Here is a 56,229-nt window from a genome sequence, read left to right on the forward strand (position 1 = left end):
GCCGAGGAGCGGGTCACCTACCTCGCACGCCGACAGGCGAACCTGCGCCGGGAATCCCCGCCACTGATCCACGCCGTTCTGGACGAGAGCTGCATCCGGCGGCCGGTCGGCGGAGAGACCACCATGGCTGCCCAACTCGATGAGCTTGCAGCCTTCGCCCGGATGCCCAACACCGTTCTCCAGGTGGCTCCGTTCGCCATGGGAGAGGAACGAGCGTTTGATCTTCCGGTGAACATCCTCACCCTTCCGGACCGATCGCTGATGTCCTACGCCGAATCAGCGCATCAAGGGCACCTGGAACGGGACAGCGGCGCAGTACCGCCGATGCTCACGGCCTACTATCAACTGCAGGCCCTGGCACTCTCACAAGCCGAGTCCGTGGCCCTGATCAGCCAGCTAAGAGAGGAACTGCCGTGACCGTCGAGCCTCAGTGGTTCAAGTCTTCGTACAGCAGCAACGGAGGCAACTGCATCGAGGTGGACGACGCTCACCCCGGCACCGTCCGGGACAGCAAGGACCCCGACGGACCGGCCCTCATCTTCCCGGCCGAGGCGTGGCAGTCCTTCGTCTCCGCCGTCCGAGCCGGCGAGTTCGGCACGGTCTGACGCCCGGTCTGAGTCCCGAGGTCAGGCGCAGCCGGCGCTGCTCGGAGGGGTAGCCGAGCAGCGCCGACATGACGCCGCCGCTTCATGTTCGCAGGCGATCCCTTGGACTCGCCCAGGGCTCCGGGACGGTCTCCACTGCGGTGACTATGCGTCGCGGTCGTTTCGCAGGGCCTGGATGAGCCAGGGGTACACCGGGATCAGGTTCGGTACCACCTGCCAGCCGTTGACGATCCACACCAGCCGCCAGTACCGATCCACCAGGGGATCGTGCGCCTCTTCGAACTGCTGGGCCATCCAGTCCCGGAACTCCGTGTCAGGGGTGCGCGCGAACACCCCGGCGAAGCGGTGCACGAGGTCGTCGATGACGGGTGCAGCCCTGTCGCCGAGCGGGTCGATGCCCGACTCCAGGGCCTCGGCCACCTTCTGACGGGTGAACTCCATCAGTTCCTCGCCGGCCTCGCTCTCGATGTCGGGCGTGCGCCCGGCGGCCTGGTACCCGGCCGTCCGGCGGATCCGGGCCCGGAAGTCCTCGTCGCCGATCAGCCCGGCGAGCTCCACCCACGCGGCGACCTGCTCGCCGGACGGATCATCGGGGAGGTCGGGAGTGGCAGCGCGAACCATGGCCACCACGGCCGGTTCGGCATCCGCTGTGCCGAAGGTGCCGTCCAGGAAATCGTCGATCAACCGTCGGCGTTCCTCGCCGGACAACTGCGTGAGCCTGTGCATGAGCTTGGTCTCCTCGGGACCGGACCCGCGTCCGGCCACGACTCGCAGGACGCTCCGACGCAGTTGCAGCATCCGGATCCGGACGTCCAGGGCGTCGGCGTGCGCCGCGGCGACTTCCGCCACCGAGAGCTCACGGTCCAGTACCCGTTGAATCGTGGCCAGGTCCACGCCCAGCTCGCGCAGTGTGCGGAGGAGTTCCAGACGAAGCAGTGCGTCGAGGTCGTAGAGCCGATAACCGGCGGGGCTTCGGGTGGTCGGCGCTACCACCCCCGAATCGGAGTAGAACCGGATGGTCCTCACGGACAAGCCGGTCCGCCGGGAAAGCTCCCCGATCGAGTAGAGGGTCGTAACGTCCATGCCCCCACTCTGCTGTCTCCAGTCACTGGAGACTCCAGGCTGTTCCCCAGCCGGACCGTCATCGGGGTCCGCACCGACGGCTCCACGGAACCGGTCGCGCTCAAGGACGGCTGCCCGCGAGTCCTCCGAGTCACGGGCCGACACGCCTTGAAAATAGGTTGTCGGCCGATGTCGATCCGGCCGTGTCCGCTCCGACGTCATGGTGTGCGGCGCCCCGCCGCACGACGACACGACAAGACCTGCCGAGGAAACACGTGGATCAACTGCTCAGAGTCATGAACTTCAACGTCTCGCGTGACGGAATCGGTGCCGGTGAGCACCAGAGTCTCGAAGAGCCGTTCGGCCTCGACCGTCCCGAGCGGCTGTTCGCCTGGGCCGGAGCCACGGCGAGCTGGCCCATGCGCACGGATCCCGGGGGGAGCCGGGGGCTCGACGACTACTTCACCCGGGACTTCGCACGCAACATCGGTGCCGAGATCATGGGCCGCAACAAGTTCGGGCCCCAGCGCGGGCCCTGGCAGGACCACGAGTGGCGCGGCTGGTGGGGCGACGAGCCCCCGTTCCGCACACCGGTGTTCGTCATGACCCACCACGCACGTCCGTCGTTCACGCTCTCCGACACCACGTTCCACTTCGTCGACGGCGACCCGGCCACGGTCCTCGAACGGGCCCGGGAAGCGGCGGAGGGCAAGGACGTCCGGCTCGGCGGCGGGGTCACCACCATCCGGCAGTTCCTCGATGCCGACCTCGTCGACACCATGCACGTGGTGGTCGCACCGGTGGACCTCGGGTCCGGACTGCGGCTCTGGGAGTCCCCCGACGAGCTGCTCGACCGGTTCCACCTGGAGGTCGTGCCCAGCCCGAGCGGCGTCACGCACCACCTGTTCTGGCGAAGGTGACACGAGGCCCCACTACCCGACGAGGCGGGTAGTGGGGCCTCCGTATCCACGCAGCGAGCGCGGCCGTCAGCCGGTGACGCTGGGCGCACCCGTCTCCAGGTGGCCGGTGAAGCGCTGGGACCAGCTGCTGTCGACGTCCACCGTCACGGTGAAGTCGTACCAGCCGTTGGTGTACGCCACCGCGTTGAAGAAGTCGCTGACGCTGCCGCCGGCCGGGACCTGGTACGTCCAGGGGCCGTCCGTGCGGTAGTTGTTCGACGCGATGGTGAAGGTCATCGGCGTGCTGCCGGAGTTGGCCAGCTTGAAGTAGACCGCCGGCTTGCCGGTGCCCGGCTCGACCGCGTACGAGGCCGTGACGGCGGCGTTCTTGCCCGCCTTGGTCGCGTCCCCCTTGAAGCGGCGCAGGAAGCGGTTGGGGCCGACCACCGTGAGGTCGTACGGGCCACCGCCGAAGTTGGTGCCGCAGTTGAAGAAGTCGCTGGTGTTGCCGCCCGGGTCGACGGTGTACTGCCAGGGGCCGCCGCTGCGGTAGGCGTTGGCGTAGGCGGCGAAGTGCGCGGACTTCGTCGCCGCAGCGCCCCCGTTGTCCATCGTGATCCAGACCTTCATCACCCCGCCCGAACCGAACTCCAGGTGGTCCAGGTTGGCGTTCGGCTGGTACGGCAGCGCGCGGGCCGGGCGGGTGCCGGACTCCTGCAGCGGCAGCTGGTTGTTGACCGGCGCCGGGTTGGGCAGCGGACCGCACGCCGACAGGCCGATGGTCTGCGAGGTGTCGGGCAGCGCAGGCAGCCCGTACACCGGGTTGGCGAAGTCGAACACGCTGGTCAGGTCGCCGCAGACGCGCCGACGCCAGTCGCTGATGTTCACGCACTGCGCGGGCGTGCCGAGGGCGGCCGTCCAGGTCTCCAGGAAGCGCAGCACGGAGGTGTGGTCGAAGGTCTCCGAGTTGACCCAGCCGCCGCGGGTCCAGGGCGAGACGGCTATGAGCGGGACGCGGAAGCCGAGGCCGATGTTGGTGCCGTTGTAGAACTCGCCCGGGGTGCCGGCCGGGGCGGCCGGCGGCGGGACGTGGTCGAAGAAGCCGTCGTTCTCGTCGTAGTTGATGAACAGGACGGACGAGTTGAAGACGTTCGGGTCCGCGTTGAGCGCGTCGATCACCATGTGGACGAAGTGCGCGCCGTCGGCCGGGGTGGCGTAGGGGTGCTCGGAGGAGGCCTGGTCGGGGACGATCCAGGAGACCTGCGGGAGGGTGCCGGCCAGCACGTCGGCCTTGATCGCGGCGGCGATGTCGTCCGGGGTCTTCCCGGTGACCTTGGGCACCGAGCCCATGCCCTTGACGGCCAGCGGGCTGCCGGCCGGGGCGCCGGAGAACTGGTTGAAGTAGGCCAAGGCGTTGTCGCCGTAGTTGTCGGCGGCGTTCTGGTAGACCTTCCAGCTCACGCCGGCGTTCTCCAGCGCCTCGGCGTAGGTCTGCCAGCGCAGCCCCTTCTCGTCGCCGCCGTCGTAGGCCGGTCCGCCCGCGCTGCCGGCCGGGTCGATCTGGCCGGACCAGTGGTAGGTGCGGTTGGGGCCGGTCGCGCTCAGGACGGAGCAGTGGTAGGCGTCGCAGATGGTCCAGTTCTCGGCCAGCGCGTAGTGGAACGGGATGTCCTGGCGGGTGAGGAAGCCGAGCGTGCGGACGTTGCCCTTGGCAGCGACCCAGGAGTCCATCTTGCCGCCGTTCCAGGCCTTGTGCTGATCGCTCCAACCGTGGGAGAGATCACCGTTGCACTGGGCGAGGCGCTCGGGGTCGGCGCCGCCGGCCGGCTTGGTCTGGCTGAACTGCCACGGGTACTGGCGGGAGAACAGGCCGTTGGGCTGGTTGAAGACGCTGTAGCCGCCGGCGATCTGGATCGCGCTGCGGTCGGCGAAGCCGCGTACGCCGCTCAGCGTGCCGAAGTAGTGGTCGAAGCTGCGGTTCTCCTGCATCAGGATCACCACGTGCTGCGCGTCGGTGATGGTGCCGGTCTGCTGCAGCGTGGTGGTGGAGGCCACCGCGGGCGCGCCCGGAGCGGCCCCCGCGGCACCGGAGCCGGCCACGGCGAGACCCGCCGCGGCGGCGCCCGACAGCGTGACGAACTTCCTACGACTCAGCTCGGCCATCAGCCCAACCCGTCCCTTCGGTCGCGATGTTGTGTACACAAGTGGGGGCTCATCGATCGCGGAGAAGTCTCCACCTCGGGCGAGTGGGCCACCAGATGCGTGCACCAGGATTGGCGGACTGTTCGTCGGAGGGTCACCGGTGTTCGTCCGGGCGTCACCGAGCGACGCCCGGACGAACGGGGGGCTGAGCCGTTGCGGAGAGACCGAGGTGGTCAACGGCCCGAGGTGGTCAGCGGTCCGAGGTGGTCAGCGGTCCGACACGGTGATCCCCAGCGCGTGGGCGAACTGCGGTGCCAGCTCCAGCAGCTGGGTGGAGCTGATGACCGCCCCGCGCAGGCCCAGGTGGCCGTCCGCCAGGCCGAGCCGGGCGGCCCCGCGCAGATCGGTCTTGCTCAGGGTGGCGCCGCGCAGCCGGACCTCCTCCAGCGTCGAACCGGGGAAGGAGACCTCGGTCAGCTTCGCGTCGCCGAAGTCCACGTCGCGCAGCAGGCAGTCCTCGAAGACCACGTCCCGCAGGACCGCGGCCCGCAGGTTGACCGCCTCCAGCTTGCAGCCGCGGAACACCACCCGGCGCAGCGCCGAACCGTGCGCGGCCACCCCGGCCAGCACCCCGCCCAGGAAGGCGCTGTCCTGCCACTCGGAGTCGCTCAGGTCGCAGGCCACCCAGCGGCCGGCCTGCACCCAGACCTCGTTGAACCGGGCCTGGCGCAGCTTGACCCCGCTGAGCGCGACCCCGGTGAAGGCGCACTCCAGGAAGGCCGCCCCGGCCGCCGACTCGTCCGTGTACTCGCCGCCGTCGAAGTGCGCGGTGTCGTACCGGTCGTCGCTGCGCAGCCGCCCGGTGTGCGGGCGCAGCAGCTCCGCGTACGGCAGGTCGGTGAGCTGGTCGGGGACGGAACGCGGCATGGCGGTGGCACCTCACGGTCGGAACGGGCTGGTCTCGCCCGCATGCTCGCACGCGGCACCGACAACCGGCCGCAGGGCGACCCGCCGGACGGCGCGCGCAGAACGGCGCCCCGCCGGACGGCGACGCACGGGCGCCCCGGCCCGGCCGCTGCGGACGGCGGCCGGGCCGGGGCGACGCGCACGATCGGCCGCGCGGGATCAGCCTCGCAGGAGGCTCAGCCCCGCAGGATCGACCTCAGCAGGATCAGCCCCGCGCCCAGAGGGAGTTGACCCGGCTGCGCTCGGTGCTGTTCGGGTACGGGTTGGTGCAGGAGGTGCCGGGGCCGCCGCCGGACATCAGCTCGCTGCACGGGCCGGAGTAGTGGTCCGGCAGGCCGAGCACGTGCCCGGTCTCGTGCGCGGTCACCCGCACCGAGTTGTACTGCCGGTTCTGCTGGTAGTCGAGGAAGACGTAGCCGCGCCCGTGGCCGTCGGTGCTGGCGTACGAACCGCGGCTGTCGTTGCCCTCGTAGTACGCGAAGTCGCCGCCCGAGCCGGACCGCAGCTGGACGTTGCCGACCGAACTGTTCCAGATCTGCGCGGCCTGGGATATCTGGTTGCGGAAGGTCGGCGCCGAACTGGCGTCGTAGGTGACGACGACGGTGGCCAGGTTCGGGTTGGCGGCCTGCTTGGCCTTCGCCGAGGCCATCACGGCCTGGAAGAACGCCTGGTTGTTCGCGGCCTCGGCAGCCGAACCGGCGTACGTCGAGGCGGTGTAGCCCTGAACGGCCGGCGCGGGGGTGGCGGCGGCCGCGGCGGTGGTGGGCAGCACGGCGAGGCCGGCCGCGAGGGCCAGGCCGAGGGCGGCGGACAGCACGGATCGCTTCATGTGGGGGCTCCGATTCCTGTGGTGCCGTGGCCGGTTGGGGGCCGGCCCGGGGGGACACCTGGTCAACGGGTGATGTCCCCAGAGCTTCGGGCAGCCCGGCGGGCGCGCGGATGATGTCAACCCGCGATAGCCTCGATCAATACCCCTTCCGGCAAAGGGGTTTGAGATGTCTTTAACCCGTCTTGACTCGTGCGTGCCCCTGGTATTCCGTTCCACCGGCGGCTAGGCTCCGGTCGGGGAAGTTACCGAAGCGGCGGGCCGCCCGATTCCGGCCGGGCGACCCGCCGCACCCCGTGGGAGTCGGCAACTCCACCGGAGCTACGGTCGGTTCGCGGTCGCCAGGCCGTTCGCCCAGAGGCTGTCGACCTGGCTGCGCTCGGAGCTGTCGGGGTAGGGGTTGGTGCAGGACGGGCCGGGGCCGCCGCCGGACATCAGCTCGCTGCACGGGCCGGAGTAGTCGTCGGGCAGGCCGAGCACGTGGCCGGTCTCGTGCGCGGTGACGCGGAGCGAGCTGTACTGCTGGTTCTGCTGGTAGTCGAGGAAGACGTAGCCGTGGCCGTGGCCGTCGGTGCTGGCGTACGAACCGCGGCTGTCGTTGCCCTCGTAGTACGAGAAGTCGCCGGTGCCGCCGCTCTCCTGGAGCTGGACGCTGCTCACCGAGCCGTTCCAGATCTGCGCGGCCTGGGATATCTGGCTGGTGAAGGAGGGCGCGTTGGCGGTGTCGTAGGTGACGGTGACGGCCTGCAGCCACGGGTTGGCGGCCTGCTTGGCCCTGGCCGAGGCCATCACGGCCTGGAAGAAGGCCTGGTTGTTCGCGGCCTCGGCGGCCGAACCGGCGTAGGTCGAGGCGGTGTAGCCCTGGACCGCGGGCGCGGCGGGCGCGGCGACGGCCGTGGCGGGCAGGGTCGCGAGGCCGGCCGCGAGGGCCAGGCCGAGGGCGGCGGACAGCACGGGTCGCTTCATGTGGGGGCTCCGAATTCGCGGTACGCCGAACCGCCGGGGCCGGTGGGGGCCGGGCACGGCGACGGCAACGGTGGGGGCCGCCCCGGTGGGGACCGGGGCGGATTCGCTGTCCCCGAGCTTCGACCCGCCCGGGCCCGCGGCGGATGATGTCAACCGGCGATAGCCCCGCCGCATACCAGTGGGGCCCGCCGTGCGTCCTCCTGCCGCCTTTTGGTCTGTCATGTCCTTGGCGACAAGGGTGGGTGGCGTCTATGCTCCCGACGTGGAGCTCGACGTGAGACACCTCCGGGTGCTGTGCGCGGTCGCCGACACCGGCAGCCTCCGCAAGGCCGCGCTCCAGCTCGGCATGACCCAGCCCTCGCTCACCACCCAGCTGCACCGCATCGAACGGGCCATCGGCGGCGCCCTGTTCACCCGCGAGCGGACCGGCAGCCGGCCCACCGCGCTCGGCCACTCGGTGCTGTCCCGGGCCCGGCCGGTGATCGCCGAGATGGCCGCCCTGGTGGCCGCCGCCCGCCAGGAGGCCCGCGACGCGGCCGGCCCCGGGCGGCAGCGGCGGCTGCGGATCGGCAGCGTCGGCAGCCGGGCGGTCGCCGCCTGGCTGCGCCGGGTGCACGAGCGGCTGCCGGACACCGACACCACCATCCACGTCGACATCTCGGCCAGCGCGCTGCTGCGGATGGTCGCCGCCGACCAGCTGGACGTGGCCTTTGTCTACGAGAGCGAGGGCTTCCCGCTGCGGGTCCCGCCGGACGCCGAGCACCGGGTGCTGATGGCCCGCGAACCGCAGTTCGTCGCGCTCGCCGCCGGGCACCCGGCCGCCGCCCGGACGGTCGTCCACCTGGCCGACCTCGCCGAGGACACCTGGATGGTCGACCCGACCGCCGACCACGAGTACGCGGCGATGCGCCGGGTGTTCAGCGAGGCCGGGCTCAACCCCCGGGTGGTGCAGGTGCGGGACAACGCCACCGCCGCCGAACTGGTCGCCTCCGGCGAGGCCGTCCGCCCCTGCCAGCCGACCTCCGCGCCCGGGCCCGGCACGGTGGTGCGCCCGGTGCACGGGGACCCGCTGGCCGTCCGGCTGCTGTTCACCTGGCGGCCGCGCGCGCTCAGCGCGCCCGCCCTGGACGCGCTGTACGGCGAACTGCGCGCCGCCTACCTGGATCTGGCCAAGGTCAACCCGGCCTACCTGGCCTGGCTGGCCCGGCACGAACCGGTCCTGCTGGAGTGCGCCTGAACCCGGCCGGACGCCCGGGCTCGGGCGGCCCGCCTCAGCCCTCCCGAACGCGCCCGCCTCGGCCCTCCCGGGCGTGCAGCAGCAGGCCCACCACGACGGTCAGCGCGCGGACCAGGTCCGCCGCCGGCACGCCGGTCTTGGTGTGCCGGGAGTGCGGCAGCCAGACCGTGAACAGGTAGAGCGCGGTGGGCACGGTGACGGTCGCGGTCCCGCGCATCCTGGCAGCGGCCCGGGCCCGGCGCACGCACCGGCGCGGCAGGCTCGGCGGTCCACGACCCCGGCGGAAATCGCGCCTTTTGCCCGTTTTCTCCTTGCCGTCAGCCGTAGTTGACGCTCCGGTGCGCGAAGTGGGTGACAGCGCGGCGGGTTTCCGGGCGCGCCCCGCGCGCTGCGCCGCGACCGGCCGGATCACCCCGCTAGATTCGTCCCCGGTTGGAAGCGAGCGCGGGTCCTGCGGGGCCCCACGACACGGGCGGCCTGCGGGCAACGCGGAAGGTCAAGGCCGGTGGCAGGACAGCGGGGGCGGCAGAGCCGACCTTCCCGCGTCCGTACCACCGGCCTCGTGATCACCGCGCTGCTCGCCAGCGCCTGCCGTACGGTCGGTCTCGCCGCGTCCGCGGCGGGGGCTACTTCTCCCAGCCGGCCTTGGTGTAGTCCTCCCCGGCGAGGCCGAAGGCGCCGTAGTTGGCGAGGCCCTTGCGAGTCGCCACCACGGTCGGCCGCTGGTAGAGCTCGACGGTGTGGCCGAGCTCCCAGATCTTCGCGTCGGCCTGGTTGTAGAGCTTCGCGGCCGCCACCGGGTCGATCGTCCCGGCCGCCTTCTTCAGCAGGTCGTCGATCTCCTGACTGCCCAGGCCCGACGGGTTGTTGAAGGTGTTGTCGCCGATCGGCAGGCGGAAGTTGGTCAGGCTCTTGGAGAGCGGGAAGGAGTCGGTGTTGCGCCAGCTCGCGATCTCGAACTTGCCCGGGTTGACGTACTTGGTGAAGAAGTCGTTGGCGGCCACCTTGTCCAGGCTGACCTTGACCCCGGCCGCCTGCCACATCGCCGCGGCGGCGGTGGACAGGTCGATCTGGGTCTGCGGGGTGGCCTCGTTGATCACCCAGTGCAGTTCCAGCGACTGACCGTCCTTGGTGCGCGGCTGACCGCTGCCCGCTTCCTTCCAACCCGCGTCGTCCAGCAGCTTCTTGGCGGCGGCCAGGTCGAAGGTGGCCCACTCACCGGAGTTGTCCTGGTAGCCGGCCTGGTTGGGCATCAGGATGTGGTTGCCGAGCGGCTTGAACTGGACCGGCACGCCGTTGTTGGCGATCTTGATCAGCGAGGAGCGGTCGAGCGCCTTTCCGAGCGCCTGACGGACCTTCTGGTCCGCCAGCGCGCCGCCCCGGCCGAAGGAGATGTGCACCTCGTCCCACGGGCTGGCGCTGCGGATCACGGTGTCCTTGGCGTCCTTGAGCTGCCCGTACGCGGCGGCGGTGCCGGCCGTGGCCAGGTCGATCTCGTTGTTGAGGTAGGCCTGGGTGGTCGCCGACTGGGACATCACCCGGAAGGTGATCTTGTCCGCCTTCGCCCTGGTGCCCCACCAGGCCGGGTCCGGGACGAGGGTGAGGGTCTGCGCGGTCTTGTCCGCCACGCCGACCTTGAACGCGCCCGAGGTGATCGGGATCTTCTCCACCCAGCCCTTGTTGAAGTCGTCCGGGGTGGCGATGCCGGCCGCCGGGATCAGCGGGCGGAACAGGTTCTGCCAGTCCGCGTACGGCTCCGAGAAGGTGACCTTGACCTCGGTCGGGTCCGCGCCCTGCTCGACCGCGGAGATCTGCTCGTATCCGGAGGGGTCGGAGATGTTGTACGCCGGGTCCTTGCCGTTGCTGGCCTGCCAGTCGGCCTTGAAGTCCAGGTAGCCGAGCTGCTTGCCGTCCGACCACTTGGCCTTGGGGTTGAGCTTGTACGTGACCACCTGCGGCGAGGTCGAGGTGACCTTGGCCTCCAGCAGGAAGTCGGTGTTCGGCTGGAAGGTGCCGGAGGGGTCGGTGTTGAAGAGCGACGGCTCCAGCGCGCGCATGATCGAGACCGCGTCGCCGTAGGTGCCGTCCACCTGGAACGGGTTCCACTGGGTGATCCACTGGTACAGCGGCAAGCGCACCTCGCCGCCGTCCTTGACCTGGTCCAGCGGCTTGGCGTTGATGTCCTGGGAGTCCTGTCCGGGCGGCTCGCTCTTGGCCACGTTGTCGGCCGATCCACCCCCGCCCGAGGTGCACGCGGTGACCGCCAGCGCGGCGGCCACGGCGAGGGCGGTCGCCCGGCCGAGACGGCGGGCCGTGGTGGAAGCGTCCATTGGGGGTCCCCCTGGTGAGATCTTCTGAACGGGAGTTGCGCCGCGCTAGGTGTGGCGGGGCTTGATCATGGGCAGCCAATTCGGCACCGGCCAGCCGAACGTAACAGCGGATCAGACCGACCACCAGGGGGAGGAACGCACGCCTGATCCAAAAGTCACACACGGCAACACTGCCGCAACACCCCGGCCGCGCGCCGGTGCAAGACTCTGACCTGCGCTTTCCCGAACCGCTTCGTCCCCCTGCCGCCGAACCGCCGCCCGAACCGCCGCCACGAAGCCCTGACCGGGCCCCGACCGAAGGCCACCACCCGATGCCCACCAGACGCGTCGGCCCCACCCCCACCCCGGGCGGCCGTTGATGCTCCGTTACCTGGCGAAGCGCCTGAGCTACTACGCGGTGCTGCTGATCGCCGCCGTGTTCCTGGCGTACGCGATATCCGCGACCGCCCTGCAGCCGCGCACCTACTTCGACGCCAAGGTCCCCCGCCCGGCCGCCGAGTCGGTCGAGCGCCAGCTCACCGCGCTCAACCTGAACGACCGCACCCCGGTCGTCGAGCGCTTCGGCCACTGGGCCGGCGGGCTGGTCCACGGCGACCTCGGCCGGACCATCCACGACACCCCGGTCACCGACGACTTCGGCCGCCGGGTCTGGGTCTCGCTGCGGCTGCTGCTGATCGGCAGCCTGCTCGGCATCGTCCTCGGCGTCGCCGCCGGGGCCTGGAGCGCCGTCCGCCAGTACCGGATCTCCGACCGGCTGCTCACCGTGCTCTCCTTCGTCCTGCTCTCCACCCCGGTCTTCCTGGTCGCGCTGTTCCTCAAGAACGGCGCCATCGCCGCCAAGAACGCGGCCGGCCACGACGTCATCCCGTTCACCGGCTACGAGACCCCCGGGCTGACCGGCGGCCTCGGCGCCCACCTCGCCGACTGGGCGCTGCACCTGCTGCTGCCCACCATCTCGCTCGCGCTCGGCGGCCTCGCCACCTACAGCCGCTACCAGCGCGGCACCATGCTCGACGTGCTCGGCTCGGACTACCTGCGCACCGCCGAGGCCAAGGGGCTCACCCGCCGCCGGGCGCTGGTCAAACACGGGCTGCGGACCGCCGTGATCCCGATGTCGACCATGTTCGCCTACAGCTTCCTGGGCATCTTCACCGGCGCGATCTTCACCGAGACGATCTTCGGCTGGCACGGCATGGGCGAGTGGCTGATCCAGTCGATCAACGAACAGGACGTCAACTCGGTCGTCGCGGTCAACCTGTTCACCGCCGTCGTCGTCCTCGCCTCCGGCTTCCTCGCCGACACCCTGCACGCCGCCCTCGACCCGCGCGTGCGGTCCTGACCGGAGGTGAACTGACGTGACCACCGTCGCCGCGGAGCCGACCGCCCCGCCCGCCGCACCCCGCACCACCGGCCGGGGCCGGCTCGTCCTCACCCGGCTGCTCTCCGCCCGCGGGGCCGTCGCCGGAGCCGTGCTCGTCCTGCTGCTGTTCGCGCTCGCCTTCGGCGGGCCGTACCTGACGCCCTGGGACTACGCCACCCCCGACTTCGGCGCGCTGCACCAACCGCCGTCCGCCGAGCACTGGTTCGGCACCAACGGGATCGGCCAGGACGTCTTCGCGCAGACCGTCCGCGGCCTGCAGAAGTCGCTGGTCATCGGCCTGCTGGTGGCGCTGTTCTCCACCGTGCTGGCCTCCCTGGTCGGCGCCTGCGCCGGCTACTTCGGCGGCTGGACCGACCGGGCGCTGATGTTCCTGGTGGACCTGCTGCTGGTCTTCCCCAGCTTCCTGATCATCACCATCGTCTCGCCCCGGCTGAAGAGCACCGGCTGGATCGCCTTCGTGCTGCTGCTCGCCCTGTTCAACTGGATGATCACCGCCCGGGTGGTCCGCTCGATGACCATCTCCCTGCGCGAGCGCGAATTCGTCCGCGCCGCACGGTTCATGGGGGTGCGGCCGCTGCGGATCATCACCCGGCACATCCTGCCGAACGTCGCCTCCTTCCTGATCATCGACGCCACCATCGCGGTCGGCGGCGCCGTGATGAGCGAGACCGCGCTCTCCTACTTCGGCTTCGGCGTCAAGGCCCCGGACGTCTCGCTCGGCACCCTGCTCGCCGCCGGGACCAGCGAGGCCCCGGTGTTCCCCTGGCTGTTCTACTTCGCCGCCGGACTGCTGGTGCTGTTCGTCCTCGCCGTCAACCTGATCGGCGACGGGCTGCGCGACGCCCTCGACCCCACCGCCGGGGGCCCGCGCCGCCGCCGCTCCGCCCGGAGGAAGAAGCCGTGACCACCACCGTCGAGACCCCCCTGCTCGCCGTCCGCGACCTGCGGGTGGACTTCGCCGGGCCGCACGGCCCCGTCCCCGCCGTGCGCGGGGTGGACCTGACCGTGCGGCGGGGCGAGACCCTCGGCATCGTCGGCGAGTCCGGCTCCGGCAAGTCCGTCACCGCGCTGTCCGTGCTCGGGCTGCTGCCGCACACGGCGAGCCTGCACGGCTCGGTGCGGCTGGACGGACGGGAACTGGTCGGGCTGCCCGGGAAGGAACTCGCCGCGATCCGCGGCCACCGGGTCGCCATGGTCTTCCAGGACCCGCTGTCCGCCTTCACCCCGGTCTACCGGATCGGCGACCAGATCGCCGAGGCGGTCCGCATCCACCAGCCGGTCGACAAGGCCGCCGCCCGCCGGCGGGCCGCCGAACTCCTCGACCTGGTGGGCATCCCGGCACCCGAGCGGGCGCTGGACAGCTTCCCGCACGAGTTCTCCGGCGGCATGCGCCAGCGCGCGATGATCGCCATGGCGATCGCCAACGACCCCGACATCCTGCTCGCCGACGAACCCACCACCGCGCTGGACGTCACCATCCAGGCCCAGGTGCTGGACGTGCTGCGCACCGCGCAGCGGGAGACCGGCGCGGCCCTCGTCCTGGTCAGCCACGACCTCGGGGTGATCGCCGGGATGGCCGACCGGGTCGCGGTGATGTACGCGGGGCGGGTGGTCGAGACGGCCGGGGTGGACGAGCTGTTCGCGGCCCCGCGCCACCCGTACACGCTCGGCCTGATCGGCGCGGTGCCCCGGCTGGACGGGCGCGGCGGCCCGCTCGTCCCGATCCCCGGCGCCCCCGCACCGATGGCCGACCTGCCGACCGGCTGCCCGTTCGCCGCCCGCTGCCCGCTGGCGGAGGACCGCTGCTCGGCGGCGGAGCCCGAACTGGCCGGGGACGAGGGGCACCTGGCGGCCTGCGTGCGGTCGGCGGAGCTGGCCGAGCGGCGGCCCGCACCGGCCGAGGTCTTCCCGGTGCCGGAGCTGCCGGCTGCGGTGGGCTCGGCGGCCGGGTCGGGGGACCGGGGCTCGGTGGCCGGGTCGGGGGACCGGGGCTCGCGAGCGCCGGTGCTGGCGGTGAGCGGCCTCGGAAAGACGTTTCCGCTCCTCAAAGGCACGGTGTTCAAGCGCAAGGTCGGCGAGGTCTACGCGGTGGACGGCGTCGACCTGGACCTCAGGGAGGGCGAAACCCTCGGCCTGGTCGGGGAGTCCGGCTCCGGCAAGTCCACCACGCTGTTCGAGCTGCTGAACCTCGCCGCCCCCGAGACCGGCCGGATCGAACTGCTCGGCCACGACGCCGCCGCGCTCTCCCGCGCCGAGGCGCACCGGCTGCGCGCCGAACTGCAGATCGTCTTCCAGGATCCGATGGCCAGCCTCGACCCGCGGATGCCGATCGGCGACATCGTCGCCGAACCGCTGCGCGCCCAGCACGCCGCCCGCGAGGAGATCGCCCGCCGGGTGCCCGAACTGCTGCGCCAGGTCGGCCTCGACCCGGACCACGCCGCCCGCTACCCGCACCAGTTCTCCGGCGGGCAGCGCCAGCGCGTCTCCATCGCCCGGGCCCTGGCCGTACGGCCGAAACTGCTGGTCCTGGACGAACCCGTCTCCGCCCTGGACGTCTCCATCCAGGCCGGGGTGCTCAACCTGCTGCAGGCGCTCAAGGCCGAACTCGGCCTCTCCTACCTGTTCGTCTCGCACGACCTCTCGGTGATCCGGCACCTCGCCGACCGGGTCAGCGTCATGTACCTCGGGCGGACGGTCGAACAGGGCGAGGTCTCCGCCGTCTTCGACCGGCCCCGGCACCCGTACACCCGCGCGCTGCTCTCCGCCGTCCCGTTGCCCGACCCCGCCGCCGAGCGCGCCCGCGACCGCATCCTGCTCGCCGGCGACCCGCCCTCCCCCACCGAGCGCCACACCGGCTGCCCCTTCCGCACCCGCTGCCCGGTGTACGCCGGCCTCGCCGATCCGGCCGCCCGGACGCGGTGCGAGCAGGAGCGGCCGGCACTCGTCGGCGACACCCCGGCGCAGGACCACCAGGCGGCCTGCCACTACCCGGAGTCGTAGCCGACCCGCCCTATCGTCACGCTCAGTGACCACTCGGAAGCGATTCGGCGGATCGGCCCGGCGCCGTGTAAAGTCTTCCGGGTCAGCAGGCGCCGCTAGCTCAGTTGGTTAGAGCAGCTGACTCTTAATCAGCGGGTCCGGGGTTCGAGTCCCTGGCGGCGCACATGGCAAGGTCTCAGGCCGTCCACTCCGGTGGGCGGCCTGAGGCGTTTCCGGGCCGGGCGCACGTGCCCCGGGGCCGCGCACGACGCCCGGCCCCGGCCTGACCCGGTCCCGATCCACCCAGTCCCGATCCACCCGGCCCCCGGACCGACCGCCCCGGACCGTCAGCGGGTGTCGAGGACGGCGGAGGCCACCGCGTCCGGGCGGTCGAACATCACCAGGTGCCCGGCCGGAGCGGTGGTGCGGTAGTCGGCCCCGAGCAGTGCCGCGAGCTCCCGCTGCCCGGCCAGCCAGTCCTCGGTGCGACGGGTCCGGCAGCCGTCGTCGGCGGCCAGCACGGTGATCGGCAGGCCGTCGGACAGCGGCAAGGTACGCCGCAGCCCGTCCAGTTCGGCGGCCATGTCGAGGTAGCGCACGTTCTCCCGGAGCAGGGCGCGCAGGGCCCGCCCGGTGCGGTAGCAGTGCCGGACCAGCGGCGCCGGGGCGAGGTCCTCCCGACGGACGGTGGACAACCGGGCCGCCAGCCGGCGGGCGGCCGGGCCGAACAGGTAGGGCACGGCGACGGCGGTGGCGGCGCCCGCGAGCGCCCGGGCCGCCAGGTCGCGCGCGCCGGGGGCCGGGTACGGCCGGGCCGCCGGTTCGACGCTGCTGTCGACCAGGACCAGCCCGGCGGCCCGGTCGGGGTGCAGCCGGGCGAAGGCCTCGGCGTGGAAGCCGCCGAGCGAGTGGCCGACGACGGTGCAGCGCCCGCGCAGCCCGAGGCCGTCCAGCACCGCGCGGATCCGCTCGACCTCGCCGGCCACCGTCGGGGCCGGCTGCCCGGTGGCGGGCTCGGGGGCGCTCAGCCCGTGGCCGGGCCGGTCGAAGCGGACCACGGTGCGGTAGGGCGTGAGGAAGGGGACGACCAGGTCCCAGTCGAACCAGCTGCCGCCGAGACCCCCGGTGAGCAGGCAGACCGGGCCGCTCCCCTCGGTCCGGACGTGCAGCGGGACGCCGTCGACGCGCAGGAAACGCGCCCGGGCGCGGGGGTCGCCGGGCGCGGTCATGCCGACTCCCGGCCCGGGGCCCGGTCGACCGGCCGGGACTCCCGCTGCGGCGGTGCGCCGGGCGGCGCCCCCTGCGGTGCACCGTCCGCCCGGACCACGCCGAGCGCCAGGACGGCCAGCCAGAGCGCCACCAGCAGCACCTGGAGCCGCTGACCGGCCCCGAGCGCCCAGGTGCCGCGCCCGGCCTCGAAGGCGGCGATCGCGGCCAGGCTCCAGCCGGTGGCGAGCAGTTCGGCGCCGAGCAGCCAGGGCCCGACCCGGCCCACCGGCGGCCACCAGCCGTACCGGCGGGCGGCGACGGTGAGCACGGCCAGTCCGGTGAGCGCACCGAGCATGGCGAGGCTGCTGGTGACGGCGTGCGCGGTGTGGGTCGCGGGGACGAGCCCGGCGGTCTCTCGGGCGGCGCACATCTCGTCGCTGGTGGGGGCGCAGCTGAGCGGCAACCGGGAGTCGGCGGCGGTCGCGGCGCCGAACAGGGCGAGGGCGGACCAGCCGGCCACCGCCCACCGGCGCCCGGCGCGGCGCCCGGCGGCGCGCGGCCCGCTCCGGCTGGCCTGCCCGGCCTGTCGGGTCTGACCGGTTCGCCCGGTTTGTCCGGTGGCGAGGGCGGTGACGGCGGCGGCGAGCACGCAGAGCCCGGCGACCAGGTCGGTGGCGCGGAACAGGCCACCCAGCGGCTGGTCCTCGGCGGCGAGTTCGCTGATGTACGCCTGCACCGGGTCGAGTCCGGTGCTCAGCACGACCTCCAGCACCCAGGCGGTGTACGCCACGGCGCTGAGCATCAGCAGCGCGGCGACCGCCTTCCGCGCGTTCGGGTGTCCGGGCTGGGGGCTGGGCACGGTTCCACCCTAACCGGCGGCGAACTGCGCCCCAACCGGGAGAAAACGGACGCCCCTGCGGCGGGCACCTCCAGGCGGTTCGAGGCATCCGCCGGAACCGTGTATTGTTTTCCAGGTCAGCAGGCGCCGCTAGCTCAGTTGGTTAGAGCAGCTGACTCTTAATCAGCGGGTCCGGGGTTCGAGTCCCTGGCGGCGCACAGACATTTGGGGAGCCTCTCGCAACAGCGAGGGGCTCCTCAATTTTTTGGCCCTCGACGTCCGTTTTGTGTGTGATGTCGGTCTCGATTGCCGTTCCGGTGGAGCCATTCGGCCCGCCCGGCTCGTCCAGGGCAGTAAACCGGAATCGGGACAAAGGTCCCTAACCGCCGATGTCCCCGTCCGTGCAGGCTGGCCCGTCCGCCCGCAGGAAAGGCCGCGCTTTGTCCCGAAACGCCCAGAGCGGCCGTCGTACGCCCTCGATAGGCCTCCGACCGGTCAAACGCCTCAAGCGCGCCACCCCCGCGACGGGCGGCAGGAAGCCCCGCCGGCCGAAGCGCACCGGCTGGCGCCGGCTGATCCCCACCTGGCGGATGAGCCTGCTCGGCCTCGCCTCGGCGCTGCTGCTCGGCGTCGGCCTGTTCGCGCTGGGGGTCGCGCTGGTGAAGGTCCCGGACGCGCACGCAGCCGCGACCGCGCAGAGCAACACCTGGCTCTACGCCGACGGCTCCGTGATCACCCGCACCGGCCAGACCAACCGGCAGAACGTCGGCCTGGACAAGGTCGCCCCCGCCGCCCAGCACGCCGCGCTGGCCGCCGAGGACCGCAACTTCTACCACGAGGGCGCCGTCAACGTGCAGGGCCTGCTCCGGGCCGCGGTCAACACCGCCAAGGGCGAGGGCACCCAGGGCGGCTCCACGATCACCCAGCAGTACGTGAAGAACACGTACCTGAACCAGAAGCAGTCGGTCACCCGCAAGGTGAAGGAACTCTTCATAGCCATCAAGGTGGACGCCACCGAGAGCAAGAACGACGTCCTCTCCGGCTACCTGAACACCTCCTACTACGGCCGCGGCGCCTACGGCATCCAGGCCGCCGCCCAGGCGTACTTCGGCGTCGACGCCTCCGCGCTCAACGCCGCCCAGGGCGCCTACCTGGCCACCCTGCTGAACGCCCCGAGCGCCTACGACGTGGCCACCGCGACCCCGGCCGGCAAGCAGAACGCCGTCAACCGCTGGAACTACGTGCTGGACGGCATGGTCAAGGAGGGCTGGCTCTCCGCCGAGGAGCGCACCGCCACCACCTTCCCGGACGTCAAGGACCCGCAGCCCAACCCGGGCCTGTCCGGCCAGACCGGCTACCTGGTGAACGAGGCCACCCAGTACCTCACCTCGAACCAGATCATCAGCGAGACCGAGCTGGCCAAGGGCGGCTACACGATCAAGCTGAGCATCGACCCGGGCCGCCAGCAGGCCCTGCAGGACTCCGTCCAGGCGCAGCTGCACGACACCCTCAACCCGGACAAGCGGAAGAAGGACGCGGCCGCCCAGGCCGGCGCCGCCTCGGTGGACCCGAAGACCGGCGCGATCGTCGCCCTCTACGGCGGCGTCGACTACGTCAAGCACTACGTCGACAACGCGACCCGGCGGGACTACCAGGCCGGCTCGACCTTCAAGGCGATCGCCCTGGCGGCCGCGTTCGAGAACAACGCCAAGACCCAGGACGGCCGGACCGTCACCCCGCGCACCGTCTACGACGGCACCAGCGGCCGCAAGGTCCGCGGCGGCAAGGGCACCCCGTACGCGCCGCCGAACGAGGGCGACAAGAGCTACGGCCAGATCACCCTCCAGCAGGCCACCGACTGGTCGGTCAACTCGGCGTTCGCGCAGCTGGCCCAGGACACCGGGCTGCAGAAGGTCAAGGACACCGGGGTCGCGCTGGGCCTGCCCGGCAGCACCCCGGGGCTCGACCCGGTGCCGTCCATCCCGCTCGGCGCGGCCACCCCGAGCGTGCTCGACATGGCCGGCGTGTACGCCTCGCTGGACAACGGCGGCAAGCAGATCACCCCGTGGCTGGTGCAGTCGGTGGACCGCGAGGGCGAGGCCGTCCCGCTGCCCGCGCACAAGACCACCCAGGCGGTCAGCTCGGACACCGCGAACCGGGTCACCTCGATGCTCCAGGGCGTGGTGAGCGACCCGGGCGGCACCGGCTGGCGGGCGAAGTCGCTCGGCCGACCGGTGGCCGGCAAGACCGGCACCACCGACGACCAGAAGTCGGTCTGGTTCGTGGGCTACACCCCCGAGCTGGTCACCTCGGTGGCCCTGTTCGGCCAGGACCCGGGCAACGGCGCCCAGGTCAGCCTGAGCGGCGTCGGCGGGATCGACGGCGCGGCGGGCGGCCAGTACCCGGCGCAGATCTGGACCAGCTACATGAAGGCCGCACTCAAGGGCCAGCCGGTGAGCGACTTCCAGACCCCGGCCGACGGCGGCGACTCCTCGGGTGCCACCGACCTGCCGACGGCCCCGTCCACGCCGAGCTCCAGCCCGTCGGCCGGGACCGGCTCCGGCACGGGCGCCAGCACGGCGCCGACCACCCCGCCGAGCGGTTCCGGTACCGGCACTGGCTCCGGCTCCGGCTCCGGCTCCGGCGCGTCCACGCCGTCGGGCGGCTCGGACTCCGGCGGCGGCGCGACCACGGAACCGACCGCGCCCCCGACCACCCAGCCGACCACCCAGCCCACGACGAAGCCGACCGGTCGGCCCACCGGTCGGCCGACGCCCACCACCGGCCCGACCACGGCCCCGACCACGCAGCCGACCACCCAGCCCACCGGCGGGGCGGACACGCTCACCGGGGCGGGGGCGGGGGCGCAGTAGCGGCCGGATCGCAGCGGCGGAGGGTGACCGCGGGGTTGGGGTGAGTGCGCCATTGCGCACAGTTCCGTGCAGGACCAAATGACGGAATGGCGCCTTACCGAACTCCCGGTGTGACTGCCACAATGCGTCGGTGCACAGATCAACGGCCTCGCCCACCCTCCCCGCGGGCAGAACCCTCGGCCTCGGCCTCGCGCTGGTCTCCGCGTTCGCCTTCGGCGGCTCCGGCACCGCCGCGAAGCCGCTGATCGAGGCCGGCCTCTCACCGCTGCACGTGGTGTGGCTCAGGGTCACCGGCGCCGCCGTGGCCCTGCTCCCGATCGCCTACCGCCACCGGGACGCCGTCCTGCGCCGGCCCGGCCTGCTGATCGGCTTCGGCCTGCTCGCCGTGGCCGGCGTCCAGGCCTGCTACTTCGCGGCGATCTCCCGCATCCCGGTCGGCGTCGCCCTGCTCATCGAGTACCTCGGACCGCCGCTGCTCATCGGCTACGTCAAGTTCGTCCAGCGCAAGCCGATCAGCCGGGGCGCCGCGATCGGCACCGGCGTCGCGGTGGCCGGGCTGGCCTGCGTGGTGGAGGTCTGGAACGGACTGAGCTTCGACGCACTGGGCGTGCTCTTCGCTCTCGGTGCGGCCTGCTGCCAGGTCGGCTACTTCGTGCTCGCCGATGCCGGCCGCCGGGGCGAGCGCCCGGTCGACCCGCTGGCGGTCAGCGCGTACGGGCTGCTGATCGGCGCCGTCCTGCTCACCGCCTTCACCCGGCCCTGGCAGGCCGACTGGAGCACGCTCGGCGGGTCCGTGGTGATGAACGGGCACACGCTGCCCGCGCTGCTCCCGGCCGCCTGGATGATCCTGATCGCGACCGTGCTCGCCTACCTGACCGGCGTGATCGCCGTCGGGCACCTCTCGCCACCGGTCGCCGGGGTGGTGGCCAACCTGGAGGCGGTCGTCGCCACCGTGCTGGCCTGGGTCCTGCTCGGCGAGCACCTCGGCCTGCCGCAGATCGCGGGCGGCCTGCTGGTGCTGACCGGCGCCTTCGCGGCGCAGGCCGGCAAGCCGGCGGCCGTGGAGTCCGTCGAGGTCGCGGGGGCGGTGGACGGCATGGGGGCCGTGGCCGGTACGAAGGCCGCGGATGGTGCGGGGGCCCGGGAGCGGGTGGCCGCCGATAGGCAGGTCAGCGGCCGACCCAGCCGAACCAGTCGAGGTGATTGAGCGGCCACACCACGGCCGACACCGGCCCGACCACGTTGTCCACCGGCACGGCCCCGCCGCCCGGGCCCCGCTGGTGGTAGCGGGAGTCCGCCGAGTCGCTGCGGTGGTCGCCCTCGACCCACACGTAGCCCGAGGGCACCGTCACCGGTCCGAAGTTCAGGCCCGCGCAGGAGTCGTCGCCGGGGTGCAGGTACGGCTCCACGACCTGCTTCCCGTCGACGGTCAGCGTGGTGCCCGTGCACTGCACGGTCTGGCCGCCGGTCGCGATGACCCGCTTGACCAGGTAGTTGTCGTCCTTCGGCGGCACCAGGCCGACGAAGCTCAGCGCCGAGCTCACCGCGTTGGTGAACGGGTTCGAGTCGATGGGCTGGGGCGGCAGCCAGCCGCCCGGGTCCTTGAACACCACCGGCTGCCCGGGCTCCGGCTTCCAGCCGGTCAGCGGCGCGAGCTTGTTCACGCCGACCCGGTCGCCGATCCGCAGCGTGTTCTCCATCGAGCCGGACGGGATGGTGAACACCTGGAACAGGCAGGTCTTGATCAGCAGCGCGACCACCAGGCCGACCGCCGCCATCGCCGGGATCTCTATCCACCAGGGCCTGGGCCGGCCCCCTGCCCGACGGGCCTTGCGGCCGCGGGCGCGGCGACGGGCCTCGGCACGGCCGCCGGGTGCGTCGGAGACCCCGGGGCCACGTCCGGCGGCGGGAGCCGGCCCGGACCCGGCATCGCTCGGCGTTTCGGGCAGGTTCACCGCCATCGTCGCTGCTCCACCTCTCCGGCTGGGGAAACCTGCACGCTACGCCAACCGCGGGGCCTCACGAAATCCGGCGTTTAGCCGCCTCCGACAACTCCGGGCCGGGCTCGGCAACGCACGCTCCCCGGCGCGCTTCACGGCGCGCTCAGGGGTGCCTTCAAGCGCGGGCGATGGCCTCGTGGTGGCGGATGACCTCGGCGATGATGAAGTTCAGGAACTTCTCGGCGAAGACCGGGTCCAGCTTGGCGCCGGCGGCCAGCTCCCGCAGCCGCTTGATCTGGTCCCGCTCCCGCGCCGGATCGGCCGGCGGCAGCTTGTGCTCGGCCTTGAGCCGGCCGACCCGCTGGGTCGCCTTGAAGCGCTCGGCCAGCATGTGGACCACCGCGGCGTCGATGTTGTCGATGCTCTCGCGCAGGCTGGTCAGCTCCGCCCGCACGGCGTCGTCGACCCCCTCGGGCAGGCCGGCGTCGGGGGTCGTGGGGTGGTCCGTCATCGGGGCGGCTCCCGGTGTCTGAAGTGGGCACCCGGCCGTACGGCGGCCGGGCTCGGGCCCGGGCAAATCTAACAGGGACCCCGTCGTGGAGCCGCACCACGAGGCGGATCCGTCCACGGTCCGGACACCCCCTGAACCGCCCGACCACCTTCCCGCCGCCCCGGCGCCGAGCCGCCTCCGGCCGGGGCGGGGCTGCCCGTAGGCTGGTGCGCGCATGACCGGAAGTGACGACTCAGCAGTCCTCAGTAATGGAGGTACCGATCGTGGCAACCACTCGCACCGCCCACACCGAATGGGAAGGCAACCTGCTCGACGGCAAGGGGCAGGTCACCTTCGACTCGTCCGGAATCGGCGAGTACCCCGTCTCCTGGCCCGCCCGGGCCGAGCAGCCCAACGGCAAGACCAGCCCGGAGGAGCTGATCGCAGCCGCTCACTCCGCGTGCTTCTCGATGGCCCTCTCGCACGGCCTGACCGGCGCCGGCACCGCGCCCACCAAGCTGGACACCCGGGCCGACGTCACCTTCCAGCCCGGCACCGGCATCACCGGCATCCACCTGACCGTCACCGGCGAGGTGCCCGGCCTGGACGAGGCCGGCTTCGCCAAGGCCGCCGAGGACGCCAAGGCCAACTGCCCGGTCAGCCAGGCGCTCGCCGGCACCACCATCACCCTCACCGCCAAGCTGGCCTGACGCCCCGGCGGATCCCGGCGGATCCCGGCGCGCTCCCGCCGCTCTCGGCGCGCGGTCGGCGCCCGGGAGCGCGGTAGCGGCGCACGCGCCCCTGGCGCACATCATGTGATGTGCACCGGGGGCGTCTGCACGTACCGCCACACATGATCGCAAAAGGGGCGAATCACCCTGGCGGCGGTTACCGCGCGTTGCCGTCGCGGCCTATGATCGGCCGCAGCGCCCTGTTCTTCACGCGGGTCTCCGCGCGACAGCGCCCCACGGCGGGCGCCCGCACCGGACCGACTCCGAGGACCGCGACAGAGTGCGGAGTCGGCCGCCGGAGTCCCGAGCGGCCGGACGGACCAGCATCGAGCGTCAGCAGCGGACGGGAGCTTGCCGTGCCGGGCCAGAACGAGGGGGCCGACGCACACCACCCAGGCGTGCCGCACGAGGAAACACCGCACCACCGTCACCTCACAACACCCCTCCTGGGACCGGCCATCGGCTCCGTCGGTTCGGCTGGTCCCGGTGGTTCCGTCGGTCCCGCCCGGCCCGCCGGTCCCGCCGGTCCCGCCGGTTCTGTCGACGCGGCTGTCGGTTCTGTCAGCGTGGCTGGTTCTGCCACGGCTGTTGTCGGGGCCGTCGGCACGGCGAGCGTGGCGAGCGTGGCAGGGGCTGCGGGAGCAGCCGGAGCGGCGGGCGCCGTCCTGGAGGACTCCGGGGCGCTCCTCTGCCCCACCTGCTCGACGCCGCTGACCGGCGGCACGCACCGGAGCGCCGCCGACGGCCCCGGCCAGGAGGACGGCGGGAGCGACCGGATGCTGGCCGCGCTGCGGGCCAGTGAATCCCGCTTCCGGGCCGCCTTCTGCGACGCGGTCATCGGGATGGCCCTGATCGACCCCGAGGACCGGATCATCGAGGTCAACCCCGCCTTCGCGAGCCTGATCGGACGGGGCGTCGGCGAACTGGTCCGCACCCACCTGCACGAGATCATCGACCCGGAGGGCATGCCGCACCGGCTCTTCCCCGAACTCGTCCACGGCGAGCGGGAACGGTTCCGCGTGGAGAAGCAGCTCAAGCACCGCGAGGGCCACACGGTCTGGAGCAAGGTCACCGTCTCGCTCATCCGGGACGGCGCCGGGCAGCCGCTCTACACCCTCGCGCTGGTGGAGGACATGACCGAGCAGCGCCGACTCGGCGACCGCCTGGAGTACCAGGCCCTGCACGACCCGCTGACCCGACTGCCCAACCGCACCCTCTTCTTCGAACGACTCGACGCCGCCTGCCTCACGACCGCCGAGGGCTCCGTCGCTTCCGAGGTCTCCGAGGGCTCCGAGGTCGCCGGCGCCGACGCCGTCCCCGCGCTCGCGGACGGGCCCCGGGTGGGCGTCTGCTACCTGGACCTCGACGGCTTCGCGGCGATCAACGAGACCCTCGGCCACCACATCGGCGACCAGTTGCTGATCGCCGTCGCGACCCGGCTGCGACACGGGTTCTCGGGGCACGGCGCCCACCTGGTGGCCCGGATGGGCGGCGACGAGTTCGCCGTCCTGGTCACCGACAGCCGGGGCAGCGAGCAGCTGACCGACCTGGCCGCCCGGATCCTCCAGGAGCTGGAACGCCCCTTCGACGTCTCCGGGCACCGGCTGGTCATCACCGCCAGCGTGGGCGTCGTCGAACGGTCCGTGCACGAGACCACCCCGGCCGACCTGGTCAAGGACGCCGACGCCACGCTCTACTGGTCCAAGGCCGACGGCCGCGCCCGCTGGACCCTCTACGACCCGGACCGCGGCGCCCACCAGCTGACCCGTCAGCTCCTCGCCACCGCACTGCGACCCGCCCTGGAGCGTGGCGAGTTCACCATCGAGTACCAGCCGCTGGTCGGCCTGGCCGACGGCGCCGTCCACGGTGCGGAGGCCCTCGTCCGCTGGCGCCACCCCCGCTACGGGACGCTCTCGCCGGACCGCTTCATCCCGCTCGCCGAGGAGACCGGCGCGATCGTGCCGCTCGGCACCTGGGTGCTGGAGGAGTCCTGCCGTCAGGCCCGGCAGTGGCTCACCGAGTTCCCCGAGACCGAGACCTTCGTGAGCGTCAATCTGGCCGCCCGCCAGATCTGGGACTCCGACGTGGTCGCCGACGTCGCCCGTGCCCTCGAACGCACCGGACTTCCGGCCCGGCTGCTCCAGTTGGAGATCACCGAGAGCGCGCTGCTCGGCCCCGGCGGCCGGCCGCTGCAGGCGCTGCAGGCGCTCGCGGACATGGGTGTGCGGATCGCGATCGACGACTTCGGCACCGGCTACTCCAACCTGGCCTACCTCTCCCGGCTGCCGGTGCACGTCCTGAAGCTCGACGGCACCTTCATCGAGGGGTTCCGCGACCCGGCCCCGGCGGCGGGCCATCCGGAGCTCTCCGAGCTCGACTCCCGCCGCAGCGACGCCGACGAGCAGATCGTCGGCGCGATGGTGCAGTTGGCCCACACCCTCGGCCTGACCGTCACCGCCGAGGGCATCGAGAGCGCCGCCCAGGCCGAACGACTGCGGCTGACCGGCTGCGACACCGCCCAGGGCTGGTACTTCGCCCGGCCGGGCGAGGCCGAACTGGTCGCGGCCATACTCCGCGAGGGCCGCCCCGGCCCGGACACCGGCCGGTAGTCGGTCGGTAGCCGGGCGGGGGCGCCGGGCGGGGTGCCATGCAGGGGCGCCGGGCGGGGCGCCGGGCGGACCCTCAACGGCCGGGCGTTCCGGCGGTGTTCAGGCCTCGGCCGTCAGGCCGTACGCCTCCGCGATCAGACCATAGGAGCGGAGCCGGGCCTCGTGTCCGTGGATGTGCGAGGTGACCATCAACTCGTCCACGCCGGTCCGCTTGCGCAGGGCCTCCAGCCCGTCCGCGACCTCGCCCGGGGCGCCCAGCACCACGTTGTCGAGCCAGCTGTCGATGAAGTCCGCCTCGGCCGGGCTGTACGGGTAGGCCTCGGCCTCCTCCGGGGTGGGGATCGGGCCGGGGTTTCCGCGCCGCAGCCGGAGCATGCCGAGGGCGGCGGAACGCGCCAGGCGACGGGCCGAGTCCTCGTCGTCGGCGGCGACCGCGCTCACACCGATCAGCGCGTACGGCTCGGCGAGGACGGCGGAGGGGCGGAAGGAGGCCCGGTACAGGTCGAGGGCCGGGACGGTGTTGGCGCTGCTGAAGTGGTGGGCGAAGGCGAACGGCAGGCCGAGGCGGCCGGCCAGCTGGGCGCTGAAGCCGGAGGACCCGAGCAGCCAGATCGGCGGGCGCCCGTCGCCCTGGGGGACCGCGGTCAGCTGGGCGTAGGGGTGGCCGGAGGGGAAGTCGCCGTCGAGGAAGTGGGTCAACTCGGCGAGTTGCTGCGGGAAGTCGTCGGCGCCCTCGGCGAGGCCGCGGCGCAGCGCCCGGGCGGTGGCCGGGTCGGTGCCGGGGGCGCGGCCGAGCCCCAGGTCGATCCGGCCGGGGTGCAGGGCCTCCAGCAGGCCGAACTGCTCGGCGATCGCCAGCGGGGCGTGGTTGGGGAGCATCACCCCACCCGAACCGAGCCGCAGGGTCGTGGTGTTGGCCCCGAGGTGGGCGAGCAGGACGGCCGGGGTGGAGCTGGCCACTCCGGGCATGCCGTGGTGCTCGGCCACCCAGAAGCGGTGGTAGCCCCACTGCTCGGCGTTGCGGGCCAGCGCGGTGGTCGCGGCCAGGGCCTCGGCGGGCGTGTAGCCGACGCCCACGGTGGCCAGGTCGAGGATGGAGAGCGGGGCGGGTGCGGTACCGCGGGCGGCGCCCCGGATCGCCGCGCCGGTCGGCGGTTCGCTCCCGTGCTCCTGCTGGTCCTCGGTGGTCATGCCGTCCGCCCTTCTGGCTGTCGTTGAGCCGGCCGTCGTGGGCGACCACGGGTCTGGGGTGGCCCGACGGTCGCTGCTGCCGACCGGGGTCAACCACCCCGCCGGGCTCGCTGTTCCCGCGTTCCGACGTGTTCCAGCCCTCACGCCGTCCCGCGCCGTTCCCAGGTCCTCCGCTGTCCGGTCTTCCTCCGCGCCCCTCTCTCCGGTCCCCCTCCGTGCGGGTCGGCGCCGGACGGCCGACCGACCGTTCGGCCTACGGAGAGCCAGCAGGCGGACACGCCTGGCGACTTCACGCCAGCGCCGGAAGTCGCCAGGCGCAGGGCTCGCGAACGGCGGTCGGCGTCCGGCAGGCTGGTGATCAGGAGCGGGTCACCCAACGGGATCCGCGTTCCGCCAGCAAGATCGTCGGGCTGGACCAGCGCCGATCGATCCCCGCGAGCCCCCGGAGCGGCACCCCGCTCCGGGGGCTCGCGCCTTTGTGCAGGTCGGGGCCGGGCGCCTGTGATCCGCGGCATACCGGGGTGCTTCATGGCATGAAAAGTCGAGGCGCTAGCGTTGACCCCAGCAGCCACCTGCTCCCCCGGGCGGCGTGGAGGGAGTACGGGCTTTGAACTTCGTGGCGGCGATCGGATCCTCGTGGATCTGCGCCCTGGCGCTCTTCGCCGTACTCGGAGACGCCCTCCTCCCCTTCATCCCCAGCGGGACGCTGGTCATCCTGGCCGTGCTCAAGACGGCGCGGATCGACGGCGCCCCGGTGCTCCTCGGCCTGGGTGTGGCGGTGGCCTCGTTCCTCGGCGATCTCCTGTTGCTGCACCTCTCCCGGCGCGGCGCCCCGCTGCTCCAACGCCGGCTCGCCCGACGCCCGAAACTGGCGGCCAGCGTGACCCGGGTCCAACAGGCCCTGGCCGAACGCCCGCACGGGGCGGCCGCGGCCATGGTGGTGATCGCCCGGTTCGTCCCGGCCGGACGGACCGTCCTGGACGTGGCCATCGGCCACTCCCCCGCCCATCCGCACCGCTTCCTGCACTGGTCGGCACTGGCGGCACTGGTCTGGGCCGCCTACATCGTGACGCTGGGCTGGCTGAACAGCCACTGGTTCGACACCGCCTGGCTGAGTCTGGCCGTCTCCTGCACCGCGGCCACCATCGTCAGCACCGCGATCGCGCGAATAGTGCGCCGCACCCGACGGCTGGCCGCGCTCTGACCGTTGCGCCTCGACCGGCGCCCCCGCCACCCGCGCTCCTACCGGTGGCAGTTCGTCTGCCGCAGCGTCCCCACGACGGGCGCGATGCGCCCGGACAAGCGACGAGTCACACCGAGCGCTGACGAACTCTGACCGGCCCGGCGAGGCCGGCGGTACCGTACTCCCCTGGCGGTGCGCGGCGCGAAGCGTCACAGGACGGCAACAGACGACGAATCCCTGCAGCCCAGCCCGGCGCCGCTGACGTGTTCACTGTCGTAGTAGGTCGGCAGCCTTGGTGGCCGCTGCGACCACATGGCATGCTAACGGCGGAAAATTCATCAATTTGCCCGATTTGCCCGGTGCGGCCCAGAGCCGCCCTCACCACCGGCATCGGCACCCAGGGGAGACCATGACCAGCATCTCGCGCAGGACGGTGCTCAGTGCAACCGCCGCGACCGCGGCCCTCGGCGCGGTCGCCGCCTGTTCCAGCAGCGGATCCGGTTCGAGTGAGAACGCCGTCTCCCCCACCTCCGGCGGCAGCCCCGGCACCACCCAGGCGGGCACCACCGATCCGACCAAGACGGGGATACCCAAGGGCGCCCCGATCGGTGACGGCTCCAACGCGGACACCGGCCCGCAGCCGAACCAGCCGAAGCCCGAGAAGCTCAAGCCCGGCGAGCGGCCGCCCCAGTTCGTGGTGTTCTCCTGGGACGGCGCGGGCGGCACCGACGACGGCCAGTTCCCCCGCTTCCTCAAGCTGGCGGAGCAGTACAAGGCCACGATGACCTTCTTCCTCTCCGGGATCTACGCCCTGCCCAAGGGCAAGTCCGACCTGTACCACCCGCCGAAGCACTCGGTCGGCGCCTCCGACATCCCGTACCTGTCGGACGGCGCGGTCAAGAGCACGCTCAAGCTCGTCAGCCAGGCCTGGCTGGCCGGGCACGAGATCGGGACCCACTTCAACGGGCACTTCTGCTCCAGCCGCCCGGACAAGAACGGGGTCAACATGTGGACCCCCGAGGACTGGCAGAGCGAGATCGACCAGGCGATCGGCTTCGTGACCCAGTGGCGCACCAACACCGGCTTCACCGACGTCGACCCGCTCCCCTTCGACTACAAGAAGGAGCTCATCGGCGGCCGCACCCCCTGTCTGGAGGGGCAGAAGGCGCTGCTGCCGACCGCCGCGAAGCTGGGCTGGAAGTACGACGCCAGCTCCTCCGGCGGCCTGCAGATATGGCCGCAGAAGGTGCAGGACGGCAAGGTCTGGGACTTCCCGCTGCAGTCCATCCCGTTCCCCGGGCACACCTTCCAGGTGCTGTCGATGGACTACAACATCCTGGCCAACCAGTCCGCCGGCAGCACCAAGGGCGACCCGGCCAAGTACAACGACTGGCGCACCCAGGCCAAGGACTCCTACCTGGCCGGCTTCGACCGCGCCTACAACAGCAACCGCGCACCGTTCTTCATCGGCAACCACTTCGAGCAGTGGAACGGCGGCATCTACATGGACGCCGTCGAGGAGACCCTCAAGGCCATCGCGGGCAAGCCGGAGGTCCGGCTGGTCTCCTTCAAGCAGCTGGTCGAGTGGCTGGAGGTGCAGGACCAGTCCACCCTGCGCAAGCTGCGCACGCTCAACGTGGGCCAGGCGCCGACCGGCAGCTGGGAGACCTTCCTCGGCACTGCCGGCTGAGGCGGGCACCAGCCGGAGACCTGAGGCGAACACGACGGACGGCCTGAGGCGAAGAGGGCCGACGGGTCGAGGCGGGTGCGGCCGGCGGGGTGGACGGACCCCGCCGGCCGTCGTCGTCGGCGCCGGGCCGCTACCCGCCGACGGTGATGTCCGCGAGCAGGCCGCGGACGATGCGTTCGGCCCCCGCCTCGCCCCAGAGGATCGAGTAGTGGTTGGTGTCCGGCACGAGCGAGGCCGGCACCCTGGCCCGGTCGAGCCCGGCCAGCCCGATCCGCTGGTGGTCGTAGAGGCCTTGCGGCTCGTCGAGCAGGCCGCGCTCGGCCCAGAGCAGTTCGGCCGGGCAGGGCAGTCGGTGTACGGCGGTGGCCGCGTCCCGGTCCAGCAGCACCTGGGTGCCGTCGGTCTGCACGGCCTCCAGCACGCAGGAGGAGCGCAGTTCGGGCTCGACACCGACCAGGTCACGCTGGGTGTAGGCGTCGATCTCCGCCGACCACGCCGTCCCGAAGGCGGGGTGCCGCTGCCAGAACTCCCGGTAGGCGTCCCGGTCCGGGAAGGTCATCGACAGCCGGGCCAGCGCGGGGCCGAGCACCGCGGCCAGGGCGTCCTCCTCCCGGACGCCCGCCGGCAGCGGGAAGGTCAGCGCACCGTCCACCAGCAGCACCCGGCGGACGAGTTCCGGATGCCGGACGGCGGCCAGGGCGGTGACCCAGGCACCCATCGAGTGGCCGACCACGGTGGCCGGGCCCGCCCCGAGAGCCGTGATCAGCGCGGCCACGTCGTCGGCGTGCCGGGCGAGCCCGTACGGTCCGGCGACCGCGCGGCTGGCGCCGCGCCCCCGCAGGTCGGGCGCGAGCAGGGTGACCCGCCCGGCGAGCCGGCGGGCGACCTCGTACCAGGCAAGGCCGTTGGCGGTGATGCCGTGCACCGCCACGACCGTCGGGGCGCCCGGGTCGGCGGCGGGCCAGCGCAGGACCGCCAGCTCCCCACCGGGCACGGGGGCGGTCAACTCTTCGGGCTGCAGGGGCGACTGGCTCACGCGGGGGTACCTCCGGTGGGGCGGGCGGTCCGGACGACGGCCGGCGTCCGGACCGCCCGGGCGGATCGGGCGGCGCGGATGCGGGCAGGCAGTCTAGCCAGGCCGCCGGGCAGCAGGTAGACCACCGCGACGAACAGGGTGCCCAGCAGGAACAGGGGTTGGGAGAGCGGTACCCGCAGGACGGCGGGCAGGTCTGCGATCGTCGCCGAGTTGGCGAGGTCGCCCAGCCGGTGGCCGGCCCAGGTGTAGAGGACGCCGCCGAGCAGCGGGCCCCAGCGCGTGCCGGAGCCGCCGAGGACCACCATGACCAGCAGGGCGAGCGTGGCGTCGGAGCCGGCGGCCTGCGGGGTGGCGCCGCCGGTCAGCAGCAGGTAGACCACCCCGCCCAGCCCGGCGAGGCCGCCGGACAGCACGAAGGCGACCAACTTGTAGCCGTAGGGGCGCAGTCCGAGCACCTCGACCCGGCGCTCGTTCTCCTTGATGCCCTCCCAGACCCGGCCGGCCGGCGAGTTGACGGCCCAGTGGACCACGGCGACCGTCAGCACCAGGTAGCCGACGGCGATCCAGTAGAGGTTGGCGGTGTTCTCGATCCCGAGCAGGCCGGAGGGCAGCAGGTCGGCCGGGGCGGAACGCCCCTCCTCGCCGCCGGTGACGCCACCGGGGTTGCGCTGGACGAGGATCGAGCCGGCCTGGGCGAAGGCGAGGGTGACCATGGAGAAACCGATGCCGGTGACGCGGAGGCTGACCGAGCCGAGCAGCAGGGCCAGCGCGACGGTGCAGGCGACGCCGAACACCGCCGCGGCGGCGAAGGGCAGTCGGAGTTCCAGCATGCCGAGGTCGGTGGCGTAGAGGCCGGTCGCGAAGTAGAGCGCGTGGCCGAAGGAGAGCAGTCCGGTCCGACCGAGCAGGAGGTCGTAGCCGGTGGCGAGGGCCCCGTAGAGCAGGCACAGGGCGAGCAGTTGCAGACTCCCTGGGCTGCCGAGCGGGCCGTCGAGCAGTCCCGGGACGGGAAGCGCACTGTATGGGGCGACAAGGAACGTGATCAGCAGGGCGATCGGCCACCAGCGTAGCGCTCTGTGCATCGATGTCCAGCGATTAGTGACTGAATCACCTGTTCGAGGGATAGCGCCCAGGTCGGCCGTGTGTTCACAATGGGTCTCGGCAAGGCCGGTGTCAGTCCCCCTTGCCACAGTGACGGTCTCGGCGGAGCTGGTGTCAGTCCCCTCTGCTTGCATGGCGGTCATGGCAGGGCTGGTGTCAGTCCCCCCTGCCGAAGTGGCGGCGCTGCGGTCGGCCGCGGGGCCACCGGTGCTCGTGATCGGCGTTTCGGCGCTCACGCGAGCCTCCCGGTGAGTCCACGGGGTCGGACCAGAAGCAGCACGGCGAGCAGGACGACGACCGAGAGGTCGCCGAGCCCGGCGCCGGTGTAGTAGTTGGCGAACTGCTGGACGAGGCCGACGCACACCGAGGCGACGGCGGCTCCGGTCACGGAGCCCATGCCGCCCATCACCACGACGACGAAGGCGAAGATGAGCAGGCCGGTCCCCTGGCCGGGATTGACCGAACCGAAGTAGAGGCCGCCGAGGGCACCGCCGAGCGCGGCGGCCGCCCCGCCGATGGCGAAGACGAGGGTGAACGCCTTCCGGACGTCGATGCCGAGCGCCGTGACCATCGCCCGGTCCTCGACGCCGGCCCGGACGATCAGCCCGTAGCGGGTACGGGCGAGGAACAACCGAAGAGCGAGCAACAGCAGCGCGGCCGCGGCCACGAGCACGAAGCGGTTGACCGGGACGGTCGCACCGAGCACGTGCCAGGTACCGGAGAGCACGGCCGGCTGGGGGAAGGGGCGGGCGTCCGCGCCCCAGACCCCCATCAGGAGGGCGGGTACGGCGAGCCCGACTCCGACGGTGGCGAGGATCTGATCACGCGGCCGACTGTAGAGCGGGCGGATCAGGAAGAGCTCCAGCAGGACGGCGGCGGCCGTCCCGACCAGGGTGCCGAACGGCACCGCGAGCCAGAACGAGAGGCCGGCCTCGGTGCCGGCCCACCAGGTGGCATAGGCGCCGATGGAAAGCAGGGCGCCGTGCGCGAAGTTGAGCACGTCCATCAGACCGAAGATCAGCGACAGACCGGAGGCGACCAGGAAGTACAGCGCACCAAGACCGAGTCCGGTACAGGAAAGGAGGACGACAGTGTCCATCAGGGCTTCACCTCCGCGGTGACGACAGGGGCGGCCGGAGCCACGGCGGGCCGGGGACCGCCGGCGAGCGGGTGACGGGAGCCGACGCCGAGCAAGCGGCGGGCGGCTTCCTCGTCGGCCAACAGCTCGGCGGTGTCGCCTCGGTGGGCGGTGCGGCCGTCGGCCAGGACCGCACAGGTGCCGGCCAGCCGTCGGACGAGGGCGAGGTTCTGCTCGACCAGGAGAACGGGCACGGCCTCAGCCGCTCGCGCCAACACCTCGGCCACCTCGGCGACGATCTTCGGTGCCAGGCCCTTGGTGGGCTCGTCGGCGATGATCAACCGGTTGCGGTTGAGCAGCGTCCGTCCGATCGCCACCATCTGCTGCTGGCCGCCGGAGAGCGTCCCGGCCAGTTGCCCGGCCCGCTGCTTGAGTTCGGGGAAGAGCTCGTGGACGAGCGGATAGTTCGGCTCGTCCGCACCGGTCTCGCCCCGGGCGCCGCGCTCGGCGAGGCGGAGGTTCTCGGCGACCGTCAGGCCGGCGAAGATCCCCCGGTCCTCGGGCGCATAGCCGATGCCGTGACGAACCACCAGATGCGTGGGAAGGGAGGAGAGTTCGACACCGGAGAAACGGACGCTTCCGGTGCGCGGCACCAGGCCCATCACGGCCTTGACGGCGGTGGTCTTGCCGGCGCCGTTGCGACCGAGGAGTGCGGTCACCCCGGCAGGGGCCACATCGAGGTCAACACCGTGCAGGATGTGCAGCCCATCGATGACCACCCGTAGATCGCGGACGGAGAGGAGGGGGTCGGCAGGAGACGTGGGCGGGACAGAGGAGGAAGACGAGGAGAACGGAGAGGAGATCACAGCGCCTCACCCAGGTAGGCCTGTTGCACGGTCGGGTTGGCCATCACGGCCTCGGGGGTGTCCAGCGCGAGCAGCGTGCCGTGGTGCATCACCGCGAGTCGGTCGGCCAGGCCGAGCAGAACATCCATGTGGTGCTCGACCATCAGGACGGTCCGGCCGAGGTCACGGTGCACGGACCGGATCAGCGCGGTGAGGGCGGGGACCTCCTCCGCACTCACCCCGGCCATCGGCTCGTCCAGCAGGATCAGCCGCGGATCGGAGACGAGGAGGACGGCCAGTTCCAGTTTGCGCTTCTCGCCGTGCGAGAGCGCGCCCGCCAAGGTGTCCGCGCGGTGGGTGAGTTCGGTGCGGTGGAGGGTCTCGGCCAGTTGCTCCTGGTATCGGTCGGCGCGGCGCCAGAGCCGGTACGAGGCACGCGGCCCCGCCGCCGCCTGGGCGGCCAGGCGGACGTGGTCGGCGACCGTCATCCCCGGCCAGAGAGAGGAGGTCTGGAAGGTACGCCCAAGCCCCCGGCGCGCCCTGGCGTGCACGGCCTCGGCGGTGATGTCCACGCCGTCGAGCTGAAGGCTGCCGTGACGCGCCGGATAGATGCCGGATATCAGGTTGAAGAGGGAGGTCTTCCCGGCACCGTTGGGCCCGATGAAGGCGACGAACTCGCCCTCGCCGACCGAGCAGGAGACGTCCTCGACGATCGGCACACCGCGGACGGACCAGCCGAGTCCGTCCAACCGCAGCACCGGGGCGGCCCGGCCGCCGCCCACGGTGGGCGACACCGACGCGGACGGGCGGGGGCCGGACGAGGCAACAGACGAGGCAGTGGACGATTCAGTGGACGAGGAGCCGAGCGGGGAACCGGGCGAGGAACCGGACGAGGGGCCTGGCGGGGAAGGAGTGGAGGCAGTGGGAGCGGGCATCGGGATCAGCCCGCCATCGGGGTGACCGGGGGCGCCACCTCGTCTGCCGTCAGGGCCTTCTCCACCGAGGGCTTGGCAGCGGCCCCGGTGCCGGTCAGCCGGGCCTGGAACATCGGCTGGAGGAGGGCGTGGTCCTCGGCGCGCACCGTGGTGCGTCCCTTCACCCCGTCGAAGCTCCAGCCCTCCAGCGCCTTGACCAGGGCCGAAGTGTCGTCGGCGGAGCCGTGGTTGGCCTCGACGGCGTGCACGATCAGCTGGGCGGCGGTGAAGCCGTCGGGCGTGAAGATGTCGGTCTTCCCGCCGGCGGCGGTGACGGCCTCGTCCATGGCCTTCTCCACCGGGGTGCCGGCGGCGCCGCCGAAGTAGTGGTTCAGAAAGGAGATCTTCTCGGCCGCCGGGCCGAACAGCGGGTAGGAGGCGGCCAGGTCCAGCCCGGTGACGACCTTGGTGTCGGCGAACACGTCCTGCTGGTTGAGCGCCGTCCACAGGGCCGAGGCGGTGTCACCGGCCCAGGCGACGAACAGCAGGTCGGGCTTGGCGGTCTTGGCCTGGGTGGCGAACGGGGTGAGGTCGGTGGCGCTGGGCGGGGCGAGCACCTGGTCGACCGTCGCGCCCTGGGCGCCGAGCACGGCCTTGACGGCGGCCACGTTGGCCTGCCCGAAGGCGTTGTCCTGAGCGAGCACGGTGACCTTCTTGCCCTTGGCGTCACCGATGAACGAGGCCGCGGTGCGGATGTCCTGGTAGGACTGGCGGCCGGAACGGAAGGTGTACTTGTTCAAGCCGGTGACCTTGTCGGCGGCGGCCGGGCCGCTGATGAAGAGCACCTTGTTCTGGGCGGCGATCGGGCCGACCTGGAGGGCGACACCCGAGGCGGTGGAGCCGGCCAGGACCTTGTAGCCCTTGCCGATCAGGTCCTTGGCGGCGGACACCGCCTTGGCCGGGTCGCCCGCGTCGTCCTGCTCCTCGAACTCGATCTTGTGGCCGTCGACCGCGCCGGTGCCCTTGGTCGCGTAGCTCAGACCCGCCTTGAACCCCTCCAGGTACTGCTTGCCGTAGGCCGCCAGCGGCCCGGTCTTGGAGTACACCAGGCCGACCTTGACCGGGCTCTTCGCACCACCGCCGCCTGCCGAGGCCGTCCCGGCGGTACCGGCCTTGGCACAGCCTGCGGCGAGCAGGACGCACGCCGCGACGGCGGCGAGCTTCCGGGCCGGGCCGCCGGTCAGGGCCTCGCCCGGGCGGGCGCCGGAGGCGGTCCGAGTGGGGGCTGTCGAGCTGCGCATGGTGACCGACTCCTGGGGGTGCGGCGGGTGGATGCCGGAACCGTAGGTGTGCGGTGGGACTGGCGACATGTGCCCGAGCGACGCATCAGCCCACCGTGATGTGGCTCTGGCCGACATACCGCCCGGTCGGCGCCGCTCCCGGGGCACCCGGGTGTGGCCTGCCGACACGGGCCGGCATCCGTGCATGGCGGCGGCCGCCATGGCTACGGCGGCCCGCGCCCGGTGACGGTGGAGGGGCGCGGCAGCCGTCCGGCGGCGGCTGCCGCGCCCGCCCGGATCGTGCGCCCTCTCCCGTATCCCACTCCTCACGAGGTGATCCCTTGGACAAGGTCCTGGACTCCCCCGCCGACGCGGTCGCGGACATTCCCGACCACGCGGTGCTGGCCGTCGGAGGCTTCGGCCTCTGCGGCATCCCGAGCACGCTGATCGGCGCCCTGGCGGACACCGGCACCACCGGCCTGCGCGTGGTGTCGAACAACTGCGGGGTGGACGACTGGGGGCTCGGCCTGCTGCTGCGGGCGGGCCGGATCGCCCGGATGACGTCCTCGTACGTCGGCGAGAACAAGGAGTTCGCCCGGCAGTACCTCTCCGGCGAGTTGGAGGTGGAGCTGACCCCGCAGGGCACGCTGGCCGAGCGGCTGCGGGCCGGCGGCGCGGGCATCCCCGCGTTCTACACCCCGGCCGGGGTCGGCACCCAGGTCGAGGAGGGCGGGCTGCCCTGGCGCTACGCGGCGGACGGCTCGGTGGCACTGGCCTCGCCGGCCAAGGAGGTCCGGGAGTTCGGCGGCCGCCGGTACCTGCTGGAGGAGGCGATCACGGCGGACTTCGCGCTGGTCCGGGCCGAGGTGGCGGACCGGCACGGGAACTGCGTGTTCCACGCCGCCGCCCGTAACTTCAACCCGCTCTGCGCGACGGCGGGCCGGATCACCCTGGTCGAGGCGGACCGGATCGTCGAACCGGGCGAGCTCGCCCCGGACGCCGTGCACCTGCCCGGGGTGTACGTGGACCGGGTGGTGGCCGCCGATCCCGCGGACCGCCGCATCGAGCGCCGGACCGTCCGGCCCGCACTCCAGGAGGCCTGAGCCGATGTCCAGCCCGACCAGCACCACGCCCCGGACCAGCACTACACCCCGGACCAGCACCACGCCCCGGACCCGCATCGCGACCCCGAACAGCACCCCCGCCCCCGGGGGTGTCCGCCACCCGCAGCCCGGCCTCGACCCGCGCAACGCCCTGGCCGCCCGAGCGGCCCGTGAACTGCGCGACGGGCAGTACGTGAACCTGGGCATCGGCCTGCCCACGCTGATCCCCAATCACCTCCCGCCGGGGGTCGAGGTGGTCCTGCACTCGGAGAACGGCATCCTGGGCGTGGGCCCCTACCCGGTCGAGGGCGCGGAGCACGCCGATCTGATCAACGCCGGGAAGGAGACGGTGACGGTCGCCCCCGGCGCCTCGTACTTCGACTCCGCCTTCTCCTTCGGCATGATCCGGGCCGGCCGGATCGACGTCTCGGTGCTCGGCGCGATGCAGGTGTCGGTCGCCGGCGACCTCGCCAACTGGATGATCCCCGGCAAGATGGTCAAGGGCATGGGCGGCGCGATGGACCTCGTGCACGGGGCCCGCCGACTGATCGTGGTCATGGAGCACACCGCCCGGGACGGTTCCCCGAAGATCGTCGAGGAGCTCTCGCTTCCCGCTACCGGTCGGGGAGTCGTGAACCGGATCGTGACCGACCTGGCCGTGGTCGACGTGACGCCGGAGGGGTTGCGCGTGGTGGAGACGGCCCCGGGCGTGGCGTTCTCGGACGTCCAGGCCGCCACGGGCGCAGCCCTCCTCCCTCCGCGCTGACCGGGATCAGCCCAGACGGACCGAACTAGACAGGACCAGTCAGGACCGGACCGAACGCGCCGGGCCGGCTCCGCTTGAACGGCCGGACCACCAGCCGGGGTGGTCCGGCCGTTCCGGCGTTCCCTTGAATTCGCCGCCTTAGCACCACCGCGGCCCGGATTGGCTTGGAACCGTAGGATCTTCATGCTTGCGCGGTGATCATTTCCCAGATCGGTTGCGATCACGGTTGCCCTCCGGGAGAGTTGGGGACGCCGTGGTTCCCGCGTGCCCGGAGGGGAAGCCGGGAAGCACACCTGGATCCGCATGCGAAGTCCCATGTCAACATGCAATGCATTCCACTCGCAGACGCATGACGCGAATGACGGACCGGAAGACCGCCTGGAATGACGGCGGTCCACCGGGCGGTGTTCCACCGGGACGGCTTTCGAGGCACGGCGAAGCAAGGCTCCGGGGGGAACGGACCCGCCCCACCGCACGCGGTCGGCCGGGCGCGCCACGGGACGGCGGGTCGCATACCCCCGGTCTGAACACGCACCAATGGGCCCACCGGCACGGTCGGCCCCGGCGGGGGGAGCAGACGATGACCATGCCGTTCGCGCGACGGAAGGACGCCGCGACGGCCCGCGGACGAGGCGCCGGACGGCGGCTCGACGACGACCTGGCCACCGTTCCGGTGCCCGAAGCCCCGTACGACTACGGCCACTTCAGTCGGCTCGCCGGTCCGGCCCGGGACCCGGACGAGGACGACGACCTCGGCGGCGGCGTCTACCGGCCCGAGCCCGCCCACCCCGGCACCCCTCCGGCGCAGTGGCCCGCACCGCAGGCCGAGCACTGGCCCGCACCGCAGTCCGCGCGACCTCCGACCGGCACCCCGACCGGCACCCTGACCGGCACTCCGGCCCCCGCCCCCTACCGCGTCCAGTACCGCAGCCTGTTACGCCGCGAGCCGCACCGGATCCGCGCCGCGCTGCTGCTGGTGGCCGCCCCGCTGGTGGAGGCGGTGCTGCTGGTCTGGCTGCTGCTGCCGGAGCACTGGCCGGAGCGCCCCGGCGAGACGCAGACCCTGGTGTTGCTGGGCGACAAGGTGATGATCGGGATCATCGCCGTGGTCGAGGTGTTCCGGCTGGTCAACGTCGTGTCCAACGCCCACGCCACGCTCGTCGCCCGCGATCCGATACCGGTGACACCGGAGTCCGGCACCCGGGTCGCGTTCCTCACCACCTGCGTGCCGGGCAAGGAGCCGCCGGAGATGGTGCGGTCCACGCTGGTCGCGGCACGCGGCGTCCGGCACGAAGGCCCGTACGACGTCTGGCTGTTGGACGAGGGAAACGATCCTGCAATGCAGGCGCTCTGCACCGAACTGGGCGTCCGCCACTTCAGCCGGTTCGGCCGCCCGCACTGGAACCGGCCCAAGGGACGGTTCCGCGCCAGGACCAAGCACGGCAACTACAACGCCTGGCTGCAGGCGCACGGGGACGACTACGACTTCTGGGTCTCGGTCGACACCGACCACGCCCCGCTGCCGGACTTCTGCGAGCGGATGCTGGGCTACTTCCGCGACCCGGACGTGGCATTCGTGGTCGGCCCCCAGGTGTACGGGAACTACCGGAGCTCGGGTTCCGCCGTCACCAAATTCTCCGAGAGCCAGCAGTACCTCTTCCACGCGCTCATCCAGCGCGCCGGAAACCGTTACGGCGCGCCCATGTTCGTCGGCACCAACAACGCCGTCAGAATTCGTGCGCTCCAGTCGATCGGCGGGTTGTACGACTCCATCACGGAGGATATGGCGACCGGTCTGGAGTTCCACCGGAGCCGAAACCCCGAAACCGGTGAACGCTGGAAGTCCGTGTACACCCCGGACGTGCTCGCGGTCGGCGAGGGCCCGTCCTCCTGGACCGACTTCTTCTCCCAGCAACTGCGCTGGAGCCGCGGCACCTACGAGACCCTGCTCACCCAGTACTGGCGGGTGCTCTGGCAGCTGTCGCCCGGCCGGCTGCTCAACTACTCGCTGATGGTGGGCTTCTACCCGATGGCGGCGATCACCTGGCTGCTCGGCGGCCTCTCCAGCGTGCTCTATCTGGGGTTCGGCGCCTCGGGCGTCCACGTGTCCTCCGAGATCTGGATGATGCTGTACAGCGACGCCGCCGCGCTCCAACTGCTGCTCTACACCTGGAACCGGAAGCACAACGTGAGCCCGCACGAGCCGGCCGGCTCCTCCGGGGTCGCGGGCATGCTGATGTCGGCGCTCTGCGGACCGGTCTACGCGGCCGCGCTGGTGCAGGCGCTGCTGCGGCGGCGCAGCCGCTTCGTGGTGACGCCGAAGGGCCGTTCGGCCAGCGCGGACCGGGTGAGCACCTTCCGGTTCCACCTGTTCTGGGCACTGGTGTTCGGCGGCGCGATCACGGCCTCCTTCTTCACCGGTTACGACCACGTCGCGATGCGCACCTGGGCCTGGATCGCCTTGGTCCTGACCGTGCTGCCACTCCTGGTGCTGGTCGGCGACGCCGTCCGCCGCCGGCGCACCCGGCCCACGGCCACCCTCACGGTCACCGGCGGTCCGGCGGCGACCCCGAGGGTCGTCCTGGAGAAGCGCCGCCCCCGACACGCCCGCGACCCGCGCCGAGCCCCGGCCGCCGCTCGGACCGCCGCCCAGGCCGCAGCGCCTACCGCGCCGGTCACCACACCGGTCACCACGGCGACGCCCGGCCGGGCGGAGAGCACCACCACCCGCTGAGCCCGCCCCGACCGCCTCGCCGCCAGACCCGCCACCGACCGCCCGACCGCCCGACCGCCCACCACCCGCCGTGCCCGCCCCGACCGCCCGACCGCCGCCCGCCCACCGCCCACCGCCCACCGCCGCCCGCCCGACCACCTCAAGAGCCTCCGAACCTCACGAGGGGACCAACCACCATGAAGATCCACAAGACCGGCCGGACCAAGCGCTTCGCCCTCGGCAGCACCGTCGCGCTGACCGTCGCGGGGATGAACGCACCCGCCGTCCTCGGCTTCGCCAGCGAGCAGTACCACCAGTACGTGATCAACCGCCCCGAGTACAAGGCGGAGTACGGCCACTGGCAGACCCTCAGCCTGCCCGCGGAGTTCCGGGTCAACGCCGTCCACGCCACGCTGCTGCGCACCGGAAAGGTCCTCATCGTGGCCGGCTCCGGCAACGACGAGAAGCACTTCGACGCGGGCAGCTTCCGCAGCCTGCTCTGGGACCCGGCCAGGAACACCTACCAGCTGATCCCCACCCCGGCCGACATGTTCTGCGGCGGCCACTCCTCGCTGCCGGACGGCCGCGTCCTGGTGGCCGGCGGCACCCAGCGGTACGAGAAGCTGGCGGGCGTGGTGAAGAGGGCGGCCGGCGTCATGCGGGTGCGCAACGAGAGCCCCGACCGCGCCAGGACGTTCCCCGAGGGCACCGTCTTCGTCGCCCCGAACGGGCGCGAGTACGCCTCGACCGTGCCGGTGACCGTCCCGGCCGCGGTGAAGACGGGCTCCGGCCCGCAGACCGTCGTCACCGCCGGCGAGCAGCACGTGTTCGTCGAGGCGGTCGGGGAGGGCGCCGACTACGTCGCCGACTCCCCCGCCCAGTACCGGATCAAGGGCCTGACCGGCACCGACGCCCACAACCTGTACGGGCAGAGCACGAAGCTGACCCTGGACAAGCAGGAGTACCAGGGCATCCGCTCCGCGTTCGAGTTCAACCCGGACACCGAGCTGTACGAGCAGGTCACCGACATGGCGTACGCCCGCTGGTACCCGACGCTCACCGGGCTCGGCGACGGGCGGGTGGTCACCGTCTCGGGCCTGGACGACACCGGCGAGATCCTCAACGGCAACGACAACGAGATCTACGACCCGAAGAACAAGACCTGGTCCAAGGGCCCGGACCGCTACTTCCCGACCTACCCGTCGATCTTCCTGACCGCCTCCGGCAAGCTCTTCTACTCCGGTTCCAACGCCGGCTACGGCCCCGCCGACAAGGGCCGCGATCCCGGGGTGTGGGACCTGTCGAACAACGCTTTCCAGCCCGTCCCCGGCCTGCGCGACCCGGCGCTCACCGAGACCTCGTCCTCCGTCCTGCTGCCGCCCGCGCAGGCGCAGAAGGTGATGGTGCTCGGCGGCGGGGGCGTCGGCGAGTCGCCGCTGTCCACCGCCCGGACCGACATCGTCAACCTCTCCTCCCCCGAACCCGCCTTCACCCCGGGCCCGGACCTGCCGGCCGGCGGCACCCGCTACCTCAACAGCGTGATCCTCCCGAACGACACCGTGTTCACCACCGGCGGCTCCAGCGGCTACCGGGGCCGGGGAGCCAGCGACCTGCTCAAGGCGCAGGTGTACCACCCGGACACCAACACCTTCAGCACCGCCGCCGAACCCACCGTCGGCCGCGACTACCACTCCGAGGCGCTGCTGCTGCCGGACGGCCGGGTGGCCGTGCTCGGCTCCAACCCGCTGTTCGCGGACAAGGCGGAGACCACGCCGGGCGGGTTCGAGCAGCGCATCGAGATCTACACCCCGCCGTACCTGTTCCACGGCGACCGCCCGCAGGTGGACGCCGCACCGGAGGCGGCGAAGCTCGGCGGCACCGTGCGGATCGGCACGGCCCGGCCGGACGCGGTCGCCACCGCCAAGCTGATCCGGCCCAGTTCCGTCACCCACGTGACCGACGTCGAACAGCGCTCGGTGGCCCTGGACATCAGCGGGCGCTCGGCGGACGGGGTCTCGCTCACCCTCCCCGGCAACCCGAACCTGCTGCCGCCCGGCTGGTACATGCTGTTCCTGACCGACGCCGCCGGAACCCCGTCGGTCGCGCGCTGGATCCAGGTGACCGGCTGAGCGGCACGGAACGGACGGAGTCCGCAGCGGGCCCGAACCCCGACCCGACCGGCGCCCTCAGCGGGCGGCCTGCGCCAGGCCGAGCGCGTACGGCAGCCAGAACTCGCCGGCCCGGGGCTCGCCGCGCCCGCACTCGCCGTCCGACTCCCCCGGGTTCTTGATCCACAGGTAGGCGTCGACCCCCGGCCGACCGGTGTCGGCGGTCGGCCGCTCGCCGAGCGCACGCCCGGGCGGGTTGCACCAGGCGTCGCCGCCCAGCGGGCCGTTGCCGTTGCGGCTGGTGTCGATGACGAAGTGCTTCCCGCCCAGGGCGGCCGAGAGCCGGCCCCCGTAGGCCGCGTTCCGGTCGGTGTCGTAGAAGTTGGCGACGTTCACCGCGAAGCCATCCGCCGCCGCGATCCCGGACTTGCGCAGCGCGGTGGACAGTTCGGCCGGGTCCTGTGCCCAGCCGGGGTTGCCCGCGTCCAGGTAGACCCGCACCTGCGGACGCTTCTTCAACTCCTGGACGGCGAAGGCCAGCAGGCCGTAGCGCTCGGCGGCCAGGTCGCCCTTGATCCCGCAGGTGTCCAGGGTGTGGGCGACGGCGTCCGGTTCCAGCACCACCCAGGCCCTGCGGTCGCCGAGAGCCTCCGCGACGCCGCTGATCCAGGCCCGGTAGGACGCGGCGTCGGCGGCGCCGCCGGCCGAGTAGAGGCCGCAGTCGCGGTGCGGGATGTTGTAGGCGACGAAGACCGCCGTCCGGTCCGCCTCGGCGGCCCGGCGGCTGACCTGCTCGGCGATCTCCTTGGCGCCCTGCTCGCCGAGCCACTGCGAGGAGGGCTGGGCGGCGATCCGCAGCAGCGTGTCGGCCTCCGCCGGCCGGCCCTGGCCGCGCAGCGCGGCGACCTGCCGGGCGGCGTTGGTCTGGTCGGAGACGTAGAAGGCCTGGCCGGAAAGCTGGGCGAGGCCTGCGGGGCCGGTGGCCCGGCCAGGGGTGGCGACGTCGGGCGCAGCGGCCGGTGCGGTGCCACCACGGCCGCCGGAAGATCCGCCGGAGGATCCCCCGTTCGAGCCGCCGTTAGAGCCGCTGCAGCCGGTGGCCCCCGCCAACAGCACGACCAGGGCCGCCCCCACGGCCCGTCGGATTGCCACGATCCGTCCCACCCGGCGCACGTACCGCCCCTCCCCCAGAACCGGTCCGGCGACCGGTCGGCACCAGCTAAGCACACCGGGAACCGGCCGGCCGCGACGGGCGGTGAACGGAAGGCGGCCGTGAGCGGGCGGTCCGGGCGACCCCGCCCGCCCGGACCGCCCGTCACTCGACCACCCCCCAGGCGCTCAACCCACGTCACTCAGCCCCCGGCGCTCAGCCCTGCTTCAGGTTCGGCACCTGCCAGTCGATCGACTCGCCGCCGAAGCCGTCCAGCGCCGTGTTGATCTGCGAGAACGGACGGCTGCCGAAGAACAGCTTGGCGGACAGCGGCGACGGGTGCGCCCCCTGCACGACCACGTGCTTGGACGTGTCGATCAGCGGCAGCTTCTTCTTCGCGTAGTTGCCCCACAGCACGAAGACCACCGGCTCCTCGCGCTCGCTCACCGCCTTGATCACCGCGTCGGTGAACTTCTCCCAGCCCTTCGCCTTGTGCGAGTTGGCCTCGTGCGCGCGCACCGTGAGCACCGCGTTGAGCAGCAGGACGCCCTGCTCGGCCCAGTGCATCAGATAGCCGTTGTCCGGGGCGGGGATGCCGAGGTCGGCGTCCAGCTCCTTGAAGATGTTGCGCAGCGAGGGCGGCGTCCTGGTGCCGGGCAGCACCGAGAAGCTCATGCCGTGGGCCTGGCCGTCGTCGTGGTACGGGTCCTGGCCGAGGACGAGCACCCGGACCTTCTCGTACGGCGTGGCCTCCAGTGCGGCGAACTCCTGGCCGCTCGGCGGGAACACCTGGTGCTGCGCGCGCTCGGCCGCCACGAAGGCCGCCAGCTCGGCGAAGTACGGCTTCTCCGTCTCGGCGCCCAGCACGGCGCGCCAGGACTCGGGCAGCTCCAGCCCGCCGCCTTCGCCAGCCTCGACCGCGCCCGCCTCGACCGTGTCCGTCACGACATCTACCTCCCACACCGCGGCTGTTGTGCCGCACGCCCTCTTTCACCCCGAACGCTACACAGCCCCACTGACACCTCACTCCGCCGGAGCGCGGGCAGGCCCGGAGGAAGCGGAAGAAGGGGACGGAGCGGAAGGGGAGTTCGCGGCGGTCGCCCGCTCCACCCGGAGGTGCTCCACCACGTTGAGGGCCACCAGCAGCACCGCCAGCGTCACGAGCACCGCCAGCGCCGGCAGCCGTACCATCGCCGGCGCCAGCCCCAGCACGACCACCGCCGCGCCGACCCGGGTCGTCGCGACCTTGCGGAACATCATCCAGCGGGTGTACCCGAAGGTCAGCAGGTACAGCCCGCACCCGCCGTACAGCAGCGCCACCGACCCCGGGCCGAGCGCCTGCCACGGGTCCGCGACCGTCTCCCCGAAGCCGACCGCCACCCCGATCACCCCGGCGGCCAGCGCCAGATGCCCGTACTGGAAGATCCGGCGGATGACGTCCCGCCGGGAGTCGGCGACCACCACGGCGTACCGCATCGCGTCCGCCGCGTACACGAAGTACTGCCACCACAGGCCCGCCGAAATGGTGAACGCGGCGGCCACGGCGGCGAGTTCGGCGGCGTCCAGCCGCGCACCGGCCGCCGTCCCGCCGATCCCGACGATCGACTCGCCGAGCGCCACCAGCAGGAACAGCGCGAACCGCTCCGGCATGTGCGAGGGGTGGTACGCCACCGCGGCCAGCCGCCGCCGGAACACCAGCGGCGCGGCCAGGTCGCAGAGCGCGGCCGCCGCCCACAGCGCCAGCCGCGGCCCGTCCGGCAGCAGCCCGCCCGCGACCAGCAGCGGCCCGCTGACCAGCACGCCGGCGCCGTACGGACCGCGCCAGACGCCCGGGACGCGGATCAGCAGGAGCAGCAGCACCAGCCGGGCCAGCCAGTACGCGGCGCCGAGCAGCACGCCCCGCCCGCCGTACGCGCCCGGGACGGCGAGCGCCATGAACAGGCCGGCCAGCCCGACCGCCAGGATGCCGAGGCGGTCCCGCAGGTTGTCCACGTCCCGGATGTTGGCCTGCACGGTGGTGCCCACCCAGCACCAGTACACCGGCACGAACACCACCAGCGCCCGGACGAGCCCGGTGGCGTCGTGGTGGTGGTGCAGCAGGCCCGAGACCTGGGTGATCGCGAAGACGAAGACCAGGTCGAAGTAGAGCTCGGCCCAGGTGACCCGCTTCTCCTCGGCGCCCTCGGCGCCCGCCCCCGCCGTGTCCTCGACGGCCCATCCCTCGTCGATGCCCGAGGCGCCCTCGGTGTCCCCCGTCGCACGCATGGCGCCGTTGCCCCCCACAGTCCCCACAGTCCCCACCGGTACGAAACGGGCCCCGCCCCGGCGACCGGCCGGAACGGGGCCCACGACAGCACCGCAGAGGCTAGACCAGCTCGACCAGGTCCGCGATCGACTTGACCACCCGGGTCGGCCGGTACGGGAAGCGCTCGACGTCGTCGGCGGCGGTCAGGCCGGTGAGGACCAGGATGGTCTCCATGCCGGCCTCCATGCCCGCGACGATGTCGGTGTCCATCCGGTCGCCGATCATCACGGCGGTCTCGGAGTGGGCCCCGGCGGTGTTCAGCGCCTCCCGCATCATCAGCGGGTTGGGCTTGCCGACGAAGTAGGGCTCGACGCCGGTCGCCTTGGTGATCAGGGCCGCGACCGAGCCGGTGGCCGGCAGCACGCCCTCGGTGGACGGGCCGGTCTCGTCCGGGTTGGTGCAGATGAACCGGGCGCCCTGGTTGATCAGGCGGATCGCCTTGGTGAGCGCCTCGAAGCTGTAGGTACGGGTCTCGCCGAGGACGACGTAGTCCGGGTTGTTGTCGGTCAGCACGTAACCGGCCTGGTACAGCGCGGTGGTGAGCCCCGCCTCGCCGATCACGTACGCGGTGCCGCCCGGGCGCTGGCCCTGGAGGAACTTGGCGGTGGCCAGGGCGGAGGTCCAGATGCAGTCCTCGGGCACCTCCAGTCCCATGCCGGCCAGGCGGGCGCTGAGGTCGCGCGGGGTGTAGATGGAGTTGTTGGTGAGAACCAGGAACGGCTTGCCGGACTCCCGCAGCCTGCGCAGGAACTCCTTCGCGCCGGGGATCGGCGTGCCCTCGTGGATGAGGACGCCGTCCATGTCGGTCAGCCAGGACTCGATGGGCTTGCGGTCTGCCACGTGCGTGTCTCCCGAAGTGTTGCAACGTCTTGCGATGGCCCTGACGCGGCACAGCCTAATCCGCACGTCTGCCCGACGGCAGCGCGTCCCGCCCACCGGAACACCACCACGGGACCACCGCGGCACCACCGCCCGCTGGGCCGTCCCCCCAGGCCCTGCCCCCCGATACCGGGAGCAACCGGGCGCCGCGTGATTGAGTGAGCGCATGAGCCCCGAGACCTCCCGCCCGTTCCGCGTCGGCCTGATCGGCTACGGCCTGGCCGGCTCCGCATTCCACGCCCCGCTCATCGCCGCCACGCCCGGGCTGCGCCTGGACGCCGTGGTCACCGCCAATCCCGAGCGCCGCGAGCAGCTGAGCCGCGAACACCCCGGCGCCCGCGCCGTCGACACCCCGGAGCAGCTGCTCGCCGACCCGGACGCGCTCGACCTGGTCGTCATCGCCTCGCCCAACCGCACCCACGCCCCGCTCGCCCACGCCGCCCTGCGCGCCGGGCTGGCCACCGTCGTCGACAAGCCGCTGGCCGGCACCGCCGCCGAGGCGCTGGAGCTGTGCCGGCTCGCCGAGGCCCGGGGCACCCTGCTCTCCGTCTTCCAGAACCGGCGCTGGGACGGGGACTTCCTGACCGCCGCCCGGCTGGTCCGGGGCGGCGCGCTCGGCCGGGTGCACCGCTTCGAGTCCCGCTTCGAGCGGTTCCGCCCCAAGCCCAAGCCCGGCTGGCGCGAGCTCGCCGACCCCGCCGAGGTCGGCGGGACGCTGTACGACCTGGGCAGCCACCTGGTCGACCAGGCGCTGACCCTGTTCGGCCCGGTGGAGACGGTCTACGCGGAGATCGACGTGCGCCGGGACGGTGCGGTCGTCGACGACGACGCGTTCCTCGCCCTCACCCACGCCTCCGGCACCCGCTCGCACCTGTGGACCAGCGCCATCACCCCGCTGATCGGCCCCCGACTGCGGGTGCTCGGCGACACCGCCGGGTACGTCAAGCCCGGCATGGACCCGCAGGAGGCGGACCTGCGCGCCGGACGCCGCCCGGACGGCGCGCACCCGTGGGGCGCCGACCAGCCCTCGCGCTACGGCACCCTGGGCACCGACGAGTCCGCGATCGAACTCCCCACCGACCCGGGCGACTACCCCGCCTACTACGCCGGCATCGCCGCCGCCCTGGCCTCCCCCGGCACCCCGCCCCCGGTCGACCCGCGCGACGCGGTGGCCACCCTCACCGTGCTGGAGGCCGCCCGCGCCTCCGCCGCCACGGGCACGACGGTCCGCCTGGACTGAGCGCCGGACCCGAAGCGCCCGACGGGCCCGCCGTCCCCTCGACCTCGGCTTCTCGGACCGGGAGTCGAGGGGCGGCGGCCGTCAGACTCCGATGATCTCCACCGCCGAGCCCAGGCCCCGGAAGTCCGCGACGTTGCGGGTGTACAGCGGCAGGCCGTGGGCCGAGGCGACGGCGGCGATCATCAGGTCGATCCGGCGCGGGCGCGGCTGCCGGCCCGCGGCGATGGTGAGGGTGACCAGCGTCCCGTAGCGGGCGGCGGCGGCCGCGTCGAACGGCAGCGGGTCGAAGTCGGCCATCGCCGCGCCCAGCACCTCCAGCCGGGCCGCCCGGCTGACCGCGTCGCGGGCCATCGACACGCCCTGCTGCAGTTCCGCGAAGGTGATCGCGGTCAGCTCCGGGACGGCCGGCAGGTCCGCCGGGGAGAGCAGCGCCAGATCGATGTAGACACAGGTGTCGAGCACCCCGGCCGGCCGCCGCCGGGGCGCCCGTCTGCGCTCAGCCACGCCGCCGCTCGAACGGGTCGTCGTCCTCGTCGCCCACCAGTTCCTCGGGGCCGAAGTACTCCTCGGCCTCCTTGCGCATCTCCTGGTAGTCCACCCGCGGCAGCTTCACGTGCCGCGCCACCAGTTCCTCCGCCGTGAGTCGCCGCCGCCCGGACACCGGGCGCAGCTCCGCGACCTCGACCCCGTTCCTGGTGATGTGGAAGGTCTCGCCGGCCTCCACCGCGTCCATCACCGCGGCGGAGTTGTTCCGGAACTCCCGCTGGGTAATCGTCTTCACGCTTCCACGGTAGCCCCGCGTAGCACCCGTGGCTACACCTCCCGCAGCCGCCCGGGCATCGCCTCGCGCCCGCCCCCGCGTCCCCCTCGCACCGGCCTCCGTGTCCCCCTCGCGTCCCCCCGGTCGTAACCCTGTGAAAACGCCTCCGCGCCCCGGCGGGTCCGCTAGGTTCGGGGGCCATCGTTCGTACAGAGGGGGGCTCTGTCGTGACCGACACGAGCGAGCAGAAGCAGAACCCCTGGCTCTACGGCCAGGACGACCCGCCGACGGCCGGACCGCTCTCCCCGGCCCCGACCGCAGGTCCCTGGGCGGGCGGGGCCACCACGGGCAGCCCCGTCCACGTGGAACCGGTCGCACTCCAGCGGGCTGCCGGGGCATCCCGCCGCCTGCGCGGCGACCTGAAGCACTTAGTCGGCCGGGCCGGGCCGGACACGGACGCGGCGGTCCACGCCCTGGACGACGGGTGGAGCAGTGGGCACGCCCTGGCGCAGGCGCTCACCTGGTGGAAGGCCCGCTGGACGAGCTTCGACCACCGGCTGGGCCTGGCCGCCGACCGCCTGGACGCCACCGCTCGCGCCCACGGCACCCCCGAGGTCCCCGACGTCCCCGCCGACTCCGACATCCCCGCCGACTCCACCGCCTCCACCGCCTGCGCCGCCGATCCCGGCAAGGCACCGTGAGCCATGGTGACCTTCGCCCAGCTCCGCCGCTCCTCCTTCGAAGCCCTCGACCGGGCCGGCGACACCTGGAACGGCGTGTCCGGCCACATGGAACACGTCAGCGCCCGAATGCGGGCCGACGTCATCCGGACACTGACCGGCGACCCCGACTCCGCCCCGCCGGGCGGCAGCCGACCGTGGAGCGGCGCGGCCGCCGACGAGGCGGTGCGGGAGATCGGTCTCCTCGCCGACGAACTGCGCGCCTTCCACTACGAGGCGCTGGCCGTCTCCGCGGCCCTGCACCGGGCCGGGTCGGCCTTCACCGAGGCCGGCCGGCGGCTCCTGCGGGCGATCGGCGACGCCGAGGCCCTGGGCGCGACCGTGGCCGAGGACGGCACGGTCACCCTCCCCGGCCTGCCGCCCGCTGCGCGCCACGACCCGGCGGCCGTCGCCCGCCACCGGCGGACGCGGGACGAACTCCGGCGGCACGTCGCGATCATGGAGGACGCCGTGTCCGCCGCCACCGAGGCCGACACCGCCGCAGCCGCCGCCCTGCACGCGCTCAACCCCGCGAAGGTCGCGGGCGCCGAGGTCGCCCCCGATGAAGGCGGACCCGGCGCACCGGACCGGACGGAGAGCGTCGGAGCGCAGGCCCGGAGGAATTCCCGTCCGGGCGGGAACTCGACGGGCACGGCGATCGTCCTCAACGTCTGAAGTCCGTGGGTCCGTGGCACCGAAGGGGGAGCAGCGTATGGCCGTCGTCACGATGCTGCTCGGCCTGCTCCGGGTGCTGACCGGCGAGTTGATGACCGAGGGCGGGACGTTCGCCTCGGTGGCGGCGGTCGCCGCCGTGGCGCTGGTGGCCGGTGCCGTCGCGGGCACGCTGGCCGGGGCGCGGCTGCCGGGGGCGCGGGCGCCCGCGGCGGTGCGCAGCGGGGTGTTGCGGCGGCGTGCGTTCGGTACGGCGTTCCTGCCGCAGCGTGATCCGGACGCCCGGGGCCGGCGACGCCCGAGGGCACCGGGTGCGGCCCTGGCGGCCGCGTAGTTTCGTCCTCTTCCGCCGTTTCCCGCGGCCGTCCTCCGCCGATCACTCATGTACCGAGACCCCGGAGGGCTCGCTTCACCATGTCTGTTCTCGCTGTTCTCGACCCTGCCGTCGCCGTTGCCCATACCGCCGTCACCGCGCTGGCCCACGTGCTGCCGACGGCGCTGGCGATCGTCCTGTTCACCGTCGCCGTCCGACTGGCGCTGCATCCGCTGGCGCGGGCGGCGGCGCGCGGGGAGAAGGCGCGGGCCCGGCTGGCGCCGAGGGTCGCCGAGTTGAACAAGAAGTACAAGAACCGCCCGGAGAAGCTGCGGGAGGCGCTGGCCGAGTTGTACCGGGAGGAGCAGGCCTCACCGTTCGCGGGGTGTCTGCCGATGCTGCTGCAGCTTCCGTTCTTCTCGGTGATGTACCGCCTGTTCACCACCCCGAACGACCTGCAGGACCACACCCTGTTCGGCGTGCCGCTCGGCCTGCACGTGGGGAGCGCGCACGGCGCGGGCCAGCTGGCGGTGTTCGGCCTGCTGTACGCCGCGCTGGCGGCGGTCGGGTACGTCAACTTCCGTCGGGCCAGGCGGGCGACGGCCGCGCAGGCGACCCCTCAGCCGGGGGCGGGGCTGCTGCCGTACCTGTCGTTCGGGTCGGTGCTGTTCGCGGCGCTGGTGCCGGTGGCCGCCGCGCTCTACGTGGTGACGACGAGCGTGTGGTCGACCACGGAGCGGGCGTGGCTGCACCGGGGTGGCACCCCGGCGCCGGCGGCGGCGCTCGTGCTGTGAGCGCCGCCGTCGACATCGCGGCCGACGCCGCCGCCGTCCGTCAGAAGTGCCGCAGCAGTTCGGGGAAGGTCGCCAGCCGCAGGGTCGCCTCGTCGGGGCCGAGGTCCGCGTGCTCCAGGACCCAGGTGTGCTCGTGCGGGATGAAGACCGTGCGCAGGCCGGCCTGGCGGGCGGGGGCGATGTCGGACTTGGGCGAGTTGCCGATCATCCAGGTGCGGTCGGGGTCGAGGCGGAGGTCGGCGGTGAGCCGCCGGTAGGTCTCCGCCGACTTCTCGGCCACGATGTGGACGCCCTGGAAGTGGTGGTCGATCGTGGAGGCCGTCACCTTCCGCTGCTGCTCGTCGAGGTCGCCCTTGGTGAGCAGCAGCAGGTGGTGGCGCCCGGCGAGCGTGGCGAGGGTGTCGGCGACGCCGGGGATCAGCTCGATCCCGCGGCCGGTGAGCGGGGCGAGGAGTTCCTCGATCCGGGCCTCCTCGGCCGGGGTGGGGGTGCGGTCGTCGTTCAGCCGCCGCAGGCAGTCGGCGAGGCTCTGCCGGAAGACGGCGGCGCCGTAGCCGAGGGCGGCGGAGTTGGCGGCTTCGATCCCGTCGAGGAGGGTCCTGGTGCGGTCCCGCTCGGCCGGGGTGGAGACCCAGTCCAGGAAGCCGTCGATGACGCGCTCGAAGAGGACGTTGTTCTCCCAGAGCGTGTCGTCGGCGTCGAAGATGAGGGTCTGGTCGGTGTGCATCCGGGTGTTCTCCAGGGGGTCCACTGGTCAGGCGGGAAGGGCGTCGAGCAGGCGGCCGGCCCGGTCGAGGGTCTCGCGGAGGTTGTCCTCGGTGGTCCGCTGCCGGGCCTCGGCGATGGTGAGCCACTCCAGCGGGGCGGCGGGGTTCTCCGGCCGGGCCTGCTCCGGGGTGTCGGTGGCGAGCAGGAAGCGCAGGTCGGCGTGTTCGTGGGCCGGTTCGACGGGCGAGGCCGGGACGGGGACGACGGCGAGGTGGACGAGGGCGGCGTCGGGCCACGGGGTGAGGTCGGTGATCCCGGTCTCCTCCAGGCCTTCGCGCAGCGCGATGTCCAGCGGCCGGGTCTCCCCCGGGTCGCCGTGTCCGCCGACCTGGAGCCAGGCCTGTTGGCGGACGTGCCAGCGCAGCAGCACGCGCCGGGTCGGCGGGTGGACGATCAGCGCGGAGGCGGTGAAGTGCAGCGGGGTCGTCCGGTCCCAGACATCGGCGGCTCCGGCTGCGGCTCCGGCGGCGGCTCCGGCTCCGGCTCCGACGACGGCTCCGGCGGCGACCCCGGCGGCGGCCTCGGCGAGGTGGCGGGCGCGCTCGTGGTCGGCGGTCTCCGTCGGGCCCTGCGGTCGGTGCCGGGCCAGTAGTTCGGTCAGGCCCGGACTCTGTGCCGCGCCGCCCGTGGTCACCATGATCAGCACTCCTCGTTCCGCTCCGGACCACGTCAACCGGCTTGCGGGGGCGGGTGATCGGGGCCGGGGCCTCGGGTTCCGGCGAACCCGCGCAGCCTAGCCCGGGGGCGGTTCGGCGGCCCACCGGTTTTCGACCCGGTGGGCCGTGGTCCTCACCCCTGCGGGCGGTGGCAACCGGCCGGTCGGGGCGGGGTCCGGGAGGCCGTAGCCTGAGGTGATCGTTTCGGGACAGGTGGAGGGATGTCGTCATGGTGGCTGCTCCGGCACTCGCGGAGCTGCGCGAGGTGTGCCAGCCGCAGGCCAAGCTGCAGAGCCGCAACGGTGAGCACTGGGCGGGGCGGCTGTACATGCGCCGCATCTCGCTGCGCACGACCCGGCAGTTGGTGCGGACGTCGGTCTCGCCGAACACCCTCACCTGGGTCATGGTGGTGTGCGGGGTCGGCGGCGGGGCGGCCCTGCTGATCCCGGGCCTGACGGGTGCGGTACTGGCGGTGGTGCTGTTCCAGCTGTTCCTGCTCTTCGACTGTGTCGACGGTGAAGTGGCGCGCTGGAAGCGGCAGTTCAGCATGGCCGGGGTGTACGTGGACCGGCTCGGCGCCTATCTGGCGGACGCGGCGCTGATGATCGGCGCGGGCGTGCGGGCGGCCCGGGGCGGGTCGGAGCTGTGGGTGTCGGTGGGCCTGGCGGCCGCGCTGGGCGTGGTGCTGCTCAAGGCCTCGACGGACCTGGTGGACGTGGCCCGGGCCCGCAGCGGGCAGCCGCCGGCGGACGAGGAGTCCACCCAGCCGCGCTCGCAGGGCATCGCGACCGCGCGACGGTTCGCCTCCGTGTTCAAGATCCACCGGGTGACGAACGGCATCGAGGCCTCCCTGGTGCTGCTGGCGGCGGCCGCGGTGGACGCGGCGCTCGGCAACCTGGACGCGACGCGGGCGGCGGTCGCGGGGATCGCGGTGATCACCTGGGGCATGGTGGTGGCGCACCTGGCGTCGATCCTGTCCTCCTCGCGCCTGCGCTGACGGCGCCTGCGCCGGCTGCGCCCGCCCATCCGTCGCGCGGCCGCCCGCCGTTCGACCCGCTAGGGCCTGTCCGGCCCTAGAGCCCCTGCCCGTCCTCGGCGACGGCAGGGGCTTGCGCGTGGGCGGCCAGGACGGTGTCGAGCAGGCCGGGGAAGCGCTGCTCCAGGTCGACGGTGCGCAGCGCGGTGAGCCGGCGGTTGGCCTCCTCGCGCTGGCGGATCAGGCCGGACTCGCGCAGCACCTTGAAGTGGTGGCTGAGGGTGGAGGGGGCGACGTCCACGGGAAAGGTGCCGCAGGCCCGTTCGGGTTCGGCGCGCAGGGTCCGCACGATGGTCATCCGGGTGGGGTCGGAGAGCGCGTGCAGGACGTCGAACAGGTCGATCTCCTCGGTCGCGGGGTGGGCGAGCGCCGGTCGGCGCCGGGTGCTGCGGGGCATGGTCCGACCTCCCTGGTCTGCGATGTTCGACAATCATCGAAACTGCGTGGTACCACTGGTCCCACGTCAATTTCGTTGTTCGTCGAACATCGTAGCCGAGGGGGCCCGACATGCGCGCACTGGTGATGACCGCACCCGGTGGAGCCGAGAACACGGAGATCCGGGAGGTCGAGGCGCCGCGCCCCGGCCCCGGCCAGGTGGCGGTCGACGTCGCCTACGCCGGACTGAACTTCGTCGATGTGATGGGCCGCCGGGGCGACGCCGGGTACGTCGCCGCCTGGCCGTACCGGCCGGGCAAGGAGGTGGCCGGCACCGTCCGGGCGGTCGGCGAGGGCGTCACCGGGCTGGCGCCGGGCGACCGGGTGGTCGCCGCACCCACCGGCGGCGGCCTGGCCGAGGTGGTGCTCGCCGAGGCCGCGCTCACCGTGCCCGTCCCGGACGGACTGGCGCTGCGCGAGGCCGCCGCCGCCCCGCTCGGGCTGGCCACCGCGATCCTGCTGCTCACCGACGCGGGCCGCTTCACCGCCGGGGACACCGTCCTGGTGCACTCGGCCGGCGGCGGGATCGGCAACGCGGTCGCCCAACTGGTCCCGCTGCTCGGCGGCGGCCGGCTGATCGGCACGGTGGGCCGCCCGGAGAAGGCCGCGGCCGCCGTCGCCACCGGCTACGACCACGCCTTCGCCCGCGACGAGGGCCTGCGCGACGCCGTCCGGGCCGCCACCGACGGCCGGGGCGTCGACCTCGTCCTCGACCCGCTCGGCACCGACGAGCTGGAACTCGACCTGGACCTGGCCGCGCCCGGCGGCCGGATCGTCCTGTTCGGCAACGCGGGCGGCGGCGCCGTCACCGACCTGCCCCCGCTCGGCCGGCTGATGGCGGGCAACCTCACCGTCACCGGCTTCAGCCACCGGGCCCTGGCCGCCACGGCCCCCGCCCGGCTGGGGCGGGCGATCGGCCGCGTCCTCGACCTGATGGCCGGCGGCGGGCTCGCCCTGCCGGTCACCGAACTGCCCGACCTGGCCGCCGTCCCCGCCGCCCACGACGCCATGGCGGAGGGCCGCGCCACCGGCAAGTACGTGGCACGCGTGGCGGGTTGATCCGGGTCGGGCCGCCGGACGAATCGGACCTGATCAATTCCTGCCTCACCCCCGACGGCGTGACCATCGCCCCGCTCTGAGCGGCGGCCCCCTGCGCTGGAAGTCGGCCAGGCCGACTTCCAGCGCAGGGGGCAGCACGGGATTGAACCGTTCCGGCGATCGGCACCGTTCCCGTGGGTGACTCAGAACCTGCGCAAGGAGGGCACATGCCAACGCCCGGCTTCGGACCCGGCACCCTCGATGAGGACGGAGGCCCCGTCTGGATCACGGACCTGGCGGCGGACGATCCGAACCACACCGTGCATGTGGTCCGCGATCTGAGCCCGACGGACGCCCTGCTGGCGCTGGGCGC

General features: G+C 72.7%; 52 protein-coding genes and 2 tRNA genes (2 of these 54 cut by a window edge). 27 read left to right on the forward strand and 27 right to left on the reverse strand.

Features of this window, described 5'->3' with window-relative positions; all coding sequences use genetic code 11:
• On the forward strand, window positions 1–417 hold the 3' portion of the coding sequence (locus tag P3T27_RS18625) for a helix-turn-helix transcriptional regulator (RefSeq protein WP_280679862.1). Its footprint begins 411 nt before the window's first position; the window shows 417 of its 828 coding nt (coding positions 412–828); its start codon lies beyond the left edge, outside the window; its stop codon occupies window positions 415–417.
• On the forward strand, window positions 414–605 hold the full coding sequence (locus P3T27_RS18630) for a DUF397 domain-containing protein (protein ID WP_280679864.1): 192 nt from the start codon (window positions 414–416) through the stop codon (window positions 603–605). Before P3T27_RS18625 ends, P3T27_RS18630 begins: the two co-directional genes overlap by 4 nt.
• A 144-nt stretch (window positions 606–749) precedes the next feature.
• Here the strand turns inward: P3T27_RS18630 and P3T27_RS18635 are convergent, their stop codons facing one another.
• Complete coding sequence (locus tag P3T27_RS18635) at window positions 750–1,688, reverse strand: MerR family transcriptional regulator (protein ID WP_280679866.1); 939 nt, start codon at window positions 1,686–1,688, stop codon at window positions 750–752.
• A gap of 254 nt (window positions 1,689–1,942) precedes the next feature.
• Between P3T27_RS18635 and P3T27_RS18640 the strand changes: the two genes are divergently transcribed.
• On the forward strand, window positions 1,943–2,587 hold the full coding sequence (locus P3T27_RS18640; protein WP_280679868.1) for a dihydrofolate reductase family protein: 645 nt from the start codon (window positions 1,943–1,945) through the stop codon (window positions 2,585–2,587).
• Between the two features lie 66 nt (window positions 2,588–2,653).
• Here the strand turns inward: P3T27_RS18640 and P3T27_RS18645 are convergent, their stop codons facing one another.
• The 4 genes from P3T27_RS18645 to snpA (P3T27_RS18660) form a co-directional block, all read right to left on the reverse strand.
• Window positions 2,654–4,729 carry a phospholipase C, phosphocholine-specific gene (locus P3T27_RS18645; RefSeq protein WP_280679870.1) on the reverse strand — a complete coding sequence of 692 codons (2,076 nt, stop codon included), beginning with the start codon at window positions 4,727–4,729 and terminating at the stop codon, window positions 2,654–2,656.
• 246 nt (window positions 4,730–4,975) lie between these two features.
• A complete protein-coding gene (locus P3T27_RS18650) occupies window positions 4,976–5,635 on the reverse strand; it encodes a pentapeptide repeat-containing protein (protein WP_280679872.1) in 660 nt (219 codons plus the stop codon).
• Window positions 5,636–5,879: 244 nt separating this feature from the next.
• Window positions 5,880–6,503: a snapalysin gene (snpA, locus tag P3T27_RS18655; protein WP_280679874.1), complete on the reverse strand. Its 624-nt coding sequence runs from the start codon at window positions 6,501–6,503 to the stop codon at window positions 5,880–5,882.
• A gap of 318 nt (window positions 6,504–6,821) precedes the next feature.
• Entirely contained in the window at window positions 6,822–7,466 is a 645-nt protein-coding gene (gene snpA / locus P3T27_RS18660) for a snapalysin (RefSeq protein WP_280679876.1), read from the reverse strand.
• A 262-nt stretch (window positions 7,467–7,728) separates the two neighbouring features.
• Between snpA (P3T27_RS18660) and P3T27_RS18665 the strand changes: the two genes are divergently transcribed.
• The gene (locus tag P3T27_RS18665) at window positions 7,729–8,703 is read left to right on the forward strand and encodes a LysR family transcriptional regulator (RefSeq protein ID WP_280679878.1); all 975 of its coding nucleotides are present in this window, start codon (window positions 7,729–7,731) and stop codon (window positions 8,701–8,703) included.
• Between the two features lie 34 nt (window positions 8,704–8,737).
• Here the strand turns inward: P3T27_RS18665 and P3T27_RS18670 are convergent, their stop codons facing one another.
• On the reverse strand, window positions 8,738–8,920 hold the full coding sequence (locus tag P3T27_RS18670; protein WP_280679880.1) for a hypothetical protein: 183 nt from the start codon (window positions 8,918–8,920) through the stop codon (window positions 8,738–8,740).
• A 409-nt stretch (window positions 8,921–9,329) separates the two neighbouring features.
• Window positions 9,330–11,033, reverse strand: coding sequence for an ABC transporter family substrate-binding protein (locus P3T27_RS18675; RefSeq protein WP_280679882.1), 1,704 nt, complete (start codon window positions 11,031–11,033; stop codon window positions 9,330–9,332).
• 358 nt (window positions 11,034–11,391) lie between these two features.
• Between P3T27_RS18675 and P3T27_RS18680 the strand changes: the two genes are divergently transcribed.
• The 4 genes from P3T27_RS18680 (at window position 11,392) to P3T27_RS18695 (ending at window position 15,577) form a co-directional block, all read left to right on the forward strand.
• Entirely contained in the window at window positions 11,392–12,372 is a 981-nt protein-coding gene (locus P3T27_RS18680) for an ABC transporter permease (RefSeq protein WP_280679884.1), read from the forward strand.
• Between the two features lie 16 nt (window positions 12,373–12,388).
• The gene (locus P3T27_RS18685) at window positions 12,389–13,318 is read left to right on the forward strand and encodes an ABC transporter permease (RefSeq protein WP_280679886.1); all 930 of its coding nucleotides are present in this window, start codon (window positions 12,389–12,391) and stop codon (window positions 13,316–13,318) included.
• Window positions 13,315–15,414 (forward strand): ABC transporter ATP-binding protein, encoded by a 2,100-nt coding sequence (locus tag P3T27_RS18690; RefSeq protein WP_280679888.1) that lies wholly within the window; start codon window positions 13,315–13,317, stop codon window positions 15,412–15,414. Before P3T27_RS18685 ends, P3T27_RS18690 begins: the two co-directional genes overlap by 4 nt.
• A gap of 89 nt (window positions 15,415–15,503) precedes the next feature.
• Window positions 15,504–15,577, forward strand: a tRNA-Lys gene (locus P3T27_RS18695).
• A gap of 163 nt (window positions 15,578–15,740) precedes the next feature.
• Here the strand turns inward: P3T27_RS18695 and P3T27_RS18700 are convergent.
• Together P3T27_RS18700 and P3T27_RS18705 are read right to left on the reverse strand one after the other, a co-directional pair.
• On the reverse strand, window positions 15,741–16,622 hold the full coding sequence (locus tag P3T27_RS18700; protein ID WP_280679890.1) for an alpha/beta hydrolase: 882 nt from the start codon (window positions 16,620–16,622) through the stop codon (window positions 15,741–15,743).
• Window positions 16,619–17,404 carry a DUF998 domain-containing protein gene (locus P3T27_RS18705; RefSeq protein WP_280680178.1) on the reverse strand — a complete coding sequence of 262 codons (786 nt, stop codon included), beginning with the start codon at window positions 17,402–17,404 and terminating at the stop codon, window positions 16,619–16,621. Before P3T27_RS18705 ends, P3T27_RS18700 begins: the two co-directional genes overlap by 4 nt.
• 180 nt (window positions 17,405–17,584) lie before the next feature.
• On the opposite strand from P3T27_RS18705, the gene P3T27_RS18710 reads away from it, so the two are divergent.
• From P3T27_RS18710 to P3T27_RS18720, 3 genes are all read left to right on the forward strand, one after another.
• Window positions 17,585–17,658: transfer RNA gene (locus tag P3T27_RS18710), tRNA-Lys, on the forward strand.
• Window positions 17,659–17,880: 222 nt separating this feature from the next.
• Complete coding sequence (locus P3T27_RS18715; protein ID WP_280679892.1) at window positions 17,881–20,313, forward strand: transglycosylase domain-containing protein; 2,433 nt, start codon at window positions 17,881–17,883, stop codon at window positions 20,311–20,313.
• A gap of 130 nt (window positions 20,314–20,443) precedes the next feature.
• Window positions 20,444–21,520, forward strand: coding sequence for an EamA family transporter (locus tag P3T27_RS18720; RefSeq protein WP_280679894.1), 1,077 nt, complete (start codon window positions 20,444–20,446; stop codon window positions 21,518–21,520).
• Here the strand turns inward: P3T27_RS18720 and lepB are convergent.
• Together lepB and P3T27_RS18730 are read right to left on the reverse strand one after the other, a co-directional pair.
• A complete protein-coding gene (gene lepB, locus P3T27_RS18725) occupies window positions 21,483–22,274 on the reverse strand; it encodes a signal peptidase I (RefSeq protein WP_280679896.1) in 792 nt (263 codons plus the stop codon). The genes P3T27_RS18720 and lepB overlap by 38 nt on opposite strands.
• 154 nt (window positions 22,275–22,428) lie before the next feature.
• A complete protein-coding gene (locus P3T27_RS18730; protein ID WP_280679898.1) occupies window positions 22,429–22,764 on the reverse strand; it encodes a chorismate mutase in 336 nt (111 codons plus the stop codon).
• Between the two features lie 263 nt (window positions 22,765–23,027).
• Here P3T27_RS18730 and P3T27_RS18735 point away from each other — a divergent pair, with 263 nt between their 5' ends.
• Window positions 23,028–23,453, forward strand: coding sequence for an OsmC family protein (locus P3T27_RS18735; protein ID WP_280679900.1), 426 nt, complete (start codon window positions 23,028–23,030; stop codon window positions 23,451–23,453).
• A 644-nt stretch (window positions 23,454–24,097) separates the two neighbouring features.
• The gene (locus P3T27_RS18740) at window positions 24,098–26,083 is read left to right on the forward strand and encodes an EAL domain-containing protein (protein ID WP_280679902.1); all 1,986 of its coding nucleotides are present in this window, start codon (window positions 24,098–24,100) and stop codon (window positions 26,081–26,083) included.
• Window positions 26,084–26,182: 99 nt separating this feature from the next.
• Here P3T27_RS18740 and P3T27_RS18745 read toward each other — a convergent pair whose 3' ends face one another.
• Window positions 26,183–27,274, reverse strand: a complete 1,092-nt coding sequence (locus P3T27_RS18745; protein WP_280679904.1) for an LLM class flavin-dependent oxidoreductase — start codon at window positions 27,272–27,274, stop codon at window positions 26,183–26,185.
• Window positions 27,275–27,890: 616 nt separating this feature from the next.
• Between P3T27_RS18745 and P3T27_RS18750 the strand changes: the two genes are divergently transcribed.
• Window positions 27,891–28,478, forward strand: a complete 588-nt coding sequence (locus P3T27_RS18750; protein WP_280680179.1) for a VTT domain-containing protein — start codon at window positions 27,891–27,893, stop codon at window positions 28,476–28,478.
• A 388-nt stretch (window positions 28,479–28,866) separates the two neighbouring features.
• Window positions 28,867–30,147 carry a hypothetical protein gene (locus P3T27_RS18755; RefSeq protein WP_280679906.1) on the forward strand — a complete coding sequence of 427 codons (1,281 nt, stop codon included), beginning with the start codon at window positions 28,867–28,869 and terminating at the stop codon, window positions 30,145–30,147.
• A gap of 130 nt (window positions 30,148–30,277) precedes the next feature.
• Here the strand turns inward: P3T27_RS18755 and P3T27_RS18760 are convergent, their stop codons facing one another.
• The 6 genes from P3T27_RS18760 to P3T27_RS18785 all read right to left on the reverse strand — a co-directional run bounded on the left by P3T27_RS18760 (window position 30,278) and on the right by P3T27_RS18785 (window position 36,422).
• Window positions 30,278–31,183, reverse strand: a complete 906-nt coding sequence (locus P3T27_RS18760) for an alpha/beta hydrolase (RefSeq protein WP_280679909.1) — start codon at window positions 31,181–31,183, stop codon at window positions 30,278–30,280.
• The gene (locus P3T27_RS18765) at window positions 31,180–32,265 is read right to left on the reverse strand and encodes a branched-chain amino acid ABC transporter permease (protein WP_280679910.1); all 1,086 of its coding nucleotides are present in this window, start codon (window positions 32,263–32,265) and stop codon (window positions 31,180–31,182) included. The genes P3T27_RS18760 and P3T27_RS18765 overlap by 4 nt, the downstream gene beginning before the upstream one ends.
• Window positions 32,266–32,516: 251 nt before the next feature.
• Entirely contained in the window at window positions 32,517–33,383 is an 867-nt protein-coding gene (locus P3T27_RS18770) for a branched-chain amino acid ABC transporter permease (RefSeq protein WP_280679912.1), read from the reverse strand.
• Window positions 33,383–34,141 carry an ABC transporter ATP-binding protein gene (locus tag P3T27_RS18775; protein ID WP_280679914.1) on the reverse strand — a complete coding sequence of 253 codons (759 nt, stop codon included), beginning with the start codon at window positions 34,139–34,141 and terminating at the stop codon, window positions 33,383–33,385. The genes P3T27_RS18770 and P3T27_RS18775 overlap by 1 nt, the downstream gene beginning before the upstream one ends.
• 83 nt (window positions 34,142–34,224) lie before the next feature.
• Complete coding sequence (locus tag P3T27_RS18780; RefSeq protein ID WP_280679916.1) at window positions 34,225–35,001, reverse strand: ABC transporter ATP-binding protein; 777 nt, start codon at window positions 34,999–35,001, stop codon at window positions 34,225–34,227.
• 146 nt (window positions 35,002–35,147) lie between these two features.
• Window positions 35,148–36,422, reverse strand: a complete 1,275-nt coding sequence (locus P3T27_RS18785) for a substrate-binding domain-containing protein (protein WP_280679918.1) — start codon at window positions 36,420–36,422, stop codon at window positions 35,148–35,150.
• A 320-nt stretch (window positions 36,423–36,742) separates the two neighbouring features.
• Here P3T27_RS18785 and P3T27_RS18790 point away from each other — a divergent pair, with 320 nt between their 5' ends.
• The 4 genes from P3T27_RS18790 (at window position 36,743) to P3T27_RS18805 (ending at window position 43,112) form a co-directional block, all read left to right on the forward strand.
• A complete protein-coding gene (locus P3T27_RS18790) occupies window positions 36,743–37,504 on the forward strand; it encodes a CoA transferase subunit A (protein WP_280679920.1) in 762 nt (253 codons plus the stop codon).
• A 4-nt stretch (window positions 37,505–37,508) separates the two neighbouring features.
• On the forward strand, window positions 37,509–38,270 hold the full coding sequence (locus P3T27_RS18795; RefSeq protein ID WP_280679922.1) for a 3-oxoacid CoA-transferase subunit B: 762 nt from the start codon (window positions 37,509–37,511) through the stop codon (window positions 38,268–38,270).
• A gap of 580 nt (window positions 38,271–38,850) precedes the next feature.
• A complete protein-coding gene (locus tag P3T27_RS18800; protein ID WP_280679923.1) occupies window positions 38,851–41,004 on the forward strand; it encodes a cellulose synthase catalytic subunit in 2,154 nt (717 codons plus the stop codon).
• Between the two features lie 176 nt (window positions 41,005–41,180).
• Window positions 41,181–43,112, forward strand: coding sequence for a galactose oxidase-like domain-containing protein (locus P3T27_RS18805; protein ID WP_280679925.1), 1,932 nt, complete (start codon window positions 41,181–41,183; stop codon window positions 43,110–43,112).
• A 57-nt stretch (window positions 43,113–43,169) separates the two neighbouring features.
• Here P3T27_RS18805 and P3T27_RS18810 read toward each other — a convergent pair whose 3' ends face one another.
• The 4 genes from P3T27_RS18810 to P3T27_RS18825 form a co-directional block, all read right to left on the reverse strand.
• Window positions 43,170–44,243, reverse strand: a complete 1,074-nt coding sequence (locus tag P3T27_RS18810) for a glycoside hydrolase family 6 protein (protein WP_280679927.1) — start codon at window positions 44,241–44,243, stop codon at window positions 43,170–43,172.
• 214 nt (window positions 44,244–44,457) lie between these two features.
• On the reverse strand, window positions 44,458–45,186 hold the full coding sequence (locus tag P3T27_RS18815; RefSeq protein ID WP_280679929.1) for a uracil-DNA glycosylase: 729 nt from the start codon (window positions 45,184–45,186) through the stop codon (window positions 44,458–44,460).
• A gap of 78 nt (window positions 45,187–45,264) precedes the next feature.
• Complete coding sequence (locus tag P3T27_RS18820; RefSeq protein WP_280679931.1) at window positions 45,265–46,506, reverse strand: low temperature requirement protein A; 1,242 nt, start codon at window positions 46,504–46,506, stop codon at window positions 45,265–45,267.
• A 100-nt stretch (window positions 46,507–46,606) separates the two neighbouring features.
• Entirely contained in the window at window positions 46,607–47,386 is a 780-nt protein-coding gene (locus P3T27_RS18825) for an HAD-IIA family hydrolase (protein WP_280679933.1), read from the reverse strand.
• Between the two features lie 205 nt (window positions 47,387–47,591).
• Between P3T27_RS18825 and P3T27_RS18830 the strand changes: the two genes are divergently transcribed.
• Window positions 47,592–48,665 (forward strand): Gfo/Idh/MocA family oxidoreductase, encoded by a 1,074-nt coding sequence (locus tag P3T27_RS18830; RefSeq protein WP_280679935.1) that lies wholly within the window; start codon window positions 47,592–47,594, stop codon window positions 48,663–48,665.
• 81 nt (window positions 48,666–48,746) lie between these two features.
• On the opposite strand, the gene P3T27_RS18835 is transcribed toward P3T27_RS18830, so the two are convergent.
• Together P3T27_RS18835 and P3T27_RS18840 are read right to left on the reverse strand one after the other, a co-directional pair.
• The gene (locus P3T27_RS18835) at window positions 48,747–49,169 is read right to left on the reverse strand and encodes a type II toxin-antitoxin system VapC family toxin (RefSeq protein ID WP_280679936.1); all 423 of its coding nucleotides are present in this window, start codon (window positions 49,167–49,169) and stop codon (window positions 48,747–48,749) included.
• A complete protein-coding gene (locus tag P3T27_RS18840; RefSeq protein ID WP_280679938.1) occupies window positions 49,162–49,446 on the reverse strand; it encodes a type II toxin-antitoxin system prevent-host-death family antitoxin in 285 nt (94 codons plus the stop codon). The genes P3T27_RS18835 and P3T27_RS18840 overlap by 8 nt, the downstream gene beginning before the upstream one ends.
• Window positions 49,447–49,652: 206 nt before the next feature.
• Between P3T27_RS18840 and P3T27_RS18845 the strand changes: the two genes are divergently transcribed.
• From P3T27_RS18845 to P3T27_RS18860, 4 genes are all read left to right on the forward strand, one after another.
• Window positions 49,653–50,126 (forward strand): hypothetical protein, encoded by a 474-nt coding sequence (locus tag P3T27_RS18845; protein ID WP_280679940.1) that lies wholly within the window; start codon window positions 49,653–49,655, stop codon window positions 50,124–50,126.
• A 3-nt stretch (window positions 50,127–50,129) separates the two neighbouring features.
• Entirely contained in the window at window positions 50,130–50,819 is a 690-nt protein-coding gene (locus P3T27_RS18850; protein ID WP_280679942.1) for a hypothetical protein, read from the forward strand.
• Between the two features lie 37 nt (window positions 50,820–50,856).
• The gene (locus tag P3T27_RS18855; RefSeq protein ID WP_280679943.1) at window positions 50,857–51,150 is read left to right on the forward strand and encodes a DUF6412 domain-containing protein; all 294 of its coding nucleotides are present in this window, start codon (window positions 50,857–50,859) and stop codon (window positions 51,148–51,150) included.
• Window positions 51,151–51,230: 80 nt separating this feature from the next.
• Complete coding sequence (locus P3T27_RS18860; RefSeq protein ID WP_280679945.1) at window positions 51,231–51,923, forward strand: YidC/Oxa1 family membrane protein insertase; 693 nt, start codon at window positions 51,231–51,233, stop codon at window positions 51,921–51,923.
• A gap of 40 nt (window positions 51,924–51,963) precedes the next feature.
• On the opposite strand, the gene P3T27_RS18865 is transcribed toward P3T27_RS18860, so the two are convergent.
• Together P3T27_RS18865 and P3T27_RS18870 are read right to left on the reverse strand one after the other, a co-directional pair.
• Window positions 51,964–52,650 (reverse strand): HAD family hydrolase, encoded by a 687-nt coding sequence (locus tag P3T27_RS18865; RefSeq protein ID WP_280679947.1) that lies wholly within the window; start codon window positions 52,648–52,650, stop codon window positions 51,964–51,966.
• 27 nt (window positions 52,651–52,677) lie between these two features.
• Window positions 52,678–53,328, reverse strand: a complete 651-nt coding sequence (locus P3T27_RS18870; protein WP_280679948.1) for an NUDIX domain-containing protein — start codon at window positions 53,326–53,328, stop codon at window positions 52,678–52,680.
• A 248-nt stretch (window positions 53,329–53,576) separates the two neighbouring features.
• Here P3T27_RS18870 and P3T27_RS18875 point away from each other — a divergent pair, with 248 nt between their 5' ends.
• Window positions 53,577–54,344: a CDP-alcohol phosphatidyltransferase family protein gene (locus tag P3T27_RS18875; RefSeq protein ID WP_280679950.1), complete on the forward strand. Its 768-nt coding sequence runs from the start codon at window positions 53,577–53,579 to the stop codon at window positions 54,342–54,344.
• A gap of 76 nt (window positions 54,345–54,420) precedes the next feature.
• On the opposite strand, the gene P3T27_RS18880 is transcribed toward P3T27_RS18875, so the two are convergent.
• Entirely contained in the window at window positions 54,421–54,780 is a 360-nt protein-coding gene (locus P3T27_RS18880; RefSeq protein ID WP_280679951.1) for a helix-turn-helix domain-containing protein, read from the reverse strand.
• Between the two features lie 110 nt (window positions 54,781–54,890).
• On the opposite strand from P3T27_RS18880, the gene P3T27_RS18885 reads away from it, so the two are divergent.
• Complete coding sequence (locus P3T27_RS18885) at window positions 54,891–55,877, forward strand: zinc-binding dehydrogenase (protein WP_280679953.1); 987 nt, start codon at window positions 54,891–54,893, stop codon at window positions 55,875–55,877.
• Between the two features lie 206 nt (window positions 55,878–56,083).
• Window positions 56,084–56,229, forward strand: partial view of a DUF6461 domain-containing protein gene (locus P3T27_RS18890; protein ID WP_280679955.1) — the 5' end (the start) only. It continues 508 nt past the right edge of the window; only the first 146 of its 654 coding nucleotides appear in the window; the start codon lies at window positions 56,084–56,086; the stop codon falls past the right edge of the window.

This window comes from Kitasatospora sp. MAA19 (genome assembly GCF_029894125.1).
Classification (GTDB): Bacteria; Actinomycetota; Actinomycetes; order Streptomycetales; family Streptomycetaceae; genus Kitasatospora.

Bases quoted from the DNA above. Each gene is read 5' to 3' on its own strand.
- P3T27_RS18650 (WP_280679872.1), bottom strand. From the start codon at position 5,635: ATGCCGCGTTCCGTCCCCGACCAGCTCACCGACCTGCCGTACGCGGAG.
- P3T27_RS18785 (WP_280679918.1), bottom strand. From the start codon at position 36,422: ATGCGCAGCTCGACAGCCCCCACTCGGACCGCCTCCGGCGCCCGCCCG.
- P3T27_RS18635 (WP_280679866.1), bottom strand. From the start codon at position 1,688: ATGGACGTTACGACCCTCTACTCGATCGGGGAGCTTTCCCGGCGGACC.
- P3T27_RS18730 (WP_280679898.1), bottom strand. From the start codon at position 22,764: ATGACGGACCACCCCACGACCCCCGACGCCGGCCTGCCCGAGGGGGTC.
- P3T27_RS18675 (WP_280679882.1), bottom strand. From the start codon at position 11,033: ATGGACGCTTCCACCACGGCCCGCCGTCTCGGCCGGGCGACCGCCCTC.
- P3T27_RS18700 (WP_280679890.1), bottom strand. From the start codon at position 16,622: ATGACCGCGCCCGGCGACCCCCGCGCCCGGGCGCGTTTCCTGCGCGTC.
- P3T27_RS18645 (WP_280679870.1), bottom strand. From the start codon at position 4,729: ATGGCCGAGCTGAGTCGTAGGAAGTTCGTCACGCTGTCGGGCGCCGCC.
- snpA (WP_280679874.1), bottom strand. From the start codon at position 6,503: ATGAAGCGATCCGTGCTGTCCGCCGCCCTCGGCCTGGCCCTCGCGGCC.
- P3T27_RS18850 (WP_280679942.1), top strand. From the start codon at position 50,130: ATGGTGACCTTCGCCCAGCTCCGCCGCTCCTCCTTCGAAGCCCTCGAC.
- P3T27_RS18755 (WP_280679906.1), top strand. From the start codon at position 28,867: ATGACCAGCATCTCGCGCAGGACGGTGCTCAGTGCAACCGCCGCGACC.
- P3T27_RS18745 (WP_280679904.1), bottom strand. From the start codon at position 27,274: ATGACCACCGAGGACCAGCAGGAGCACGGGAGCGAACCGCCGACCGGC.
- P3T27_RS18765 (WP_280679910.1), bottom strand. From the start codon at position 32,265: ATGCACAGAGCGCTACGCTGGTGGCCGATCGCCCTGCTGATCACGTTC.
- P3T27_RS18875 (WP_280679950.1), top strand. From the start codon at position 53,577: ATGGTGGCTGCTCCGGCACTCGCGGAGCTGCGCGAGGTGTGCCAGCCG.
- P3T27_RS18770 (WP_280679912.1), bottom strand. From the start codon at position 33,383: ATGGACACTGTCGTCCTCCTTTCCTGTACCGGACTCGGTCTTGGTGCG.
- P3T27_RS18800 (WP_280679923.1), top strand. From the start codon at position 38,851: ATGACCATGCCGTTCGCGCGACGGAAGGACGCCGCGACGGCCCGCGGA.
- P3T27_RS18885 (WP_280679953.1), top strand. From the start codon at position 54,891: ATGCGCGCACTGGTGATGACCGCACCCGGTGGAGCCGAGAACACGGAG.
- P3T27_RS18870 (WP_280679948.1), bottom strand. From the start codon at position 53,328: ATGGTGACCACGGGCGGCGCGGCACAGAGTCCGGGCCTGACCGAACTA.
- lepB (WP_280679896.1), bottom strand. From the start codon at position 22,274: ATGGCGGTGAACCTGCCCGAAACGCCGAGCGATGCCGGGTCCGGGCCG.
- P3T27_RS18855 (WP_280679943.1), top strand. From the start codon at position 50,857: ATGGCCGTCGTCACGATGCTGCTCGGCCTGCTCCGGGTGCTGACCGGC.
- P3T27_RS18805 (WP_280679925.1), top strand. From the start codon at position 41,181: ATGAAGATCCACAAGACCGGCCGGACCAAGCGCTTCGCCCTCGGCAGC.
- P3T27_RS18830 (WP_280679935.1), top strand. From the start codon at position 47,592: ATGAGCCCCGAGACCTCCCGCCCGTTCCGCGTCGGCCTGATCGGCTAC.
- P3T27_RS18680 (WP_280679884.1), top strand. From the start codon at position 11,392: ATGCTCCGTTACCTGGCGAAGCGCCTGAGCTACTACGCGGTGCTGCTG.
- P3T27_RS18860 (WP_280679945.1), top strand. From the start codon at position 51,231: ATGTCTGTTCTCGCTGTTCTCGACCCTGCCGTCGCCGTTGCCCATACC.
- P3T27_RS18670 (WP_280679880.1), bottom strand. From the start codon at position 8,920: ATGCGCGGGACCGCGACCGTCACCGTGCCCACCGCGCTCTACCTGTTC.
- P3T27_RS18820 (WP_280679931.1), bottom strand. From the start codon at position 46,506: ATGCGTGCGACGGGGGACACCGAGGGCGCCTCGGGCATCGACGAGGGA.
- P3T27_RS18705 (WP_280680178.1), bottom strand. From the start codon at position 17,404: ATGCTCAGCGCCGTGGCGTACACCGCCTGGGTGCTGGAGGTCGTGCTG.
- snpA (WP_280679876.1), bottom strand. From the start codon at position 7,466: ATGAAGCGACCCGTGCTGTCCGCCGCCCTCGGCCTGGCCCTCGCGGCC.
- P3T27_RS18865 (WP_280679947.1), bottom strand. From the start codon at position 52,650: ATGCACACCGACCAGACCCTCATCTTCGACGCCGACGACACGCTCTGG.
- P3T27_RS18795 (WP_280679922.1), top strand. From the start codon at position 37,509: ATGTCCAGCCCGACCAGCACCACGCCCCGGACCAGCACTACACCCCGG.
- P3T27_RS18880 (WP_280679951.1), bottom strand. From the start codon at position 54,780: ATGCCCCGCAGCACCCGGCGCCGACCGGCGCTCGCCCACCCCGCGACC.